Source organism: Sulfurimonas xiamenensis, assembly GCF_009258045.1.
Lineage (GTDB): Bacteria > Campylobacterota > Campylobacteria > Campylobacterales > Sulfurimonadaceae > Sulfurimonas > Sulfurimonas xiamenensis.
The window spans coordinates 1,785,750-1,843,420 of record NZ_CP041166.1 but is presented as its reverse complement, the minus strand read 5'-3'; the positions used below and the strand labels follow the sequence as shown (position 1 = coordinate 1,843,420).

Below are 57,671 nucleotides of genomic sequence, written 5' to 3'. Positions count from 1 at the left end.
TACCACTAAAGCAGATGTTGACTGCTCGGGGTGGATTTGAAATGTTTCACTCAGCTCGATTCCGAACTCTTCAGGTTTTAAAAGATTGAAAAGAGGGCGGTTTAGTTCAAGGTCAGGACATGCAGCATATCCAAATGAGTATCTAGAACCCTGGTATCTGTTCATCTGCACATCGCTTAGTTTGTTTCCCTCACCTTTAGATATATTTAAATCTAGCCGTATTTGTTTATGAGCTATCTCTGCCAATGCTTCTGCAAGCTCAACTCCAAGTCCATGAAACTGATAATATTCTGTATAGCTTCCTTTATCATAAATTTCTCGTTCGATTTCGCTTAGTTTTGATCCCGCGCTTACACATGTAAATGCTACAACATCATGTCTGTCTCTGTGAAAAAAATCACTTAGCGCACGATGAGGTTCTTTGGATTGTCTAGGAAAAGTGAACTCCTCTATCGCTCTGCCTATTACTTTATCTAACGGTTCATGATTTATCTCATCTTCTGAGTTATATCCTTCGCTTGAGTCAAAAATTAAAAGGGTGTTGTCATCGCTTCTGCATGGCCAGTATCCGTAAAGAATGGTTGGTTCAAAAAGCTTCTCTTCAATAAATCTTTTTTTAAGTTTCTCATATGCTGGCCAAACAATCTCATTAAGCTGTTTTTGGTATGCCTCTTTTGTCATTCCTTTTGAGCTGTAACCCCAGCGAGATTTAAAAAGAAGCTTATGGTTGATCCACTCAAATGCCATTTCAATTTGATGAGGAGCAAGTTTTAGCTCTCTTCTGCCCCAAAACGGCGGAGTAGGCACTTCAACATCTCGAGAAGGCATCTTCAGCTTCTCAAACGGGGGAATAACTATCTCCTCTTTGACCTTTACGACCTTCTCTTCGCTCTCTTTGCCGTGCAGGTCGGTATCAAAATTTCCAGCCTCGATGCGGCTCATGGAGGTTACGCCGTCAAACGCATCTTTGCAGTAAAAGATTGGACCGTCATAGAAAGGGCGGCAAAAATCATCTATGAAAGAGCGGGTAAGTGCGGCACCGCCAAGCAGGACAGGGATCTTTATCCCTTCTCTCTGGAGCGCTTCAAGATTCTCTTTCATCACCTGTGTCGATTTGACCAAAAGACCGCTCATCCCGATAGCATCGGCATTTGACTCTTTAAGGGTTTTAACAAAATCGTCAAGTTCTACTTTTATCCCTAAGTTTATGACTTTATAACCGTTGTTTGAGAGGATGATATCGACAAGATTTTTACCTACATCGTGAACATCGCCTTTAACCGTTCCTAGGATTAGCGTCGTGTCTACTTTTTTGTCAATTTTTGGCAGGTATGGATTGAGATAATCGACCGTTTTCTTCATAGTCTCGGCACTCTGAAGAACAAACGGCAGCTGCATTTGCCCCGAGCCAAAGAGCTCTCCTACCACTTTCATAGCGTTAATGAGTATCTCGTTTACGATTTTTTCGGGTGCGATCTTATGGCGTACCTCTTCAACAAGCGGAATCATCCTCTCTTTATCGCCGTCCATAAGAAGCTTAGCGATCTTCTCCTCATCGCTCATAGCAAGATATGTCTCATCAACTGCCTGATTGTCAACCGCCTCTTTTGTGCTGAAGTGTTCTATAAATTCAAAAAGAGCCGCAGAGTTGGGCTTGCGGTTAAAGATAAGGTTGTCACAAATCTCCTGATCCTCTTTTGAGATCTTGTTAATCGGAATAATGTGTTGTACATTTATAATAACGCTTGTAAGCCCTGCCTCGATGCAGTGGTGCAAAAACATAGAGTTGAGGTATGGACGCGCATCTTTGTCAAGTCCGAAGGAGATGTTTGAGAGTCCTAAAATTGCTCCGACTTCAGGGTGCCTTTTACGCAGCTCGCGTATCGCTTCGATTGTGTTTATCCCGGCATTCACATACTCTTCGTCACCGCTTCCAAGTGTAAATGTTAGGAGGTCAAATACCAGATTTTCGGCTCTTATGCCGTGCTTTTTGGTGGCAAGCTCATAGATGCGCTCTGCGACTTCAAGCTTACGCTCAACCGTTTTTGCCATTCCCTGCTCATCAATGGTAAGACAAACAAGCGCGGCACCAAATTTTTTAGCCAAAGAACAGACCGCATCAAACTTCTCTATGCCGTCTTCAAGATTTACGGAGTTAATGATAGGTTTTCCTCCTATAAGCTTTAGAGCTTCTTCAAGTGCTGCCGTCTGCGTGGAGTCCGGCATAAGAGGAAGTGCTATCTTTTGAGCATAAAGGCTCATTACGCGGTTCATATCTTTTGTTTCATCACGCCCAGCAAACCCTACACTTACATCTAAAACATGCGCGCCGACTCTTACTTGCTGCTGCGCAACACTAAGTGTGCCTTCATAATCCTCTGCCAAAAGAAGTTCTCTAAATGCTTTGGAACCCGTTGCATTGCTTCTCTCGCCGACAAGCAGCACAGATGACTCTTGTGTAAGCGAAACAGTGTTAAAGAGTGAAGCAAGAGCATTCTCTTGAGCCCCAGAGGGCTCTTTTGGTGTTATGCTTGAGACTCTGTTCACAAGGGCGCGGATGTGTTGAGGTGTCGTTCCGCAGCAGCCGCCTAAAAAACTGACACCGTCGTAGCTTAAGAACTTCTCCTGCTTGTCTGCAAACTCATCGGGACCCATCGGGTAGTATGTGTACCCTCCACGGTTTTGAGGAAGTCCTGCATTTGCGTGAACGCTTATGGGTTTATGCCACAGTTCGCTTAGCGTCTTAATATGTTTTTCTACCTGTTCAGGCCCTGTACCACAGTTAAATCCAAGCGAGATAATGTCAAAAGGCTCTAGTATGGTTGCAATTGTAGCGGCGTCAGTTCCTATCAGCATCGTCCCGCTTAACTCAATGGTAACCGAGACCATGATCGGGATCTCCACCTCTCTTTGTCTGCATGCCTCTTGGCACGCATGAAGAGCGGCTTTTATCTGAAGCGGGTCTTGGCAGGTCTCAAGCAAGAAAACATCTACTCCGCCGTCAATCAAAGCCAGACAAAACTCTGTATACCCCTCGTACATCTCATCATAAGTAATATGTCCTAGTGATGGGAGTTTTGTGCCCGGTCCGATAGAGCCCAGAACAAATCTCGGGTGCTTGGGAGTACTGAACTTTGCACACTCTTTTTTGACAAGCTCCGCACCGGCACGGGTGAGCTCATAGGCTCGATTTCCGATACCGTACTCATCCAAAACCCATGAAAATGAACCGAAGGTGTTTGTCGTGATAAGGTCTGCGCCCGCTGTTAGATAGGCGTGAAAAATTTCGCTCAAAACTTCAGGGCATGTGACATTTAGAAGTTCGTTGCACCCTTCGTTGCCCTCCCAAGACTCTTTTGGGATCTTTTCATCACGCTGTTGAAGCTGTGTACCCATCGCCCCGTCAATGATAAGAGGCCTATTTTTTATAGTTTTTAAGATATACTCTTTTGTTGTCATGTTATCGCCATAATATATAAATTGGCTAAATTTTATCAAAATTGAGCATAAACGACACTTTTAAAAATTGTTCAATTAGTTATAATTATTATTATTACATATAATTTTAAAAATAATTTGCTATAATGTTGGCAGAAAAATGTCAAGGAGTGGATATGAGTGAAAAGAAAACCAATATAAAGCTGCCAACCCCATGGAGAATAAAGCGATACTATTTTTTTATTTTTTTAACAGTGGTTTCTTTAATATTACCATGGATAAAGATAGATGAGAGTCACTTTTTTTTACTAAGTTTTGATAAATTACAACTGCATCTTGCGTTTGTTCAGTTTGATATGCAAGAGTTATATCTTATGCCATTTTTACTTATGATCCTTTTTTTAGGTATTTTTGGCATGACTGTTCTGGGCGGGCGTGTTTTTTGCGGATGGATCTGTCCTCAAACGATATTTCGCGTAATTTATCGTGATTTGATAGAAACAAAACTTTTAAAACTTAGAAAACGAATAAAAAACAAACAGCAAGAACCTGATATGAGTCTTACTGAAAATAAAATAAAAAAAGTTATAGCAATTTTAATTTGGACTGCTCTTTCATTGCTTGCGAGTGCTAATTTACTCTGGTATTTTGTTCCTCCTGAAGATTTTTTTAGTTATTTGGCAAATCCTTCTGATCATATGATTTTGGTCGGAACACTTCTGATATCAGCACTTTTTCTTATTTATGATATAGTTTTTTTACAAGAAGATTACTGTATTTATGTCTGTCCATATTCAAGGATTCAATCTGTTTTATATGATGAACATACTGTTATGGCTCTTTATAATACAAATAGAGGCGGACATATTTATAATGAAGCCAAAGAGAAAATATTTACAAAACAAAAAGATCTTCAAGCATTTGAACCTCATGCAGAGTGCACCGCATGTGAGAGTTGTGTAACCGTATGCCCCACCCATATTGATATAAGAAAAGGATTGCAGTTAGAGTGTATCAACTGTTTGGAGTGTGTGGATGCTTGTACTGTTGTTATGGGAAAACTCGGCAAGCCATCACTTGTTACATGGTCGAGTAATTATGAGACAATAGAGAAAAAAGGAAAAACACAATACTTCCGCCCCAAAGTTCTTGCTTATGTCGCTTTGCTTGTTGGTCTAGCTGTAGGCATGGTTATAATGGGGAGCAAAAAAGAGAATATGCTTTTAAATATAAATAAAGAGAATCGACTCTACTCTATCAGTACATCTTCTGATGGAAGAGTAATTGTTGATAACGCTTATGAGTTCTTACTTCAAAATACACAAAATGAGAAGATGAAATACTACTTTGAGGTTATTCTGCCAAAGGATATAAAAGGAGGGCTAGAGATACTTAAACCAAAAGAGCCTTTTTATGTTGTTCCCGGAGTTAAAAAGAAAAAAATTGTAGTTTTAAGAACATATGACAAACTTGCTGATGATGCAAGACATGATACTATCGTTCCTATTACGATTCGAGCATATGCTCTTGGTCATGAAGATGAGATAGTAGTTTTTAGAGACTCTACTTTTACCTACCCAAGAGCCGATGTTATAGAGGATAAAAAATAATTTACATTTAAAAGATAATTCGGTAGACTTTAAAAGTTGCGTTTTAAAGGTCTATCGATGTTTAAAAAAATTTTACTCTCCATTTTTGTGCTATATAGTTTTTTAGGTTTTATAGTTCTGCCATATGTTGTAAAGCCTCAAATTGAAAATATTGTAGCATCAGAGACAAAATCCAAGCTCTCTATAGAGGATATATACTTTAATCCATTTAATTTTATAATCGAGATTAGCGGTATTTCTCTTAAAACTTTTGATGGCGAGAAGATAGCATCGCTAGATATGCTGGCAGTAGATTTAGAACCGCATTCTCTTTTTAAAGCAGCTTTGCATGTAAAAAGTATCATACTTTACAAACCTCAAATTTTTGCTGTTTATAACAGCGATAAAACATTTAACTTTAGCAAAATAATAAAAGAGAATAGTAATAAAGATGCAGAAGTAAAAGAGCCTGTAAAACTTCCTAGAGTTATTGTTGGAAGTATACGAGTTGAGGATGGAAATTTAGAGTATGAGGATTTTACAAATAGTTCAAAATTTGAATTGGCGTTAAATCCTATAAATATAAAATTGGTTAATATAGATACAAAAGATTTTAGTTCCAGTGATGCGACACTTAGATTTTATACTGTTTTAAGTGACGGAGGAGAGATAGATTTTAGAAGTAATATAGTAAGTTTAAAGCCTTTAAAACTTGAGGGAAATTTTAAGTTTGATATGATTAAACTTTATACAAATTGGAAATATATACAGGATAAAATCGGTATTGAAGTGGCTGATGGAACTATGTTTTTAAGTGCAAAATATTCCTTAAATATAGATGATTTAAATGCTACAAAGATAGATGAGGTCTATTTTAGTTTAAATAATTTAAGGGTAAAACCAAAAGATGAATATAAGGATATCTTAAATCTTGAGTTACTTCATATAGATAATGCTGTAATAAAACCAATGATACAGTATGTGTATATACCAAATATTGATTTGTACTCATTAACAGCAACAGTAAAAAGAGATAAAAATGGCGATGTTGACTGGGTAGGATATTTAAAAAATCAGCAAGAAATACCGGAAAAAAAGCAAGACAAAAAGCAAGAGGGCAACCCTGTTTTATGGAATGTTTTTGCAAAAAATATTACTCTTAAAAAAATAGGAGTTGATTTAGAAGATAGCAGCGTTATACCTTCTGTTCATACAAAATTAAATGAATTGAATATTGCTCTAAATAATGTTACTTTATCTGGCGAAAAGCCATTTTTATATGATATAAATTTTCTTATAAATGATAAATTTGCATGTGATTTAAGAGGAGATGTCAAACATAAAGAGCTAGAAATAAATACATACATTCAATGTAAAGATTTTGATTTTGTTCACTACAATCCATACATAGACCAAATTGCTTCAAAAGAGTTAAAGACTTATAATATTGTTTTAAAAGACGCTGTGACCTATTTTGATGTTAATGCCACTTTAAAAGATGAAAATTCAGAGTTGTATGTTTTTGTAAATGATTCTAATTTTTCTCTTAATAATTTTGTTTTAAATAAAAAAGATAAAAATGAAAAATTGGTAAATTTTAGCAGTCTTGATATAAAAGGTGTCAATTTAGATACAAAAACAAAAAATGTAGCGATAGAAAATATTGCGCTTAATGCCCTTGGCATATATGCTAAAAGAGATAAAAACGGAGTTATGAATTTTGAAAAACTTATAGAGCCAAAACAGAGTCCTTCAAGCAGTACTGAAAAAGAGAGTAATAAAAATGAAGAGGGATACAGAGTAAAGGTAGAATCTTTTGATATTAATGCTGCAAAAGTTAGTTTTGATGATATTGCTATCCAAAAGAGTGCAAAAACAACGCTTGATAAAATCAATCTGCATGCAAAAAATATAGACTCTAAAGAAAACAGCTGGCTGAAATATGATTTGGCACTGAAAGTAAATAATCAGGGAGTTGTAAAATCTAGCGGGGATATAATGCATACTCCACTGGAGCAAAAGGGTATGTTTGAAGTAAGTAAAATATCGCTTAAAGAGTTTAATCCCTATCTTCAAGAGAATACATTTTTAAAAATCAATGATGGTTATTTAAGCTTAAACGGCAAAACAGTTTTTAAGCAGGAGAGTGCAAAAAAAGATGCAAAAGTTGACGCAGATGTAAAAGTGGAGAAGTTTTTTTTACATGACAGCAGGGACAATAGTAAAATAGCATCTTTTTTAAAAGCTGATTTAAAGTCGTTTCATTTTAAAACTGCTCCAAACTCTTTATTTATTGATGAGGCACTTCTTGACTCTTTTTATCTTGATGCAGTTATAGATAAAAACAAAAGCATGAATCTTGCGAAACTTGTAAAACAAAAAGAGTCAAAAAACCAAGAAACACAGAAGCAAACAACTAAAACAAAAAGCGAAGATAATGAAAAATTTATATTTAAATTATCAAAGTTCAGGGTTACAAATGGAAGGGCTGATTTTGCAGATTATTCACTTCCTGTTGATTTTAAAACATCTATACATGATTTAAACGGGGATATTTATGCTATTTCAAACAATAAAGGCGAAGAAACAAAAATAGAGATAGATGGGGCAGTGGATACATATGCTTCAACAGAGTTAAAAGGAAGTTTTGATAGTTCAAATATAAAGTCGTTTTTAGATATAGCTTTTAATTTTAAAAATTTAAATCTTAACTCCATAAGCGGTTATAGTGCACAATTTGCAGGATATAAAATAGATAAAGGTAAACTTTTTCTTGATTTAAAATATCAAATAAATAACTCTGAGCTTAGCAGTAGAAACAATATTGTGATAAAAAGCATTGAACTCGGAGACACTATAAAGGATAAGAACATTAAAAAACTGCCGCTTGGTTTTGCTATTGCACTTCTTGAAGATAAAAACGGCGTTATTGATATAAAGTTGCCGATTGAGGGAAATATAGATAAGCCAGATTTTAAGTATGGGTCTTTGGTAGTTAAAACCTTAGCAAATCTTATAGTAAAAGCTGTTACATCGCCTTTTAAATTTTTGGGTGAAGTTATGGGCATTAATGGAGAAGAATTAAAAAATATAGATTTTGAAGCTGGTGAAATTATTGTTATAAATTCTCAAATAAACAAACTTGATAATATTGCAAATATATTGTTGAAAAAACCAAAACTTAATATTTTGATTGCAGGCAGTTATGATAAAGCAAAAGATTTTAAAGCAATTAAGTCTAAAAAACTCAAACAAGAAATAGCAAAGACAAACAAACAGAATCAACCGACAATTAAAGTTCTAGAAAAAATATACACACAATCAGGCAGGGATATAAAAGCTTTAAAAGATGAGCTTAAAAAGAGAACTAAAAGCGAGATGTCGGCTGATGAATATCAAAAAGAGCTATATGCCAAATGTTTAGAAATTCAAAATGTTACTATGGATGAGTTGAAAAACTTAGCAAGTTTAAGGGCAAAATATATTCAAAACTATTTAGTAATTAAAAAAAATATTGAAGCAAAAAAAATATTTTTAAGAGAAGTTAAAGAGGTCAGTAATTCACAAAGTAGTGTTGTGAGCATAGAGCTTGAACTTGGAGTAAAATAGAATTTAAAGTAATTTTGATATAATTTTCTTTTATATTAGTTAAGATAAAGGGGATTGTATGCCATTTTCGGAAGAAAATAGAAAAGGTACTTTTAGTGGCATTATTTTTGTAGCAATTTTTGCTGCAGCGGCTACTATGATTTCAGATATTGGTTTTGTAAAAGCTCTTGGAATTTCTCCTCTTGTTATAGGTATAGTTATAGGTATATTTTATGCAAACACGCTTCATAATAAAACTCCAAAAGAGTGGAGCCCGGGAATAACTTTCTCCGCAAAAAAAATTTTACGCTTTGCTATAGTATTTTATGGTTTTCGCATTACATTTCAGCAGATTGCAGAAGTCGGATTAGAAGGCTTTATGGTCTCTCTTATTATGCTCTCAACAACTTTTTTACTTGGAACCTGGACAGGACAAAAACTTTTTAAAATGGATAGAGATACCTCTATGCTAAATGCTTCGGGAGCTTCCGTTTGCGGCGCAGCGGCAGTTTTAGCAACAGAGCCTGTTTTAAAAGCAGAGGAGCACAAAGCTGCAATTGCTGTTTCAATGGTTGTTTTGTTTGGAACAATAGCAATGTTTGTATATCCTGTACTTTACAATATGGGCGTGTTTGATATGACTGCAAAAGAGTTTGGAATCTATGTCGGAGGAACCATTCATGAGGTTGCACAGGTTGTTGCAGTTCCGGCTTCGATACCTGGTGCCCCTGAAGAGATGGCAAATTCTGCAGTCATTGTAAAAATGACAAGAGTTATTATGATCGCACCGATGTTAATTATATTGGGAATTTATCTCTCATATAGCTCGAAAAAAAGCGGCAGCGAAGCTGGCGGTGTTAAACTTGTGATTCCTTGGTTTGCAGTTTATTTTATTGGCATGGCGGGATTTAATTCACTTGGATTTGTCCCTCAGAATATTGTTGATATTATAAATGAAATAGATACTTTTTTATTGACTATGGCGATGACAGCACTTGGAATAGGAACTGTATTTTCAAAATTTAAAGGTTTAGGTTTAGCCCCTGTTTATACATCAGGATTAATGTTTGTCTGGCTGATGGTAGGTGGTTACTTTATAACAAAATGGGTTGTAGGGGTATTTTAAGTGTTTGTAATTTTTAACTAAAAAAGTATATAATAAGATTAAATCTAAACATATACAGAGTCGGTAAGATTGCTATATCTATCAAGTGCATTTAATTATTTTTACTGGTTCTTTAAAAATTTTTTGTGTAAAAAGAGTGTGTGTTTTACTGAAAGCACAGAGATATTTTTTAGAGATTTTAGAAAAAAATAAAAAATAATAGTGGTATAAAATATGGTATATAAATAATGGATACATTTTTTTTAGAGTTTCATGACCCGTTGTTTGGGGTAATAATCTTTTTCGTTCTTATTTTTGTAATAACATTTTTTTCATATTGGTTTGCTAAGTTTAAGAAAAAAGAGGATTATAAACACCTTGATAAATTTTTAAAACAGTTTCATTCTCTTCCTTCTCAAAATGAGTTAAAAGTATTAATTACAAAAGGGGAACTTTCTGAAAAATCATGGCTTCTACTTGCAAACTCTTATGTAAAAAGCGGTAATTATGAAAAAGGCATTGAGATTTATAGTGAACTTTTAAAAGTTGGCGATAAATCAAATTACAGAGATACTATGTTTTTGCTTGGAAAAACCTATTTTAAAGCCGGTTTTTTAGAGAGAGCAAAGCAGGTTTTTTTAGAGATACTTAAAAACAACCCTCGTACTCCTCAGGCACTTAACTATCTTCTTTTAGTTTATGAGCAGATGCAAAATTATAATTTAGCTCTTGAAGTACTGGAACCTTTGAGCGAATTGAAAAAAGATATAACAACACAAAGCGCTTATTTGAAAGCGCTGCTTATTCTTAATAATACAAAGATGTCAACAGATGAAAAGGTTTATTCATTATTGGAGATATATAAAAATACTCACTGTTTAACATATCTTATTTTTGAGTATATTTTTAGAGTAAATCCTAAAGTTGCATGGGAAAATTTTGACCCATCAAAGGCAGAGCTGCTGGCGGATGTATTGTGGAATTGTGATAAAAAAGATTTAAATTTTGATATAATAATGCAAAATGGCTATTTAAGGGAACTTTATACCGCTAAAGGATATATCAAAGAGGCTAATAGAAGTTCTGTTTTTGAGTTTGATGTGCTTATAAATCTTAATTCAAATGTTAATGCAACTCTTGGTTTTGAGTATATTTGTGATAACTGTAAAGTGATTTATCCCTTTGCCTTTAACCGTTGCAGCAGTTGCCACGCAATAAATACTTCAAGAGTAGAGATATCTCTTGTTAAAGATTATCATAAGGATTTTAGTGAAGAAAATAACTCTTTTCAGTGATGGCAGCTCTTTGGGAAACCCAGGACCTGGAGGGTATGGAACAATTTTAAGATTTGGAAATAAAGAGAAAGAGATTTCAGGCGGAGAGTTAAATACTACAAATAACAGAATGGAGCTTTTAGCAGTTATTGAAGGCTTAAGAGCACTAAAAGAGCCTTGCGATGTTACTATAGTTTCAGATTCATCTTATGTTGTAAAAGGGATAATTGAGTGGCTGGAGGGTTGGAAAAAAAGAGATTTTAAAAAAGTGAAAAATCCTGATTTATGGAAAGAGTATATAGAAGTTTCGAAAAATCATAAAATACATGCTTTATGGGTAAGAGGCCATAATGGGCATATAGAGAATGAGAGATGTGATATATTGGCAAAACAAGAGGCCCAAAAAATGAAAAAGGCTATACAATGAACAAAAATATAGAAGTTTTAGAAAAAACACTAGGTTATAAGTTTAAAGATGAGAAGCTCATTATCGAAGCGCTGACACACAAGAGTTATAAACAGCCCTACGATAATGAGCGACTTGAATTTTTAGGTGATGCTGTTTTGGATTTGATTGTGGGAGAGTACCTGTTTTTTAAATTTCCCACTTCTGATGAGGGAAAGCTTTCAAAAATTAGGGCTTCGTTGGTAAATGAAAATGGATTTGACAAATTAGCCCGTTCCATAAATCTGGGTAACTTTATTTATTTATCAAATGCTGAAGAAAATAACGGCGGAAGAGAAAAAGCTTCCCTGCTCTCTAATGCTTTTGAAGCAATAATGGGAGCTATCTATCTAGAGTCAGGCTTGGATGTCGTAAAGAAGATAGCGATTGAATTGATAGAGAAAAATCATAAAGAGATATCATTAGACTCTCTATTTAGAGACTTTAAAACAACACTTCAAGAGCTTACACAAGCTAGATTTGGTGAGACTCCGGAGTATAAAGTTGTTGCAAGCCGTGGACCAGACCATAAAAAAGAGTTTGAAGTAGCGGTTATTATAGAGAATAAAGAGTATGCAAGAGCCATAGGAAAGAGTAAAAAAATTGCGCAGCAAGAAGCTGCGGAGATGGCTGTAAAGCTTTTAAATAAGGAAACAGAGTGAATAGTTTTGGTCAAAAGTTAAAATTTAGTACTTTTGGAGAGTCTCATGGAGTTGCAATCGGATGTTTGCTTGATGGAGTTCCCGCAGGTTTGTGTATAGATGAGACCTATATTCAAAATGAACTTGACCGCAGAAAACCTGGAAAAACAGAGTTTGAGACGGCCAGAAAAGAGGAAGATAAAGTAGAAATATTAAGCGGTGTTTTTGAGGGCAAAAGCACCGGTACTCCGATTGCAATGGTAATATATAATACAAATCAAAAGTCAAAAGATTACTCAAATATAAAAGATGTTTTTCGTCCAGGTCATGCAGATTTTACCTATTTTTATAAATACGGCATAAGAGATTATCGCGGCGGCGGACGAAGTTCTGCAAGAGAAACTGCAGCAAGAGTAGCAGCGGGTGCAATCGCAAAGCTGATGCTAAAAGAGCTAAACATCGAAGTTTTAAGCGGTATTTGTGAAGTAGATGGAATTAAATCAGAACAGCTTGATTATGAAGCTGCTAAAAAAAGCGTTATATATGCGCTTGATGCAGGCAAAGAGCAAGAGCAAAAAGATGCAATAATAAGAGCCAAAAATGACCATGATTCAGTTGGTGGTGTCTCCAGGGTTCTTGTAAAGGGTGCACCAAAAGGTTTGGGGCAGCCGCTATATTATAAACTTGATGCAATTTTAGCAGATGCTATGATGGGTATTAATGCAGTGAAAGCTGTTGAAATAGGTGATGGAGTTTTAAGTGCATCGGTCAAGGGATCACAAAATAATGATGCTATAAGAACGAATGGATTTGTAACAAATCACTCCGGCGGAATTTTAGGAGGCATAAGCAACGGTGAAGATATTGTAATGAATGTCTATTTTAAACCGACACCTTCTATCTTTAAGGAGCAAAAAACAGTTACAACCAAAAATGAAGAAGTTGATTTTTCATTAAAAGGACGACATGACCCTTGTGTTGCCATTAGAGGAACAATTGTTTGCGAAGCAATGGCAGCACTAGTAATAGCTGATATGCTGCTTTTAAATATGGGTTCTTATATGGAAGGTGTATTAAAATATTATAAATAGTAGTATAAAAACTACTATTTATCTTTTGGTTCTATAGCATTTTTAGCAGATTTTATCGCACTTCCAATTGCTGTTTTTGCAACTCCCCATGCTTGAATACCCATTCTTTTTGCTTCTTTGGCAGCATCTGAGTGAAGAGCAGTATCTGCTTTTTTTACTGCTGTTTTTGCAAAAGAGGAAAATCTGTTTTTCATTACTTGCGCAGTCTCTTTTGAGATATAAATAAGCTCTTCTAAATCATAACGCATTTTTTGGCTCAATTCTAGTAATATTTTTCTTGTAGTTGGACTGCTTTCATCTGCCTGCGTTTGAATAACTTGCAAAAATAAAATATCTGTTTGATTTAAATCTTCCATAATAGTGTCATAATCTTCTATAAGTATATGCTTTGCTTCAAGAGGCATATATGCCAATCTCTTTTTAAACCTATCTATAGAGTGAAGAAGACCAGCTCTCATGCCTTTTAAGGTTGCTTCTAAAATCTCTTCAGAAATATTTGGTGTAGCTTCCGAAATATCAATACTTGAGTGCAAAATTGTAGATAAAATTTTTCTAACTCTTATAGTATTTAATGTTCCCTCTTTTATGGTTTCGTATGTTAGCTCTTTTATCACCTCTTCTATGATTTCTTTAGCTTCGGAATCTTTTGATTTTTCTAAAGCTGTAATAATGGCAGATTCTACAGTCTCGCCAAGAAGGTCAAAAAGATCAATTGATTGCAGTTTTGCTTGATGTAGCTTTGAAATAGTTTGAGTATCTTTTTTATCTATAATAGACTCAATTTCGTTAAAAATTCTATATTTTGTCTCTTGAAGTTCGTTTAATTTTTTTTCTAAATCTCTCTCTAAAATCTCTTTTTGTTGTATCAACTTTTCTAGTTCATTCCGCAAATCTTTAGTATACTCATTTATAATAGCAGATGTTGTCTCTTTTATCTTATGTAAAGACATATTTTCAAATTCAATATTTTGCAACTCTTTTAAACTCACTGTAAACTCCTTTTTAAAGTACCATTTTTATATGTTGATGAGCTTTAAGTGCTTCATAGATGAAATTCCTGTCATCTTCATTATGTACAAGTATATCTAAATTCATGCTTATATACTTCCCTCCCTTGCTGCTTTTTGAGTGAGTTAGTTTGTGCTCTCTCTTATCAATAACATCACTTACGGCTTCTTCAAGTGCCTCTTTTTCATTCGCAATAAGTTTATAACACCAACTGCATGGATATGTAAGTTCTAATTTTTCTTCTCTATCGTTGATAATCTCCACTCTTGCCTCCTGATTTTTTTTCTAACTGTATATTTCTTATAATCATGCCTTTGTCAATTGCCTTAACCATATCATAAATTGTTAAAAGACCTACGCTTGTTCCCGTTAAAGCTTCCATCTCAACACCGGTTTGACCTGTTAATTTTGCTGTTACGATAAGTTTGAAACCTGGAAGTTCAGGCAACTCTTCTATATCACAATTGATCCCGCTCAGATTTAAAGGATGACACATAGGGATAAGTTCACTTGTTTTTTTTGTTCCCATAATTGCTGCAATAACTGCCGTTTGGATTACAGGACCTTTTTTTGTTTTTTCACCTACTATAGTATTATATGCCTCTTGACTCATCTCTATCAAACCACTTGCAACAGCTACTCTTGTTGTCTGACTTTTGTCTGATACATCAACCATTTTTGGTCTGTCTTTTTCATCTAAATGTGTTAATTTCATATTTTCTCTTTTTATTTAATTTTATTACCATGACAAATTTATATTTTTATTCTAAAAAAAATTATTTATGTAACTCAGTATTATATCAAAAGTAAGGTAACTTTAAATAAGCTGCAATGCCTCTTGATACTCATGAGGATGATTTAAATTTAAAAATGATTTTTTATTCTCAAAATCAACGAATATAGTATTTGAAGAGTAAAGCAGAAAACTTAGTTTATGATTGTTTTCTTTTAGCATCTTTTTGAATTTATTTTGAAGGGAAATGTGATATATTCCGCACATCGGCTGTATTGCATCATTTATTTTGGCAATCGTAGCATCATGATTCGGCTTATCAGCTTTTATTAATTTTTGTATTTCGTTTTCACCTACAAATGGAGAATCTACACTTAATGCAAAAAAATTTTCACATTTTAAATTTTCAAAAACAGAGATAAAACCAGCTGTAGGCGCATATGTGGAATCTGTTTTAATATCTTCTATAAAAGAAGCTTCAAAATTAAATTTATTTTTATCTTTGCATGAAATGTAGACATTTTTAAAAATTTTATTAAGACGAGAGAGTTGGAATTGTGCTAAAGTATCAAAATTGCCAAATGGGAGAAGAGATTTATCTTCCCCCATTCGTGAGCTTTTTCCCCCTGCAAATATAATGCATGGTATATCAAACATCTATTTTACAAGCAATTCTGCTTCTATTCTTCTGTTTTGGGCTCTTCCTTCATCAGTATCATTTAAAGCAGCAGGAGCTGATTCACCCATACCTACTGTTTTGATTCTGTTCGCTTCTATACCATGTTGAACAATAAGTTCTTTTACGGCATTTGCTCTGTTCTCAGAAAGCGTTTGATTGCTCGCTTCACTACCTACATTATCAGTATGTCCAATTATTTTTGCATTAAAATTAGTTCTGGCTTTTAAGAAATCAGCGAATTTTTTAACATTTTGCTTTGAAGCTTCATCAACAGTATACGATGCAGTTTCAAAATTTATATGTAAATTTACTTTCTGTGTGCAGCCATCACTATCTACAACATTGCCTGCAGGAGTATTTGGACATTTGTCTTTAGAGTTTAAAACTCCATCTTTGTCGTCATCACCGTCTATTTCGCATCCTGCACTATCAACCTTAGCACCTGCAATAGTATTTGGGCATCTGTCTCTAGAATTTAAAACGCCGTCATTGTCGTCATCACCGTCAATCTCACACCCATATGCATCTACTTTTACACCTGCTGGAGTGCTAGGGCATTTATCAGCAGAGTTTAAAACACCGTCATTGTCATCATCCCCATCAACAGTTTCTGCTGCAACTTCTTGAGCTTTAGGTCCAAATGCAAAATTAAGACCAGCTAAAAGTGCTAAATTGCTATCCATACGCGAATGGTTGTTTTTTAACATATAAACAGCTTCAAGTTTTAAAGCAATAGCGTCTGTAAAAGGAACTTTTGCTCCAACACCCATATCTAAAAAAATACTGTCTGTATTATCTGCTAAATGATTATCTATGGTTTCATAACCAAAACCTATTTTTGCAAGCGGCTTAATAAAGCTTATCGCATCATACTCATAAACTCCGTTGAGAGCAATACGATAAATATCTGTACTTATCGTTGAATTTTCATAATCAGCATCTGAATAAAGCACACTTAACTCAGGTTTTAAAAGTGAGTCAAAACCATTATACTGAACTTCAGCTCCGTAAAGAGTCTGATTTTCTAGTTCAAGATTCCCTTCTGCTATGTTATAACCAACAACTGGAGTTATTTCATAATTATACTCCTGTGCTATTGCAACACTGCTCAATAGAAGAGCCGGTACTAATAATAATTTTCTCATATAAATCCTTTATTTTGTATATACTTTAATTGTATCACTTGGTGTCTTAAAAAATTATTTGCTATTAAAAACTAATTTAATTATTTAATTTATCTAGGATCTGTTATATAACCATTAATCGCAGAAATTGCCGCAACTGCAGAGTTCGCCAAATAGACTTTAGAGCTTCGAGAACCCATTCGTCCTACAAAATTTCGATTTGTTGTAGCGACTGCCACTTCATTGTCTCCTAAAATTCCCATGTATCCGCCAAGGCAAGCACCGCATGTGGGATTGCTTACAACTCCGCCGGCATCGATAATGATGTCTATATATCCTAATCTTGAAGCCTCTTGAAAGATATGCTGTGTTCCCGGGGTGACAATAAGGCGAACATCGGGATGTACTCTTTTGCCTTTTAAAATCTCTGCAGCAGTTTTTAAATCACCAAGTCTGCCATTTGTACAGCTTCCTATAAAAGCTTGATCTATTTTGATTCGATCTTTTACGGCTTGCGTTATTGAGTGTCCGTTTGACGGCAGGAAAGGATAAGCAATCACAGGTTCAAGGTTTGCAACATCTATCTCCAAGATTTGCGTATAAGAGGCATCTTCATCCGAGTAGTGTATACGAGGTTCGCGTGCCAAATTTTTATCAGCTAGGAAATCTTTTGTAACTGCATCAAATGCAACAATACCGCTTTTTGCTCCCGCTTCAATTGCCATATTGCACATAGAAAATCTGTCATCCATATTTAGATACTCAATTGTGCTTCCTGTAAACTCTAAAGTTTTGTAAAGCGCACCATCAACGCCAATCATGCGGATAATCTCCAAGATAATATCTTTTCCGGTTGTATATTTTCCCGGTTTTCCGCTGAGGATGACTTTTATAGACTCTGGAACTTTAAACCAGTTTCCACCCGTAATCATGGCAAACGCCAAATCCGTTGAACCCATTCCGGTAGAGAATGCTCCAAGCGCTCCGTGCGTACATGTGTGTGAATCTGCTCCGATAATTACATCCCCCGGGACTACAAGACCTTTTTCAGGAAGAAGAGCGTGTTCAATTCCCATATCTTTTTCATCAAAAAAGTTTTTTAAGTTATGTTTTTTTGCAAAGTCACGACTGATTCTAGCTTGATTTGCACTTGCTATATCTTTAGCGGGAATAAAGTGGTCAAGAACTATAGAAAATCCGTCCGGATTAGCTAGTTTTGTAGCACCGCTATCCTCAAAAGCTTTGATAGATATAGGCGTTGTAATGTCATTTCCGATAACCATGTCAATATTACAACGGATAATCTCTCCCGCATAAACAGCGTGACCTACATGCTCAGAAAATATTTTTTCGGTTATAGTTTGTCCCATAATAAACCTTTATAAAAGAGTAATAATTTTGAGATTATACCATTTAAGATTTAAAGTTGCTATATCTGATGTTTTAGAGCCTTTTTCATATATTCGGTTGAACAAAAGAAGATTGCGATAAAAATAGGATTTATTTTTATAGAATCATTTTCAATAGTTTCAAAAATTTTAAATGTAAATCCTATTCCATATTGAGGGTCTTTAGGTGTTACTATAAATTCAATAGGTGCTAAAGTTTTTACCATATTTAAAATTTTCTTCTTCTTCTTTTCACTGTCATTTTCAAGAATATTAAAATTTTGATTTTCTGAGCTTTTATGAGAATGGATGATCTCTTCTAGAACATCAAATTTATCTTTAAAAATTATTTTGTTCCATGTTATTTTAAGTTCTTTAGACTCTATTTTGCATGCGTTATATATAAGAGCATTTGGTTTTTTTTCTTTGATTGCTTCTAAAAGTCCTAAAAGAAAATTTGTACCGCCAACCGATTCTGCACAATTTTTTAATAAAATATGTATTAATGCTTTTGTATCTTCATTTTGTTTGTTAAAATTACACATTGATTTTTCCTAGTTTGTTGTTTATAAGATATTTCTAAAAATTATTAATAAATTTTTGAAGTGCTCACTGCTATAATTATAGCTTAAATATTTTATAAGTACAGTTTTATTTAAGCTTAATCAAATAACAAACTTATTATTATATCAAAACGAAAAAAGACAAAAATTGTCTTAATTAAAATAAGTCAATTTAATGAGGTAGAATATGCAAGTTTATTTAGATAACAATGCTACGACAATGGTTGACCCTTTGGTTGTGGAAGCTATGCAGCCATTTTTTAGCGAAATTTATGGCAATCCCAACTCTCTTCATAAGTTTGGTACGGCTTCACACCCTGCTCTTAGAAAAGCGATGGATCAAGTTTACAAAGCGTTAAATGCAAGTGACAATGATGATATAGTTTTTACATCATGTGCAACAGAATCAAATAACTGGGTTTTAAAATCAGTTTTTACAGATCATATAGTAAATGGTGAAAAAAATCATATCATAACAACAGAGGTTGAACATCCATCTGTGCTTGCCGCATGCAGAGCACTTGAAAATGAAGGTGTTAAAGTAACTTATCTGCCTGTAAATAATCAAGGCGTAGTAGAACCTCAAGTTGTGAAAAGTTTTATAACAGACAAGACAGCTTTAGTATCTGTGATGTGGGCATCAAATGAAACTGGAATGATTAACCCAATCAAAGAGATCGGAGAAATTTGTAAAGAAAAGGGTGTTTTATTTCATTCAGACGGCGTTCAGGCAGTTGGTAAAATTCCTGTTGATTTGCAAGAGGTGCATGTAGATTTTGTATCCATGAGTGCTCATAAATTTCATGGTCCAAAAGGAGTAGGCGCACTCTATATTAAAAATTCACAGCCGCTCTCTCCTCTTCTTCACGGGGGAGAACATATGGGCGGACGCCGTTCTGGAACACTTAATGTTCCATATATTGTTGCAATGGGCAAAGCAATAGAACTTGCTACAACAAATATAGAAGAAAAAATGGCTTCTATCAGAGCAAAAAGAGACCGTTTGGAAGATGCATTACTAGAGCTTAGCGATACATTTGTTGTCGGTGACCGAGACAATAGAACTCCAAATACAATACTAATTTCCATAAAAGGAGTTGAGGGTGAAGGAATGCTTTGGGATTTAAATAACTCTCTAATCGGAGCTTCTACGGGTTCGGCATGTGCAAGTGAAGATCTTGAAGCAAATACGGTAATGCTTGCTATCGGAGCTGACAATGAATTGGCGCATACGGGTATCCGCTTAAGTCTCAGCAGATTTACAACTGATGAAGAGATTGATTATACGATAGATCAATTTAAGAAGGCTGTGTTTAGACTTAGATCAATTTCAAGTTCGTTCGCAAAAGTAGGTCCGACACCGGGCGGCGAATCAAAAGCTTGTGAGTTACATCATTAGACTAACAAATATAATAAAAGGAAAGCGTGATGGCAAAAAATGATTTACTGGGTACTTCCTTATGGGAAGCTTACTCAAATAAAGTAACAACCTTAATGAACAATCCAAATCATCAAGGCGAAATTACAGAAGAAGAAGCAGCTGCACATGGCAATAAACTTATTGTTGCAGATTTTGGTGCTGAGAGTTGCGGTGATGCTGTTCGTTTATATTGGGAAGTTGATCCAAAAACAGATAAGATTGTAGATGCAAAATTTAAAAGTTTTGGGTGCGGAACTGCTATTGCAAGTTCAGATATTATGACTGAGCTTTGTATCGGCAAAACGGTTGATCAGGCAGTAAAAATAACAAATATTGATGTTGAGTTTGCTCTAAGAGACAATCCTGAAACTCCGGCTGTTCCACCTCAAAAAATGCACTGTTCTGTTATGGCATATGATGTAATTAAAAAAGCGGCAGGATTGTATAAAGGTGTTGATGCTGAGAGTTTTGAAGATGAGATAATAGTTTGTGAATGTGCTCGTGTTAGTTTAAAAACTCTTCAAGAGGTTATTAGGCTAAATGATTTAACTACAATTGAGCAGATTACAGACTATACAAAAGCAGGCGGGTTTTGCAAAAGCTGTATTAAACCTGGCGGACATGAAGAAAGGGAGTACTATTTAGTGGATATTTTAAGAGACACGCGTCGTGAAATGGATGAGGAAAAGATGAAAGCAGCAGCTGATGCCGGTGCAAAAGGTGATTTTGAGTCGATGACTCTTGTTCAACAAATTAAAGCTATTGATGCAGTGATTGATGAGAATGTTCGTCAATTTTTAATTATGGATGGCGGAAATATGGAAGTAATTGATGTAAAACCAAGTGATGAGTATGTGGATGTTTATATAAGATATTTAGGCGCATGCAGCGGCTGTGCTTCATCTGCAACAGGAACTCTTTATGCAATAGAATCAACTTTAAAAGAGAAGCTTTCTAAAAAAATAAGAGTATTGCCGATATAATTTTTATACGGTGCCGGAATGATTTCCGCCATCGTATCTGTTAAACTCTAGTTTTTAAGTATTTTTTTGCAGGGATTAAGAAGTGGTGAATTTTCGCCCATATATCTCTTGTCTAAAACCGCAATTTCACACTCAAGCCAAATTCCAAACTCTTTATAAACTCGTTTTTGCGCCTCTTGAATTAAAAAAACAGCTTCATCAAAAGTGCCGTTTTGTACATTTACTAAAAAATTTGCATGCTTTTTGCTAAACTCCATTCCGCCTACTCTAAAACCTTTTAAACCAACTGCTTCTATTAATCTGCCGGCATAATCACCTTTAGGGTTTTTAAAACAGCTTCCGGCGCTTGGATTGGATGGTTGATTTGAGCGCATAACTTTAAACATTGTGACTTTTTCTTTGTCAAATCCATACACTAGATTAAAAGAAGCTTCTAAAATCGGAGTTTTTATATTTGTAAATCTATATCCGTAATTAATCTCTCTTTTTTGTAAACTTCCTTCGCATGTGAGTATAGAGATAAGATGATTAAATATTTCATACTCTTTTAGTCCTGCATTCATAAATACAAGACCGCCCAATGTTCCAGGCAGATGCGAGAGAAATTCAAAATTTGCAATATTGTGTTTTTTGCAAAATGAAACAATCTTTCCCGATGGTGTCGCCGCACCTATAATTAAAGTGTTGTCTTTTATTTTGATGTAATCATATTTTTTGTCAAGTTTTAAAAGCGGCGGAGGTTGTGTACCTATCAAAATATTATTGCAGGCACCCAAGAGGTAATAATTTTCATATTTAGTATTGCAATTCTGCAGCAGTGAAACCTCTAAAGTATCCCCGATTTTTATAGAAGAAAATTTAGAGAAATTTATATTTTGTTTTTTCATCGTTTTATAAAAACTAATAGTGAAATATATATTTTTTTGCAAAATATATCAAATGTTTAGCACTCATTACGAGTATCTAAGCTCTTTATATTCAGTTGGTATCATAAAATCTTCAACTTTTATAAGTGAATCATAAAAGCCGTGTTTGTAGCCTATCTCAAAGAGTTTATTTATTGCTTTGAATTGTGTCTCATTTAGTGTTATTGAGTCATCATTTGCATAAAGTTCAAGATATTTATCCAGTGTAGATGCATCTATACGAACCAGATCTCTTTCTAAAAGCATTTGTGATAATTTATGTTTATGATCTCTTGCAACTTTTACAGCTTTTGTGAGTGTTTGTTCATATTCTATAGATTTGTTAAGCGGAACTGAGCGGCTAATTGCCATGCCGCCAAGAGGAAGAGGAAGATCTTTTCCCGCCAGCTCTTGCCATATATCCCACATTTCACATTCAACTTCCAGTTTGCTGTCATAGGTTAAAATACTCTCATGGATTAAAACGCCGGCATCAACTTTGCCATCTAAAACAGCTTGTTCTATCTCTAAAAAATTCATGTAGGTTATTTTGGCATCAGGATAAGCGATGCGAAAGAGCAAGGCATTTGTAGTATGTTTGCCGCTAAGAGCAACTTTAAAATTAGATTTTAGAGTCGCTCCTCTTTTTTTAATAATTTTTGGTCCGTATCCATCACCGAAACTTACTGCAGTTCGCAGCAGTGCATAATCTTTTCTAATATGAGGATAAAGTGCAAAGCTAATAGCAACTATTTCATATTCACCATTTAAGGCTTTTTCATTCAGGGTTTGTATATCTTCGGCGATATTGTCAAACTTTGTGTTATTCATATCTACCCAGCCAAATTTTATAGCATAGTACATAAATATGTCATCAGCGTCAGGAGAGTGTGCAATTAATGTTTTTTTCAAATTAGGTGCCTATTATAGATAGAGATTAAAAATATAAACTAAATTTTAACCAAATAAGGATAAAATCTCACTAATTTATATAGAAATTTCTATATAAAAATATGACAATTTGCAATATTTTTATATAAAAAAATAAAGTTGTCATATAATAAGTCTAAATTTAATATAAGAGAGCCAACAATGGACGCAAATAAACAAAAATCATTAGACTTAGCTATGAAACAGATTGATAAAGCATTCGGTAAGGGTGCGCTTATGAGACTTGGTGATAAAGAGATAATACCTATAGAGTCGATTAGCACAGGCTCTCTTGGACTTGATCTGGCACTTGGTATAGGCGGAATTCCACAAGGAAGAGTTGTTGAAATATATGGACCTGAGAGCTCAGGAAAAACAACTTTAGCACTCCAGATAACAGCAGAGTGTCAAAAAAAGGGCGGAGTTTGTGCCTTTGTTGATGCAGAGCATGCACTTGATGTCGCTTATGCTAAAAATTTAGGTGTTGATGTTGACAATCTTCTTGTATCTCAGCCGGATTATGGTGAACAAGCTTTAGATATAGTTGAAACTATTGCTCGCAGCGGCGCAATTGATTTAATAGTTATCGATTCGGTTGCAGCGCTTACTCCTAAGTCTGAGATCGAGGGTGAGATGTCAGATCAAAATGTCGGTGTTCAAGCGCGTCTTATGTCAAAAGCACTTCGCAAACTAACGGGTATTTTGCATAAGATGAACTGTACAGTTATCTTTATCAATCAAATCCGCATGAAAATCGGCATGATGGGGTATGGTTCTCCAGAGACGACAACAGGCGGAAATGCGCTTAAGTTTTACGCTTCTGTTCGTATAGATGTGAGGCGTATAGCATCTTTAAAGCAGGGTGAGAGCCAAATAGGCAACCGTGTTAAAGCAAAAGTTATAAAAAATAAAGTTGCACCTCCATTTCGTCAGGCTGAGTTTGATATAATGTTTGGAGAAGGTATTTCAAAAGAGGGTGAGCTTGTTGATTATGGTGTTAAACTGGACATAATTGATAAAAGCGGTGCTTGGTTCTCTTATGGAGAAACAAAGCTTGGTCAAGGGCGTGAAAATGTTAAAGCTAAGTTTATAGAAGAGCCTGAGCTGGCTCGTGAAATAGAAGAAAAAATAAAATCAGCCATGGGCATAAGCAGTCTTATGACAATGGATACACTTGAGATAGAAGAAACTGATGTATAAGTAAAATAAAATCAGTATAAAAGTATAAAATTTCATAGAAAGAAGGGGTAGATAAATAATGTTTATAGATAATATCAGCGCAATAGAAGTAATGGATTCTCGCGGAAATCCAACAGTAAAAGCAACGGTAGAGTTGAGCGATGGAACAAAGGAGAGTGCTGTTGTGCCATCGGGTGCTAGTACAGGAAAGCGCGAGGCATTAGAACTTCGTGACGGCGGCGATAGATATATGGGAAAGGGTGTTCTTAAAGCGGTTGAAAATGTAAACAGTCAAATTGCCGATGTGCTTATTGGCCTTTCCCCTTTTAATCAAGCTGTAATCGATGCTACTATGAAAGAGCTTGACGGAACTGAAAATTATGGAAACTTAGGTGCAAATGCGGTTCTTGGAGTCTCTATGGCTGTGGCACGAGCTGCTGCAAAAAGCTTGGGTGTTCCTCTTTACCGATATCTTGGCGGAGCAAACGCTATGGTTATGCCTACTCCAATGCTCAATATTATTAATGGCGGCTCACACGCAGATAATTCTGTGGATTTTCAAGAGTATATGATTATGCCTATTGGATTTGAAGATTTTGCAACTTCACTTCAAGCTAGTGCAGAGGTTTATCACAATCTAAAAGCTATTTTAAAAGCTAAAAAACACAATACGGCTTTAGGAGATGAGGGCGGTTTTGCACCTGATCTAAGCTCAAATGAAGAGCCTATCCAGATCATTATGGAAGCGATAGAAAAGGCAGGATATAAAGCTGGAGAGCAGATGGCAATCGCTCTTGATGTTGCAGCAAGCGAACTTGTAGCAGATGGCGGATACAGACTTGATAGTGAAAACAGAACAGTTACTTCTGCGCAGCTTGTTGACTATTATGTTGACCTATGCTCAAAATATCCGATCGTATCTATTGAAGACGGTTTAAGCGAAGATGATTGGGACGGTTGGAAAATATTGACTGAAAAACTTGGCGATAAAGTACAGCTTGTCGGCGATGATCTTTTTGTTACGAACGCTAACATTCTCAATGAGGGAATCCAAAAAGAGATTGCGAATGCAATTTTAATTAAACCAAATCAAATTGGTTCGGTAAGTGAGACTATGCTTACGGTGCGTCTTGCTCAAAGAAACGGTTATAAGTGTGTTATGAGTCATCGTTCAGGAGAGAGTGAAGATGCTTTTATTGCTGATTTTGCTGTTGCACTAAACTGTGGTGAAATAAAAACAGGTTCTACTGCAAGAGGCGAGAGAACTGCTAAATATAATCGTCTCTTAGAAATTGAGAATGAAATAGTTTATGGTGAATATTTAGGTTTAACGCTTTTTAACTAGGCATATCTATGAACAATGAGGAACTTTTTGAAGGGATAGACGATACTCAGAGTATTACTCAAAAATATTTCGGTTTATCTTTGACAAAGTTCTTAATGCTCGTTTTCTTAGTTTTTGCTACAGGAATCTATATTGGTATACTTTTGTATGGAACAAATTCTTTAGAGGTTTTTTTAGGACTTCAGGATTATGAAGAGTATTTGCAAAGTGAGATACAGAGACTAAGAACAGAGAACGCAGAGCTGCAAAAAGAGTATTTTGAATTAAAAGAGATCTCTGCAAAGTAGTTTTATAGTTCTCTTTTGTATAATAGATGCAGATAAATGAAAGGGGTGAGTTTGATTAAAATTTTGTTTATATCTTCTTTATTGTTTGTATTGTTAAATGCTAGAGAAAATCCTTTTTTCCCTTTTGAAGGGGAAGAAGACAATTTTTTAATAACAAATGAAAACAGAACAAATTTACCGCTACAAAGGGCGACAATCACTCTTCCTGAACAAGCCAGAATACTACAAAAAGTAACATTAGAGTTTAAAAATGATGACGGAACAGTAACAAGTAAAAGTATAGAGCTTAATAATTCTGTTGATTGGCATCTTCCGATTTTTATATCACAAAGCTATATTGAGCCTCAAAAAAATATTCTGCTAAAAGCCACATCTTCTAAAAAGAGAGCAAATGAAAAAAAAGAAGCATATAAAAATATTTTATCTATAAAATACCTATCTCTCTTTTCACTAGATACAAATTTAAAATTAGTAACATCAGATAAAATAATAAAAGATTTTTTACTTGAAAATCCATACAAAATAGTTATTGATTTTAAAAGAGATACAGATTTAAAAAGTTATGTGAAAAAAAATCCAAAAAATGTTTTTAAGGAAATTAGGGTAGGAAGTCATAAAGGTTACTATAGAGTTGTTATAGAAATTGAAAAATATAAAAGCTATAAACTTGAAAAAACCTCTGAAGGGTATCTTATAAAATTAAAATAAGCATATTTAAAAATAGTAGTTTACATTAATCTTAAAAGTATTTTCTGAATCTTGTTGGTTAAAATAATTTCTCTCTTTATAATCATATTTGAATTTTAATTGAATATTTTGTGATACTTTAAAATTTTGTGAGATTCCCAAAAGATATTGTGTGTCACCGCTGTCATACCATCTTCTAGTAGCTTCTATATTTGTGTTCATATAACTATACATATCAAAAACAGCACCGATACTGCCACCTATTGCAGATTTTACCTCTCCATCAAGATAGAAAAGTGGGTCTGCCATAATGTAGATATAGCCCATTTTATTTCCCCAGCTTAAACCTATGCCTACAGTGCCTATAAAACTAGTTGTAGAATCAAGTGAATTTCTATCCCATCCAAATTTTGTTCTCCAAGAGAAATTTTCAAAAAATTCAGATCTTTGAGCTAATGAAACAATAGAGAGTATTGTCGCATTTTCAACTTCTAAATCATCATCTGAATAAGAAAGTTCGAGATTCATAAACTCTATTTGAGTTCCTCTTAAAAATCCATAGCTACTATCTTCAAGATCATGATATGCAGGGCGAATACCTAAAAACCCAATAACATCGCCGTCTCTTAAACCAGCACCGATGGTTGTTTTTATAGCACGATGACTCTCAATGGGATTTGGAGGAGTTTTAATATCTAGCTTTTCACCTTGTCCAAGTGTAGCTCTTGCTTTTGAGAGTTCATGGAAAAGTTTTAAATATCTCTTTTTTTCTATTTCGCTTTTGCTGAATTTATACTCAAGCAGTTCTATTGATGCTTCCATAATATATCTTTTTTGCTGTGTGTTTATATCTGAGTTATTCATGATTTTATCTATCTTCATCTTTGAATCACTAAGCAAAATAGGCATTTTTATATATTTTTTATCTATTAGCTCTTCATATTTTAAAAGAGTAGTTCTTTTAGAAGGTCTAAAAAAATTCTTTATTATTATATTTTCTAAGTTAGTTGCATGAGCAGTTTCAAGGGGAATTACCTGATAGTTAAAGTACTCTCTTAAATGTAGTGACGGCCTTGCTGTCTCTAGAAGCCAAAGCATATTGTAAGAGCAGTTTTCGGTAAAAAAATAGTAGTAAGAGCGTGTCTCATTAAGTTCCCAAATATGCTTTATCATCCTAAGAACCTCCTCTTCACTAAGGTCTAGGTCATACTCCCAAATATCTCTTTGTTCGCTGTCTCTATACTCTTTAAGTTTATCATAGTAGGGAAGCAGTGAGTATCTTCCATAGTAGCCTCCAAAAAGTCCTTTTACTGCAAAGAGTACACCATTTTCTTCGTCTGGATTTGCATCGGCAGCATAATTTACGGCATAAGAGAGAAGTTTGGAGTTGTATGCAGAGTTAATGCGTAAGAAAGTGTGTCCAAACATAGAAGCGGGTGAGTTGATATGCGCGGATGGGAAAACCAATGTAACAGACTTGGGATTTAATCTATTTACTATAGTGTTGTACTTTTGGCATGCTACTTCTGGAAGTTGCGTTATATTTAACTCTTTTTTAAGCCAGTCTTTTCTTGCCGGAAATCTGCATGCAGTTGCATTGTCATCAAAGTTACTTTCATTGAAAAGAGCATCAATTGTTGCATTTAATTCGCTGTTTGCATTGGTTTTTCCATCTTTTGCAATAAAAAACCTATCATCGTCTATTTCACTGATTCCTTTTTCCATGTGCAGCAGCAGATGCCAATATCGCGATTGTGATAAGTTTAATTCTTGTGCTTTTTGTTTGTAGATATCCGCGGAAGCATTTAAGAAAGTTAAGCAAAAAAGAATAAACAAAAAAAATTTAAGTAAAATGAAAAAATCCTAAAATTAATATCCGAAAATAGGGTATAACCAAACAAAAAATATGTTTGGTTATCTGTTTTTATAGAGTTGTAGCAGAGATGTTATCAAGTACATCAGCCATTTCTACATTTTGGCTTGTGTAAATTTTATTGTAATTTTCTTGAAGTGATGCACAAAAAGTAGCTTTGTCAGATATTTCTAAAAGTTCTGCTAAAGTATCAATACTTTCACCGTGTCCAATAGCAATCTCTTTTGCAAGTTGATCCATATTTGAAGCTACAAACTCTTGAGCTCTCTCATTCATAACGAATTTAGTTTTTTCACAGCCTAAAGTTCCTGATGTGATACCAAATGTTTGATTTCCGAAAATCCCGTTTGTGGTCGCCTGAAGTGCCAGCATAATCGCAGTTGAATCATCTTTGATAATCATTGAACCAAGACCACACCCTGTTTGATTGTTTACATTAGCCATCATTGAAGAGCTTAATGCCACAACTGCCGCTAAGCTTACTAAAATTTTTTTCATCTAATATCCTTTTAAATTTAAGATAAAACTATTGTAGGATTTATTAGCTTAATCAAAAATTAGTTTTTATTTAGCTCTTCATCTCTCCAATACTTTGTTCCTTGAATTGTAGCTTGCAGAGCCAAACCGTTTTGTGTCAGCTTGTAGAGTCTTACACCCGGAGCAACAGTAATTGCCGCATTGATTGAACCGCCTTTGTCTTCGTATTTTGCAGCAGCATCAGCCTGTGCATTTGCCTCCCAGCCGGAGTTTACAAAAGTGTCATAAGCTTTTTTGTTCTCAAAAAGAAAAACGGCTCTAAAATCTTTCACGCCCAATCCTAAACCAACACCTCCAGAAGCCATATTCATATAGGTATTTACTCCTGTTTTGTTGTTATGTGCAAGACCTTTTCCTCCCTCTGCAGAGAGGAGGATAAGATTTACTCCGACATTGCTAAATGTAGCATATCCGTAAGAGCGAAACACCATTCTTTTTGCTTCTGGGGCATATTTATATAATAACTGCAGGGTTTGGTTGCTCTGCTCAATGCGATTTGCCCTCTCAAGCCTGTTCTCTTCGCGTACTTCATTTTTGCTCTTACCCGACCAAAAACCGTTGAATAGTATAACAATAAGAAGTAAGCTAAAAATAAGTTTTAAATGTTTCATCAATCGCCACCTTTGATATTTGTCAAAATAATAATATCATAATTTATTTAAATAGATAAATTAGTTATAATAAAAAATATTAAGTAAGAAGGTTGTTCTTTGTGTAAATTATGGAATTAAAGTATGAATAAATTTTTATTGTTTATAACTATTATTGTTTCAATAGTAAATGCTGAAGTTATTGAAATACAATCTTGTGTTGATAAATTTTATGAATTTAACTATGAAACGCCTGATGGAAATAAGATTGAAATACCAAAACAGACTACATTGATTATAGCAACTTTTGAAAAAGATATGGGTGTTTTGGTAAATGAATATCTACAATCTCAAAATCAAGCCTATTTGTTAAAGCACAACCTTGTATTTATAGCAGATTTAAGCACTATACCTGCATTTTTTAGAAAAATGTTTATTTTGCCTAAGTTTAAAAAGTATAGACATCATATTTATATGACTTTTAATAGTAAATTTAAAAAAACAGTTCCGAATGAAGAAGGTAAAGTTACTTTTTTTAGAATAGAAAATGCAAAAATAGCAGATATATCTTATGCATCAACACAAGAAGAACTTAAAGCAGCGATTGAAAAATAAATTTTATGCCTAATCGCTTTGGTATAATTGTAAAAATAATTCTATATATTAAGATAAAGCAAAAATGAATAAACTAGAAGAGTACTTAAATGCCCATGAGCGAAGTGAAATCCATCCTTCAGATATAGCAAAAATATTAAAACAGCTTGATGATGCTGAATTTAGTGCAGCAATAAAACTTGTACCAAAAGATTTAATAGGCGATGTGGCACTTGCTCTCCCAGATAGATATTTTGATGATATTGTAGAAAATCTCAGTGTTGATGAGTTAAAACATGCAGTATCTGAACTTGAATCAGATGATCAAGTTGATTTTATGCATGAACTTGAAGAGCTTGATGAAAATATTGCTTCTGAAGTTTTTGATACTCTTGATGAAGAGGACAGAAAAGAGATAATCAAACTTCAAACATATGAAGAAGAGGAAGCCGGTGCATATATGCAGCTTGAAATATTCACGGCTTATAAGAATGAGATTGTGCATGATGTTATTAGAAGATTTGCAGAACTTAGAAAATCCAAAGTAATAGAAAATATCCAAAATCTTTTTATTGTAAGCAGTGATAATAGACTTCTTTATACGGTTGGCTTGGATGATTTGCTGGTTTTTGATTTTAAAAAAACACTATTGGAAAATATAGAACAGAGTGAAGATAGTTTTGAGCCTAAAAAAGCAGAAGATAGAGAAAATATTAAAGATGTAGTACACTATTTTGAGGAGTATGATCTCTCTGTTATGCCGATTGTCAATGCGTATGGAATCTTGCTGGGGCGCATAACTTCGGATGATATCTATGATATTATCAATGAACATGCAACTGAGCAGATGTATCATTTGGCTGGAGTTGATGATGATGCTGAAGAGTATGATGAGATATTTAGAGCAGGTAAAAAAAGAGCATCATGGCTTGGAATAAATCTTTTTACAGCTATATTTGCCTCAATGGTTATTGGTCTTTTTGCTGATACGCTAGAGAGCATGGTTGCGCTTGCCGTTTTAATGCCTATTGTTGCTTCAATGGGCGGAAATGCGGGAACACAAAGCTTAACAGTTGTTGTAAGACAGCTGGCTCTTGGAGGGATCTCTAAAGGCGACGCTATGCGGATAATTAAAAAAGAGATTCTTATATCGCTTATGAATGGATTGATTTTTGCGGTTGTTATGGGTATAGTAGCTGCAATATGGTTTAATATAAATATGCTGGGAGTTGTTATTGCTTTAAGCATGGTGATAAATTTGTTAATGGCAGGTTTTTTCGGAGCCGCTATTCCTCTTTTTCTTAAAAAAATAGATATTGATCCTGCAATCGGCAGTACAGTAATTTTAACTACGGTAACTGATGTTGTAGGCTTTTTTAGCTTTTTGGCTTTAGCAACATATATATTATTATAGAGTTGATGATTTTATGATACAAAAAATTAAAAAGTATTCCACAACTAACAGACTGGTTTTTTTAGGGATTGTTTTAGGGGTGCTTTTTGGAATTTTTTTACCGGAAATGGCACTAAAACAGCAAGTTATAGGGCAGATTTTTATCAGTTTTTTAAAAATGTTGGTAGTGCCGCTGGTTTTTTCAAGCATATATGTCTCTATAATGGGACTTGGAAACTTACAGAGTCTAAAAAATATCGGGCTTAATACAATTGGCTTATATCTTTTGACAACCGCATTGGCAGTTCTTACTGCTATAACAGTTATGAATATTGTACCTATAGGAAATGAGATATCAGTGCAAGGTTTGGAATACTTAAAAGCTTCTGAAGTAGCGCCGTTTTCTTTTGATGCAATGATACTTAGTTTTATTCCAACAAATATATTTCATGCTTTGGCAGAGGGATCTATGATGCAGATTATCGTTTTTTCGGCTCTTTTTGCCATAGCCTCTTTGCACCTGAAAAAAGAGAGACAGCTTCTAATGCTTGATTTTTTTAGTGCTGTAACAAATGCGATACTTATAATGGCAGAGTGGGTTATTAAGATGACACCTATAGGTGTATTTAGTCTTATCTCTTATGTGATCGCTGAGCAAGGTGTTGATGTTATTGTTGGGTTGTGGAAATATGTAGTGATGGTTATATCTGTTTTGCTTGTTCATGCTCTAGTAACTTTACCTGCGATATTGGGCTTTTTTGGCCGTGTCAACCCCTTTAAATATTTGAGTGATGTTCGCGAAGCTTCGATAATGGCTTTTTCTACTGCATCAAGTACAGCAACACTTCCTGTATCTATGCGTGTTGTAGAGGAGGTTGGCGGAGTTGATAAAAAAAATGCATCTTTTGTTCTTCCTCTTGGAGCAACGGTTTCTATGGATGGAACAGCGGCATATTTAACAATAGCCGTTCTTTATATTTCTCATTTGGCAGGTGTTGATTTAAGTTTTGCGGATCAATTTCTTTTAGGAGTAACTGTTGTTGCTCTAAGTGTCGGCGTTGCAGCTTTGCCCAGCGCTTCTTTGGTTATGATGGTTGTTATTTTGAATCAGCTTGGCTTGGCAGTTGAATATATAGCTTTAATTATTGCAGTTGATAGAATTTTAGATATGGCTAGAACATCTTTAAATGTTACATCTGATTTGGTTGTTGTAAAAATTGTTGATCAATTACAAAAAATTAAAAAGCAAAATGTATAATTGTAAAAAAAGAAAAGAGTTTGCATGTTAAAACTTATATTGGTTGGAATTATATTGTTGCTTACTTTGGAAGCAGATAACAAAGAAGCCCTAGAAGCTTTTAAAAAAAGTGATTATGTCAGAGCCTTTGAGTTATATGAAAAGAGTGCAAAAGAGGGTGATACAACGGCACAGAGCGCTCTTAGTTATCTCTACGCAAATGGCTTGGGAGTAGAAAAAAATATTGATAAATCTATATATTGGCTGCAAAAGGCAGCATATGGCAACAATTCTGCAGCTCAATATGATCTTGGTATGATCTATTTGGGAGGTAACAATGTTAAAAAAGATACAAAAAAAGCGTTTGAGTATTTAAGTAAATCATCTGAACAAAACAATTCTAATGCCCAATACAATCTTGCGCTTATGTATTATAACGGTGATGGAGTTGATGCAAATGTAACAAAATGTGTAGAGTTACTGGAGCGTGCCGCAAGTGCAGGACATCAAAAAGCCGAACAAAATGTTGGGCGAATCTATATGCAGCTTCTTAAGTTTGAAGAGGCTTCTAAGTGGCTTGAAAAAAATGCGAAAGACGGAGATGAGAGTGCCTATTATCTTCTTGCAGAACTATATTGTCAATTAGAAGAGTTTGATAAAGCAAAAAAGTGGGCGCAAAAAGCTATTGATATTGGAGATAAAGAGGCAGAAATACTTTATAAAGAGTATAAATTAGAAAAATATTAGTAGTAAAGATTTTTTAAAATCTCTACATAGGAGTTATTTTATACCCAGACCCATATATATTGTGAATAGTATTATCTGGAAGTTTTGTACGAATTCTTTTCATAAGTGATGTTATGGCATGCATTGAAAACTCTTTTTTCTCTTTTCCTTCGTGAAGAAATTTAAAAATTTCTTCGGCAGAAAAGCAGTGGTTGGGCTGAGAAAAAAGTAGTTTTAAGAGTAAATTTTCCATTTTTCTAAGTTTAATCTCTTTAGAGCCAGTCCAAAGTGTATTTGTGTCATTATCCCAGTAAGTAGTATCATTAATATAAGTTCGATTTGTAGTTTTTCGGATTAATTCTACTGTGTCAAAGAGTACCTGCTTTAATACATCCGTTTTTATTGGTTTGATAAGGTATGTTTCAAGATGAAGTTTTATTGCTTTAAGAAGTTTCTCCTGCTCAGAGTGAGCACTTATTACAATAATTTTGGTCTCTTGATCATCCTTTCTTATTTTGGCAATCATATCAAGCCCATCAAGATTGGGCATATAGATATCTGTTAAAATAATATTTGGTCTCTTTTGTTTATAAATATCATACGCTTCATTTCCACATGCTGCCGTATAAACTCTGCTAAAAAATATCTGCAAATATTCAGATAGAGTTTCACGCAATTCTGTTTCATCTTCAGCCAGTAGAATAGATATATCTTTAATTTTATTGATTTTCATTTCTCATCTTTATGGTAAATTTTGCTCCAATTTTTTCATTGTTAATATTATATATGTTTTTTGCATTTAAAGAGCCATTCATATTCTCTTCTATAATCATTTTTGCTATATGCAGACCAAGACCGGTTCCCATTGATTTATGTTTTGTAGTAAAATAGGGATCAAATATTTTATTTAAATTTTTTTCATTAATCCCTCCACAATTATCCTCTATTGTAAGAGTTGCATAGTCAGAATCTCTATAAAGTGAGATTTTTACATCTGTATTTTTTAAATTTTTTATTGTTATTAAATCATTTATATTGGATAAAATTGAGACTATTACTTGAATAAACTCATTTATTAGTCCATAAATTTTATATTCATTATTAATGAAAAGATTTAATTTAACGCCTCTTTCATTAGATTTTATATTTACAATGTCAAGCGCTTTTTCTACAGCTTCGCATACGCTAAACCAAGATTTCTCTTTGTTTGGGGTATAGTAAGTCATAAAATCTTCTATCGTTTCAGACATATATATAACGCGTTTTTCCATTTTTTCTAATTTATCAGCTATCTCATCTTCGTTAAGCAATCCTGCTCTGTTTTTTTCTTTTAAGATTGCTAATGAAGTGTTGATAATTGCTAAAGGCTGCCGCCATTGATGTGCTATATTTCCAATCATTTCACCGATTTCTGCTCTTTTTGACTGTTCAAAAAGAAGTAAGTTACGCTCTTTTAAAGCGCGCTCTTTCTTTTGCAGCTCTTTTATAATGTCTATTAATTCTTGATTATACTTCTCTTCTATATATAACCCACAATCAAGATTTTTCATATCTTCAATCAATTTTGGGATATATTTTTTCTCTATCATAGAACCATGTTGAGGTGCTATTAAATTGATATCAAGTTTTTCTATTTTAGAAAGAGCATAATTAAAAATATCTTTACTCGGCATATACTCCTTATGAAAAAGTTTTGCTTTTTCAAAATATGTCTCATCTGCATAAAAATCCCAAGACTCTTCAAGACCTCCAAAAATATCACCTGAAAACAGAACCTTTGAATCTGGTTCGTATGTTACAAATGCACCGGGAGAGTGACAGTATGGTGTTGTCAAAAAATCTAGTTTTAAACCGTTTGAAGTTAGCAGAGTATAGTTGTTTTTGTCTATATTATAGTAGCTTGATGTTATTAGATAGTGTTTAATTAAAAGAGATATTCTAGAGTGGGTTACTATCTGCAGATCTGCTCTGTTGATAAGCTTTTCAATCTCCGGAACTGCAGCTGCTAAGTCTGGATCTTGATGATGCAGTATAATATATTTGACGGCATTAATATCAATAATGCTTTTTACTTTTCTTATTGTCTCTTCAAACTCAAGCATGGAACCTGGATCAATAAGAATCGATTCGTTTGCATTTTTTATAAGGTAGGGATGGCACTGAAAAGGATCATCTTTTAAGTGCATACCAACCCAGTAGATATTTGGTGCAATTAGCACTGCTTCTGAAGTATTAAGGTGTTTAGACATTTTCTCCAAACCATTTTAACTGTTCTCTTAATTGTACTACTTTGCCGACAACTATAAGTGCAGGAGTAGGAATATCATTTGTTTTTTCAACTATATTTTCAAGTGTTCCTACAACTACAATTTGCTCTTTTGTTGTTCCTTTTGATATAACAGCACATGGATAATCATTTGGTTTGCCAACCTCTATAAGCTTTTTAGATATTTCCGGAAGGTTGTGCAGACCCATTAAAAAAACAATAGTATCATCAGTTTTGAAATTTTTCCAAGGAATTTGGGACTCTTTTTTATTTGGAGATTCATGTCCTGTTACAACTCTAAAACTAACTGCAACACCCCTATGTGTCACAGGTATTCCGGCATATGCAGGAGCGCTTATGGCAGATGTTATTCCGGGGATTATGTCATATTTAATTCCGCGCTCTTGAAGATAAAGCGCCTCTTCTCCGCCGCGTCCAAATACAAAAGGATCCCCTCCTTTTAAGCGAACTACATTTTCATGTTTTAATGAATTTTGATAAATTATTTCATTAATATCATCTTGAGGAACAATATGTTTGCCATCTTCTTTTCCTACATAAACAAAATGGCAGCCATTTTTTGCCTCTTTTAGGATATCCGGATTGGCCAAGCGGTCATATATTATAACATCAGCCTCTTTTATAACTCTAAATGCTTTTAAGGTTAAAAGTTCTATATCACCCGGACCGGCGCCTGTTAAATAAACTTTGCCCATTATTTTGCCTCTTCGTAAATAAATATACCTGATGGTTTTTTAACATTAAATATTTCGCGGGAAAGATACCAATCTTTTGTATTTATAACCGCTATTTTATTTGTATCGTTTACGGATACATAAAGATTTGGTCTGTTACCCGACCATCTAATATGTAAAACTTTTCCATCAAATTCAAATCTTTTAATAATTTCAAGAGTTTTTGTATCAATAATTTGAATTACAGGAAATTTTTCACCACTAAATGTAACAGCCATATATTTTTTGTCGGGGCTAAGTGCAGTAAAGACCGGAAGACCTTCTGTCTCGATATTTTTTACAAATTTAAAATCAGAAGTGTAAACTAAAACTTTGTTATCTCCAACTGCAGGAATAAAGACATTCTCATCACTTATGCTCCAAAATCCAAAATGAGGAACTTTTAAAACTGGTTTTCTGTCTCCAAGTAAAATTTTGATTTTTGAGTACTTCATAGTATCCAAATCTACAACACCAAAAAAATCACTTTTGAAAAATCCTGTGATAAAGTTGTTGTTTTTTATCATTGCATCAAAAGGCATAACTCCAACATTTTCAAACTCTTTGTATATTTCAAAATGCGGTAGATCTTTGCCCTCATTTTTATCTTTTAGTACAGTAATTTTGTCATTATTCATTTGGGAGAAAACAAGATAATTTTTATATTTTTTTATACCTACATTTTTTGAACCTGTTTCAAAAGACTGAATAGGATTCAAATCTCTATCTAAAATATCAACACTTTTTTTAGCATAGTTTGCAACAGCTATGTAATTTTTCGCTACCGTAAAGCCAATAGCGCTGTCACTTGTTTTGCGCTCTTTGAGTATTTTTTCTGCTTCAGGGTCAAATTTTACTATATACCCGTCGCGTGAAATAACATAGCCGTCTTTGTCATAAAATTTCACAACACCGTGGTTCATATTATGAACTCCAGTTAAATAGCCTTTTGTCATGCCTTGCTCTATTATTGCTAAGGATTCGTCTTCTCTCTCAACGACAAAAAATTTCTCTTGCGTATTTAACATTGCAAGTACAGGATTTACTCCTTTTGCACTTAAAGTGGTGAAAATGGCCGCAATTAATGAGGCTCCCAGTAAAATTTTTTTTGTTCTCATTAATGCTTCCTTCTCTCTTGTTCAGTTAAATAACATGATGGATCTTCACTCCATAAATCACCTGTAATAGCATAAGCTCTTGCTCTTGAGCCGCCGTTGCATATATCTATCTGTTGGCAGTTTGAACATATACCGCTGATTTGTGTTCTTGGATGAATGCGCAGTTGGTCTAGAAGCTCACCGCCTTTCCAAATATCACCGAAGTTTTGTTCTATTATATTTCCAATGGTTAATGGGAAGAATGGATCCGGTCTTACATCACCTTCGCTGTTTATATTTAAAAGTTTTCGTCCGGCACTGTTTCCGCCCCACTTAACCAAACGCTCTCTCATTGTATCTTTTAGTTCAGGATATTCAAGAGCAAATCTATCTAAAAACAGAACTGCATCTTGTTCCATATTTCCGGTTACTATCTCAATGTCTCTGCCTGTTTTATGATATTCAAACGCTTTGTCAAGGATAAACTCTACAGATTTTCTTCTCTGCTCTTTTGAGAGGTCCATTTTTAAGTTGTCTAAACCACGACCGGAGTAGACAAGATGAGAAATATAGATTTTTGGAATATTCTCTTTTTCAGCTAAGTCAAAAATGTACTCTAAGGAATTTACCGTATCTTTTGTAAGAGTAAAACGGATCCCGATTTTAGCTCCGGTTTCTATAGCAAGACGAACAGCTTTAAGCGTTTGGGTAAATGCACCTTTTAGTCCGCGGAAATAGTCATGAGTAGGTTCATCTCCATCTATGCTTACACCGACATATGTAAATGTGTCCACTATGCGCTGTATATTTCCTGTTGTAAAATAGAGGCCGTTGCTGGAGAGATAGGTGATGATTCCATTCTCTTTGCAAAAATCGGCAATTTCAAAAAGATCTTTTCTTGTAAGAGGCTCGCCGCCAGAGAAGATGATAAATTTTACGCCGTTTTCTTTCATCTCTAGTATTGTTTTTTTAATCTGCTCAGTTGTTAAAGTATCAACTTCATCTAATGTTGATTTAGAGTAGCAGTGAAGACATGAGAGGTTGCATCTATTTGTAAAATTCCATATTGCTATTGAACCCCCAAGAACTCTTTCTGGCTTGTCTTCAACAACTGAAGATATTAAATTGGATAATCTAAACATTATTTGCCTTTATATAAGAGTACATATTTTGCAATAGCCTCTCTCTCTTTGTCGGTTAGTTTAATTTTTGTCATAACTGTTCGTTTGTACCCAAAAGCCTTATACATTGATTCAGGGTCTAAAATATAAGCTTGTATCTCTTCATATGTTCGCTTGGAAGCAATTTCACTAAAAGATGGACCGAAAGCTTCAGCACTCTGGTGATGACAACCCCAGCAATAAGTTTCAAAAACTTTCTTTCCGTCCAACTCATTTGCAGATAAAAATGAAATTAAACTCAATATTACTGCTATAATTTTTTTCATAATTTTTCTTTTGCTTTGATATATTATTTTAACTAAAATAAGCTTGAATTATGGCTTATAAATGTCATAAATTACAAATTTTACATAATGATTTATAGTTATGTATGCATTAATTTTAGTTAAATAATTTAGATTTTGTGATAAAAAAAGACTTTCCCCAGCAAGGGGGAAAGAATAAGTTACACCTTTATTGAAAAGAGAGCAGATGCAACAATTTGGAAATTATGCTCCAGGAATAGTTTGTCTATGCTCGATAGAGTATGTAAAAGTAGGAGTTGTTAAGCCATTGATATATTTAACAAATTTACCTGTTTTTGCTTCATAGATACCGATACGACCTGCATTCCACTCAGAAATCATAGTCCAGTGACCGTGATTAGCCGGTTCAGCATGTAAAATTCTTGGAACTATTACTTTACCATTTTCATCTTTAACAGTTGGAACTTTCCATTTGTATAAAATTTTGTGAGTTACAGGATCCATAACAGTACCTTCAGTTGTACCAACTGTAAGTATTCTGTCTAATTCAAGAGTTTGTTTGTTGATCAAATGAACTTGATTCCAAACATCATCACCACCTAAAACATTATCTGCCCATAAAAATGGTGTATGCTCTGATGTACCTATAAATAATCCACCGCCGCCAGTTGGAATTTGACGAATTACATCAAAATGATCATCCCAGATAGTTACTTGACCAAGATTCATATTAACAGTTGCACCGAGCTGCTGTCCTAGAGTTTCATTATACCAAGAAGAACCTTGACCTGGGTGTGGCTTAGATGCAGGACCTGTATAGATTTTTGTTACTAATGATTTAGTTTTAAAATCAACTACACCGACAACATCACTTCCTTGAGAAGCGATAAATAAGTAACGACCAATCTCTTTACCTTCATTTAAGAAACCATCATGAAGAATATCACCGATATTTGGAATATCTCCAACGATTGGGAAATCAGGCTTAGAGTAGTCTACGATATAAACATGTCCACCATCTTTAAGTGCAAATGCAAAATAAGGACCGTATGGAGTATCGAAAATACCAGCTACACGAGATGAATCAATATTTCCATTTGGTTGAATAACACTTGAAGTAGGATAAACTTTTAACGGCTCAAGCGTCATAGCATCCATAAGCACAGCACCGCCCGGAGTGTAGTTACCAGCCATTAAGTATTTACCATCCGGAGAAACTGCAAGACCACGAGATTCAGAACCAACCTGACACTCAGCAATTTTTTGTTGGCCCGGAGTGTTAAGGTCGTACATTGTTACTAAACCTGAGCGAGAGATTGAGTAAGCATAACGAGGCTGACGCTTGTTTGTAACTGTTACATGGACAGCAAAACCTGCTGGATGTCTAGATAAAATTTTACCGCTTGTTCCATCAACAAACACTACGCGTTCAGCATCACGCTCTGTTACGAAACAGATATCCGTATTTTTCTTAACATCTACTGCTTTTGGATATTTTTTGAAAAATTCCATTCTGTCATTTAGAGGCTTCCAGCCATCTTTTACAGCATCAAGTGTAAGTTGTTTGATTACTCTGCCTTTAAAGTGTTGTAGATAATCAACCATTTTATCAGCATCAGCCTTGCTAAATTTATCTTTAAACTGAGGCATAGCTGTACCTGCTTTACCATTTAATATAGTTTCTGCAAGTTCATAAGCATTTTTTTTGCCAATCACACTTGGACGAAGATCTGAACCAACACCGCCTTCGTGATTAGGACCATGACATCCCTGGCACTCTTTTTCAAAAACAGCTTCTACATCCATACTTGATGTATCAGCAACTAATCCTGAACCAACGATTGCCATTGCAGCAACCGACATAACTAACTTGTTTAATCTCATTTTATTTCTCCTTTTTCAGAATTAGGAGTAGTTTAATCTTTTTTTACCAAATGTTTCTTGATACAAATCAATTTTTTTATTAGATTACAAAATTAAGATTTGTTTTATTATTTATGTAACTAAATGAGTCATATAAGCATATTGAAACTTTTGAAAGTATTTTTACATAAAAAATGCCTTATGTATAATTATAGAATATAGCGCACTGATAAAGAAAAAAGAGCAGTAGATAATAGAATTGTAATAATGTTAAAAACAAATTTTTGTTTTATATTGTTTCTATTATAAAGATGATAGACAAGACTTTACTTATATAATATTTAAGATATAAGATAAGAAAACAGACAATTAGAATAAAAATGCTAAAAAATATTATGTAACTCTTTTTAAATTTTATTTTAAGTTTGGTGTTATATTATTCACTAATTAATTTTTATAAATAAAATTAATTTTTGTGAAATTTACTTAAAAAGCATAAAGGAAAAATATGAATAAAGCTTTATTAATAGTTGTTACATCTGTTGCAACTTTATTATTAACAACTGGTTGCAGTACATCTACAGGAGTTTCGAGTAGTCCTGATTTACAAAGCGGCGATAGAACAATTTGTAAAACAGCAATTCATACACAAGAGCACAGCAGTGACAAAGTTATGCAAATCATAAAATCTGCCGGCGAAAAAGAGGGATGGAGAATGACCCCGTTTAAATCAAATGCTATAATCGCTGAGAAGTTTGTTGATGGAGAGATGATTTCAACAACAATTACATTTGCAAAAGAGCATATATCTTGCACAAAATGCAAAGAGTCTGAAGATGAGTTGAAAATCTTGAGAGCAGCGATAGTTGATGAATTAAAAAAAGAAGATGCTCACCATTGAGTTAATCATTTACTTTCATTCACCTAGATGATTTTAATTATCTAGGGGTATTATAAATATAATAAAAATTTTGTACTAAATAAAACTCTCTTTCATAATTTAATATCTCTTTTATTATTTCATATTAAGCAAATAGTTATATCATACGAAAAAATAAAAAATTTAAAAGTAGAGAAAAATGGATTTTTTTAAGTATATTCATGCAGTAGGAACCGGAGCAAAAGCTAATAGAGATTTAACTTTTGAAGAATCAAAAGATATGATGAGTCAGATTTTAAATCAATCAGTTTATAGTGAGCAGATAGCTGCTTTTTTACTTGGATGGAGACTCAAGCCTGAAACAACACAAGAATTTAGAGGTGTTGTTGAAGCATGTGATATGTTTATTGAAAAAACACCGGTGGCAAATTCTATAGAACTGGGATACCCCTTTGACGGTAAGGTAAATAACCCTTTTATGTTTCCTCTTATTGCAAAAGTTTTAGAAAACTCAGCTTTGAATCTTGTAGTCGTCGGAGATGATTTAGCACCTGCAAAAAAAGGGATTACACTAAAAGAAGTCGCAACAAATATAAAACTGAATAAAAATATATACTATTTTGACAGAGCAGATTTTTTTAAAGAGATGCATAATTTAACAGACCTTCGCATGAGACTCGGTCTTCGTACGGGATTAAATACAATTGAGAAATTGACACATGTAGGAGAGAGCGAATACGCAATCACGGGAGTATTCCATAAACCGTTTGTAAAAAAATATGTTGAAATTTTTGCTCATAAATATAAAAGACTTGCCTTAATTCAAGGGAATGAGGGAACTCCTGAACTCTTTAGCAAAGGGCGTTTATGGATTGTAAATGGATCTGATGTTGAAGAGTTTATAGTAGATCCGCAATATTATGGTATAAATTATTCAAAATCTTGGGAAAAAATAACTTTGCAAGAGTCCTTGGAGCAGACAAACAATCCCTCTGATGGTTTATTAAAGCTGGCACGATTAAATGCGGCTGTTTTTCTTTTTGTGGCACAAAAAGCCAGTAGTATAGATGAAGCTTATGAAAAACTAAATGGATAAGTTCTCTAATCATATAAAAAATATTTTACATGGATTTTTTTTGGCAATTGGGACAACGATTGCTGAACCGTCAACTATTTTACCTCTTATTGTAAATTATTTTGGCGGAAGTTCTATGCTTGTCGGATTTTTTGCATCTTTGCTTCGAGGCGGAGCTGTCGTAGTGCAGCTTTTTGCCGCATTTCATGCACAGAGCTATACCCGTATGCTGCCATATCTGCGTAAAATCTTTTTTATTAGATTTATATCATGGTTTTTTATCGGCGTTGCCATTATTCTTTTTGGTGAAAATTATCCAAATATAACACTGGCTTCTATCGGATTTGGACTTTTTATGTTCTCCTTTAGTGCAGGTTTTGCAGCAATCTATTTTAGAGAGATAATGGCGAAGATTTTTTCTCATAAATTTCGTGGAAAAACTATGGCATATCGTCAGTTTTTCAGCGGAGCAGGAGGACTTTTAAGCGGTGCTTTTGCAGCATGGATACTTGAATCGTTTGATGCACCGCAAAGCTACGGCTATCTTTTTATAATAAGTTCTTTTATTATGGGTTTTGGTTTTTTTGCTTTTTCTTTAGTTGATGAACCGATAAAAAAAGAAGTTTCTAAAAAAGAGAGAACATTTAAAGAGTTTTTACAAAATTCCTATCTGCTTTTAAAAGCGGATAAGAATTTGCAAATACAGGTTGTTACCTTTCTTTTAGCATACGGATATCTTATCGCTTTGCCATTTATCATACTTGATGCCAAGCAAAAGATAGACCTTGGAGGTGTGGCAATTGGTTCTTTGATAACAACACAAATGGTAGGCGCAATGATTAGCAACTTTTTATGGGGTAATCTGAGCGGAAAAGGGCGAAACACATTAACGGCAAAATTTTCAATAATAATGCATGTTTTTGCTGTTATTTTAGCAGTTTATGCGACTTCTTTATATGAGTATATGATTATCTTTTTTTTAATCGGTGCTTCAATTGATGGTAATCGTATAGCATCTAGCAATCTTATATTAAAGATTGCACCTGCTGAAAAAAGACCTGTTTACATTGCTCTTCAGATGAACATCGTCTCTTTGGGTCTATTTTTTTCAATTATCGGCGGGGTAATTTTGCACTATTTAAACTATACAGTGCTTTATGGCAGTTCAATAATGGTGCTTCTTGCAGCATTATATTTGTCTTTTAAATTAAAAGATTAGATGTTGTAGAGATCTTTTTTTAAAATAAGATGATTTTTGGTCTGTTTTTTTTCAGCTTAATCCATAATATCACAGCTTTTCTATAATTTATTTATCACTCCAGCTGTTGATATAATTTTGTGCTTTTTTATCAAGTATTTTCATTCTCTCTTTGCCTTTTGGCAAAGTTTTTCTTAACTCTTTCATCTCTTGCAAAAATTCGCATATATTAGAAGGTATTAGTTTTTGAAGATATCTTTTTAAATGTTTTGCAACCGCCGGTGATGATCCTGATGTAGATATGGCAATAGTTAAATCATCTTTTTTTATATATGAGGGAAAAATAAAATCACAATATTCTGTTGAATCAACAGAGTTGCAAAGGCATTTATACTGTTTTGATTCTTCAAATATTTCAGCCTGTAGCGGGATGTTGTCAATGGCAATAATGACTATATCAAACTCTTTGATATCACCCTTTTGATAACTTCTTTTTTCAAAATGAAGTTTTTTTTCTTTAATTACAGTACTCATTTCATTTGAGAATTCAAGTGCAATAAGCGAAATGTTTGAGGTGAAATCTAAGAGATGTTCTAATTTTTTAAAAGCTATACAACCGCCGCCGATAATAAGAACTTTTTTATTATCAAGTTTTAAAAAAGCTGGAAAGTAATTCATTTTTTTCTTTCTTATATTCTTTTGTGTGACATAATATCATACTTTTAAAAAAAAGTTTTATTGATAAAAATCAATTAGCATTTACTCAAATTAGACTACAATCGATAAAATAAAACAATGAATGGAACAATATATGAAAGATGAAATCTTATCACGAATTCAGAAAAATTTTCCTTTAGTCGCAAGACCGTTTAAAGTAATTGCTGATGAGTTAAACAGTAGTGAAGATGAGGTTATTGCTATTTTACAAGAAGAGAAAAATAACAACATTATTCGACAAACATCGGCGATATTTGATACAAAAAGATTGGGGTATGAATCTTCTTTGGTTGCATTTAAGGTTTCTGAAGAGAAGATAAATGATGCGGTGAAAATAATAAACTCTCATCCAGGCATTTCCCACAACTATGAGAGAAATCATGATTTTAATATTTGGTTTACACTTGCAGTAGCTCCAAATTCAAAACTCGGGCTTGAAAAAACTGTACAAATTTTAGCAAACGCTGTGCAAGCAGATGACTATATCACTCTTCCGACACTAAAACTATTTAAAATCAATGTAAAATTAAATACTACCGGTAAAGATGATAAAAAAGAGAAAGTAAAAAAAGCTAAATACAAAGATATAGAGCTGACTCCGCTTCATCATGAAATAATAAGAAGCACTCAGTATGATATAGAGATAGTAAGAGAGCCTTTTAAAAAGATAGTTGAAGAGTTAGATATAGATTATGATACATTTTTTTCGATTTTAAACGAATTGCAAGAGGCTGGCGTTATGAGAAGATTTGCCTCTATTCTTAACCATAGAAAAGCAGGTTTTAGTGCAAATGCAATGGTTGTATGGGATATAGATGAAGCAAAAGGAGAGGAGATTGGTAAAAAAGCTGCTGAATTTAGCGCAGTTTCACACTGTTATCTTCGTCCAAAGTATCCAAATTGGCCATATAACCTTTTTACTATGGTTCATGGAAAAAGTACGGATGAGACAAATGCGATTATTGCTGAGATGGCAGAAGAGATTGAATCAAAAGAGCATATGCCGCTTTATAGTTCACGAGAATTTAAAAAAGTAAGAGTAGAGTATTTTACCCCAGAATTTGAAGATTGGGAAGAGAAGTATAATAAATAAAAAATTATAAAGAAGTTTTAAAAAAAAATGAAAAAAAGCATAGGAATAATTGGATGCGGATGGCTTGGAAAACCTCTTTTTAAGAAACTCTCAGATGATTTTGAAGTAGAGTGTTTTTCAAGAGAGCATACTGGTGATACCTCTTCTTTTTGGAAAAGAGACACCATAATAATTGCCATACATACTAAAGATGAGTATCTCAAAACGCTTCAAAAAATAGTTGCATTAACTAAACCTGATTGCAATCTTATTTTAATGAGTTCTACATCGATATACAGAGAGTTTGATTGTGATGTAGATGAGAGTTTTGAGATAACAGAACCATCACTTATAAAAGAGGCTGAAGAGTTGGTATCTAACTCAAAAGAGAATGCTCTTATCTTAAGGCTTGGCGGTTTAATGGGAGATGATAGAATTGCCGGAAAGTGGAAAAATGCAAATGTATTTAGCGATGGTTTTGTAAACTATATTTATAAAGATGATGTTATTAATATTGTAAAAATGATGATAAAAAAAGATATAACGAAAGGTATTTATAATTTAGTTGCTCCAAAACACCCTCTTCGTTCTGAGATACATAAAAAAAATAGTAAAAATTTTGGATTTGAACTTGGAGTATTTGAAGGTATGACAAAACGCAGGGTTTTGTCTCATAAGCTGATTAAAGATTTAAATTATACTTTTTTATATCCAAATCCGCTTAATTTTTGGGATTAGTTGCTTCTGGCTAAAGCGGCAAAATCAATCTCTTCACTGCTCTTTTTTTCAGCCGCTTTTTTATCTTCTTCAAAACTTCCTGTGCTAAATATATACTCACTGCGTTTTAGGATGCACCCTTTTGTTCCTGGCACACACTCTTTTTGAAGTAATTTACAATATCCTTTGTGATCATGTTGACATGTCCATCCCATACCAAACCTCGTTTTTGATAATTATGCTATAAATTTTTAAATAAATAATAAAAATAAAGAGCTAAAAAAGCCCTTTATTTTACAGAGAGTATATTGATATTAAAGTTTAACTCTTTGCCCGCTAAGGGGTGATTGAAGTCAATAACTACTTCATTGTCTAAAATCTCTTTTACAACAACTTGAATAGGGTTGCCATCTGGTCCTTGACCTTGAAGCTGAAGACCTGCTGATAGTTCGATTCCATCAAACTGCTCTTTTGGAAGCTTTTGTATTGCTTCTTCGTTATACTCACCGTATGCTTCATTTGCTGGAACTACGATAGAAGCTTCTTCACCTTCACTCATATCTGCCATTCTGGACTCTAATCCAGGGATGATTTGACCCGTACCAAAAGTAAACTCTAACGGCTCTTTATTAACATTGCTATCAACAACATTTCCTTCAACTTTTACTTCATACTCCATAGAAACTACTTGATTGTTACTAATAGCCATGCTTTTCCTTTTATTTTAGTTAAGCGGCACTATAACAAAATAGGTTTATATGAAAGTTAAAGTTTGATATTAAGGTGATTTTTGATTTAGTTTTATTTGATGATAAACAAGAAAATAAAGAGATATTTAAAAAATTTGTTTATAAAAGTTTATAAAAAAGATTAGGTATGGAAGATCCATACCTAAATGTTATGACAATATCTCTTCGATAGTAATATAATCACCTACTTTGCCGGTCATCTGTTCTACATCAGTGTTTACCGGAAGTGTTTTTTTACCAGGTCTCCATCCCGCCGGACAAACTTCACCTGTAGCAGTTGCATGTTGCCAAGCTCTTACTTGTCTTAGAAACTCGTTTACATTTCTTCCAACAGAGTCAGCCTGTACTTCTTGAGCTACACAAACACCATCTGGATTAAATAAAAATCTTCCTCTTAAAGCAACACCTTCCTCTTCGATAAGCACGCCGAAAGATTCAGCTACAGATTTTGTAGTATCTGCACCTATTGTAAGTTTCAAGTCTTTTAAGATTGGTTCAGTCTCTACAAATCTTTTGTGTGAGAATTTTGTGTCTGTTGATATAGGAAGAATTTCTACTCCTAACTCTTGAAACTCGTCATATTTTGCATTCATAGCAGCTATCTCAGTAGGACAGACAAATGTAAAATCTGCAGGATAGAAACAGACCACCGTCCACTTACCTTTATAATCTTCACTTGATACCGTTGTATAGTGACCTGTTTTTGAATCGTATGCACTCATTTTAAATTCCGGCATTTGTCTTAAAACCATTGTTGAACTCATTTTTTTCTCCTTTTTTGTTTCTATTTGGTTATTTTCTGCTACTTCTTTTTTATCTTCTCTAGCTTTTACGCCTGTATCACAAGCCATATTTTTCTCCTTTTAAAAACTCTTTTATGAATTTTTAATAACATTACTAAATTTTAAAACTTTAATCAATATTAATTTTGATTAACTTTATTATAATATGAAAAAATAAACACTAGACTTAAACTAAAGTGTATATATTAAAATTAACTTTATTTTAAAAAAAGGAGAAAAAATGAGAATAGCTATAGTTGGGCTTGGCGGTGTTGGCGGATATTTGGCAGCATCTTTGGTAAAAACTTCTCATAAAGTGGCTGGATTTGCAAGAGGTGAACATCTTGCAAAGATACAAACTAGCGGACTTAAAATAGTTGAAGATGAAAAAGAGTGGCAGGTAAATCTTTGTGCGAAGAGCCTTCAGGAAGCTGATGGGTATTTTGACATAGTGATTTTTTGTGTCAAAAGCTATGATCTTGAAGAGTCTTGTAAAGCAATTGCATCTCATATTGATTCAAACTCGATTTTGATCAGTTTTTCAAACGGAGTCTCAAATGCCGATCTCTTAAGAGAGCTCTCAGATGCAAAAGTTTTAGAAGGATGCATTTATATACTTTCACATATTCAACAAGCAGGAGTTATATGTAAAAAAGGGGATGTTTTTGCAGCTGTTTTTGGAGGAGACAAAGATGCTGTTCAAAAACTCTCATCTGTGTTTGATGAAGCAAATTTAAGATATAAAATTCCATCAGATATTAAAGCGGCAGTATGGAAAAAATATATATTTATTTCAGCTTTTGCAACTTTGACAACCTATTATGATGCGAATATACGAGATGTTTATGAAAATCACTACAATGAAGCAAAAGCGCTCTTGAGAGAGATAGCAGAAGTAGCACAAACAAAAGGGGTAGATATTTATGATGAGATAGAAAACTCACTTCAAACTGCAGGCAAAGTTCCGTATGATTCAAGCACATCAATGCACTTGGATTTTAAAAATAGAAAAAGAGATGAACTTGAGACTCTAAGCGGCTATATAGTCAAAGAGGCAAAAAGGAACAATATAGAAGTTCCTTTTATGGAGAAGATGTATTTAGAGTTGCAAAAACGACGAATTAGCTAAGTTTGGCAATCTGTTTTATAGCACTTAATTGTTTTTTATCTAGATTTGGATGGATACTTTGAACAAAACCGACTAAAGAGTCATAAGAGTTTAAATCACAATATTTGTCAAACAGAGCCTGTTTTGCAAATGTATCAATTACTATGTTTTTTGATAATGCAAGATCTGGATGTTTGTAAAGATATGCCAATTTTAGTGATGTATCTTCTTTGAAGAGTTTTTTTACTTTTGCCTCGGCAATCTCCTTTTGCAGCCCTTTAGAAGTTAAAGAGTTTTGTATATCTAAGTATGAAATCGCTCTTTCTTGATAGCTTTGCGAAACTGAATCTGTATAAAGAGGCGAAGCCAATAGTGGGTTGATTGTATTTGAAACTAAAACTATTAAAAAAATAGAACGCTTTGTTAAGATGAAAATCTTTACCATTGCCTGTTTCCTTTAATTTATATAACCCATTTGAGTTGAGTATATTGTAAAGAAGATTTGTAAATTTTTGGACAATATTTTGTAGAACTACACTGTGTTTAAAATAGTTTGATTAAAGTGTTTCAATATCAACCAGTTCTACGCGGGAACACTCTTTTTTTAAGAGCTTTTTGCTGTTTGCATCATCTTCTGCTAAACTTAAAAGATCTGCAAAGTCATTTTTAGATACTTCGACAGTATGAAGCTGTTTAAGTGTTTCAATGCTGAGCGTTGCCTCTTCTGTTGAATTAAGCGTAATATTGCGATGCCCTTTGGCAAACTCTGATTTTATGGCTTTTGCCACTTTTTCATTGCTAAGCAATTCTTTAAGTGAAATCTTTTGGTTGAGGTCATTATCGCAGAGTACTTTATAAGTAATCATTATCTTTCCATCCATTTTGCTAATTTCCTTTACAAGTTTTAGAAAAAAACATTATAGTTAAATCTACAAAATTAGCAAAATAGTTATGAGATTTTAAAATTAAAGCTTTTACTGTTCTTGAATCGTCCAGATAATTTTTGTTTTATCATATCCTAAAAATGGAAGTTTGGCTAAAATCATATTTGTGGTCTCTTTATCTAGTGTAGGTGTGCGAGAGAGAATCCAGAAATACTCTCTTGAAGGCTCGCCGATTACTGCATAAGTGTAGTCGTTATCTAGCATCAAAATCTGATAGTCTCCATAAAAAGGGCCAAAAAAACTGACTTTTAGTTTTGCGTTTGTATTGTCTACAGCGTAAGCTTTTCCTACGGCTTTGCTTAGCGCATTGTTTTTAAAACACTGGTTTAAAACCTTTATCTTTGAATCTTCTTTAAAAGTGTATGTTGCATTTACATTGCTGCAACCTTTTTCAAATGAGTGATCATATCTCGCTATCTCATACCATTTTCCGAAATATTTTTGCAGATCTACCGAATCTACAGTGGGGAGAGGTTCATACTGTTTTGTGCAGCCAACAAGTGATAAGAGAAAACTCAATGCCAATACAATACGCTTCATTTAAAATCCTTTTTATTTCCGTTGTTAAAGTTTATGGAGGATATCATAAAAAAGAGCTTATAAGGTTTTATTTTTATGCCAATTTTAACAATTTTTTTGACATCAAAAAGGAGCTGATAAATTTATTATCGGCCTTTTATGGATTCATTTGGAGGATTTTCGTAATATTGATATAATGTTTCAAACCCACAATAAGGAAATACATAATATAAGGAAAGACATAAAATATGGAAACACCGGTAATTATTTCATTTATAGCTTATATGCTAATAATGGTAGGGATAGGATTTTATTTTTATTTTAAAACAGATGATTTGAGTGACTTTGTTTTAGGAGGACGAAATTTAGGTCCAGGAGTTACAGCGCTGAGTGCTGGAGCATCGGACATGAGCGGATGGCTGCTTTTAGGGCTTCCTGGTATGATGTACTCTCAGGGTCTTGTCGGAAGTTGGATAGCTGTGGGTCTTATAGTCGGGGCATATCTTAACTGGCATTATGTGGCAAAACCGCTTCGTGTTTACACCCATTATCTTCAAGATGCGATTACTATTCCTGACTATTTCTCAAACCGCTTTAATGAAAAAGGTGATTCTCTTCGGGTTGTAACGGCTGTAGTTATTCTTATCTTTTACACTCTTTATACCTCTTCAGGACTTGTCGGTGGTGCAAAACTCTTTGAGGCAACTTTTCATCTTGACTATGATACAGCACTTATTGTTGGAAGTTTTATTATAGTCTCTTACACTTTTTTAGGCGGCTACAATGCAGTAAGTTGGACAGATTTTATTCAGGGCATACTTATGATGCTTGCATTAGTCGTTGTGCCTTTTGTTGTTCTTTCAGATATTGGCGGCTTAAGTGAGGGACTCAAAATTATAGAATCTATTGATCCCTCAAATCTGGATATTTTTAGCGGAGCATCTATAATTGGGGTTATCTCTTTAATGGCCTGGGGTCTGGGTTACTTTGGTCAGCCGCACATTTTGGTTCGTTTTATGTCTATTCGCCATGAAGATGAGATGGAGCGTGCAAAAACCATAGGCATGACATGGATGGTTGTCTCGGTTATCGGTTCATTGGCAGTAGGATTTTTTGGATTAGCATATGTAGTATCACACGGAGTGGAGCTTCAAGACAGCGAAAAAATTTTTATAACACTCTCTCAACTTCTTTTCAACCCATGGATAGCAGGCTTTTTACTCGCAGCAATCTTGGCGGCAATTATGAGCACTGTTGACTCTCAATTGCTCGTCTCCTCTTCTGTTCTTACAAGAGATCTTTATCATGCCATATTTAGAAAAGATGCAAGTGATAAAGAACTTGTATGGGTGGGAAGAGTTACAGTAATAGCTATTGCTCTCATTGCATGGTACATCTCCACAGATGAGAACTCCAGTGTATTAAAACTTGTGTCCTATGCATGGGCAGGATTTGGTGCTGCATTTGGTCCGCTTATTATTCTTTCTCTTTACAATAAGTCCATAACTAAAAATGGAGCTATCGCGGGAATGATAGTTGGTTCTCTAACAGTTATAATATACAAACAACTAGTTGGAGGTATTTTTGATTTGTATGAACTCCTTCCAGGCTTTATAGCTGCTTGGATTGCTATATTAGTGTTTAGTAAAATAGGTTCTAAAAATTCTGAAAATGTTGAAGAGGTATTTAATGAAGTTCAAGAGAAATTGAAAGAGTCTAAAAGCTAATTAAGTGTGTTTTTTGAAGTAATAGGTGGTGGACCCTCAGAGATTCGAACTCTCCCGTGAATTTTATCAAACCCCTATAAACAGGGATATTATAACAAAATTACTATCAAAAAGCAACCAAATCTTAAAGAAAAGTAGTATATAATGTAGTATATCAAATAAAGGTTTGTAATATGGGAATGGAGATAGAAGAGGGGAAATATGTATCAGTAGGACATTCAATTTTAGTAAGAAAATCAAAGAATGGAGATTATACTTATTATCATAATTACAGAGATAAAGAGACTAAAAAACCAAAGAGAAGAAAACTATTTACAAAGTCTTTACATAGTAATAAAAATATAAAAGATTGTATTAGAATGATAGAAGTTAAAGAAGAAGTTGAAGAAAACTCTTTCAATACTCCTAACTCTACATATACATTAAATATTTTAGCTGAAAATTATTTCAATAGTAGAAAAATTCAAATGATTTCAAAGTTAAAACAAGAATATAACTATCTTAGTAATGACGAATTTTTTGAAAATGAAATTATCAAAAGGAAATTAACTAATTTAAAGAGTGAAAGTCAAAAATATAATAAAAATGTTAGTAATAGTAAAATAGCCAAAATGAACTTTGATTCAATTACAAAAGTTGATATTAATAGATTTGTAGATTTAGAATTAACAAATAATAATTTATCTCAAAAAAGTGTTTCTGTTATTGTTTCTTTGATAAAAACGATAGTAAATAAAGGAATGGAACAAGAATATATAAGTATCAACCCATTTCAATATATTAAAGTAAAAAATCCTAAAAGAACAAGAGTAAGATATCTAAATACAGAAGAATTAAAATTATTATTGAATAAATGTAAAGAATATGAAAGTAATTTTAATGTTTATTTATCTGTTTATTTAGCTGTATTGACAGCAGGAAGAGCAAGAACAATTTTAAATATTCAAAAAAAAGATATAGATATTAAGAATAAACAAATTAGATTAAATAATTTTAAATCTAGTAAATATTATGTTATTCAATTGAATAAAGAGAGTATAGAGTGGTTAGATAAAAAAATATTAAAAAATATAAATGGGAATGATTATTTAATTCAACCTACTAATGAAAACGATAGAAAAATTCCTCAACAACCATTATGTGAAATACCTGAGAAAGTATATGAAATTATGGACGAATTATTTAATCAAAATTTAGATAAATCTAATAATAATGATAGAGATTTTGTAGTTAATTTTCATACTTTAAGAAGAAGTGTAGCAACAAATCTTGCGTTACAGGGTTCTAATATATACGATATTATGACTTTGTTAAATCATAGTAGTATTAAACAAACAGAAGATTATTTAAGTTTAAATAATAATAGTTTATCAACTGAAACAAATAAATTATTATCTTCTATATTTGATTAATATTAATAATTTTAAGATTTTGTATAAAAATAAACCTATAATAATTATAAAGATAATAGGTTTAAATATCAACTTACAGAATGAACGGACTAGTTCATTCATACCCTTAAAAAGGGTTAAGTGTAGAGATACAGAACCTAAGTCCTGAATTGGAAACCCCTATAAGTGTTCCTATGATTATCTTTTAGCAGTCAATAATCAATAATTTATTATATAGTAAGGTATATAAAATTATCTCTGTTTATGAGAAGATTTTTTATTATTTTCTAAATCTGTTTCATTAGATAATTTTGTATCTTCTATTTTAACTCCGAAACCATAACCACTAAATATTTTTGAATAAATTTTATCTCTAATTCCAGGTTCTATATTTTCAGATATTTCCTTATATTCTTCAAAATTTTCTTTCTCTTTCTCTAAATCTCTTTTAGTTTTCTTATGTGATTTATTTTTTATTGTAAAAATATTCTTAACTTTATCTTTGAATGTATTATATTTATTAGATAATGTTTTAATAGTGTCTTTTAACCCCCTTATTTCCTCTTCCATTCTTCCGATAGTTTTAAGGTGTTTAGTGTTTTCTTTGTTTAATTCTAATTGTGAAGTTTCTAACTTATCAATTTTAGTATCTTTGTTTATTAATTGATTTTCAATATCTTTAACTTTTCCATTAAGTTCGGTTTCTTTTTTAAGATAATCTAATTCAATTCTATTAACTTTATTATTTACTGCTTCCTTTATTTTATTAGGTAAATCTTCATTCTCTTCTTTTAACCCCCTTATTTCCTCTTTTAACCCCCTTATTTCCTCTTTTAACCCCCTTATTTCTTCAAACTTCTCTTTATTAACCTTTTCTTTCTCTTTATTGATTTCTTCTTCAAATATGTCATATTTAATAAGATTCTTTCCCATTTTTAATAATAAAGGTTTTAATTTCTCTTTGTCTAACATTTTATAAGTAGTCAAATTAGAATTAAGAACATTATTAACTTCTTCTTTAACTTCTTTGACAGCGTTTGATTTAGTTGTTTGAATTACTGATTTATCGTTTTTAAGTTTGTCAATATCTTCATTCATTGAAATTATTAAATCATTTTTATATAATAAATCTTCTTTAACTTTTGATAATTCAGTTTCTATCCCTACTTTTTCAATACTTACTTTTATAGTTTGAGTTTCAATATCTTCAAAAGTTTCTATTAACTCCTTATTTTTCTCTTTAATAACTTGTTCAATATTATTCTCAATATTTTCAATGATATCCTCTCTCTGTTGTAGTTGTTCCTTTTCTAAATTTAGTCCGTTATAAGTTCTTTTATTTATAGATAAAGTTTTATCTTTTTCCATACTTCTTTTTTGTGAGGGTGTTAAATCATTAAACCCTATAATTGCGTCATAACCATATTTATTAAATAAATCTTTGTTTATATCTTCATATATAAAATCTTGTAAATTTTCTCCCTGATTTTTAATCTGTTTTAATGTTTGAACTCTTACCCCTTTATTATTAATAAACCCTATATCTTTATTGATTTGTTCTTCACTAATACCTTTGTTTAATAGGTATTCTCTTACTAATAAATGTTGTTGTTTATAATAATCAAATTCCCCAGTTGTTTTATTTTTAGTATTTATAAAAGTGTGGGAGTGATAACCCGATAATTTAGGGGAGTATTCAATACCTTTATCTTTTAATTTCTGTATATTTTTTTCACTTTTTAATTGGTGTAGTTCGTCATTATGTCCTACTGATACAACTATTTCATAATTAGGAAAATATTTATTAAAAAATCTTTGATTGTAAAGAATCATTTCTTCACTACTTATAGAAGTTTGATTATTTTCATAAGGTATCTTTACCACCATTTCAACAAATTCAACTCTTTCAACATTTGATAACTTTGCTTCTCTTCTGTTCTTTGCTCCCCCTATCTTCTCAACTACTTCAATATATTTATATAAGTTTTTTTCAATAGTTCTTTTAAGTCCTAAACTATTAAAATATTTTATTAAATCTTCTTTATTTCCCTTTGTCTGTTTTTCTGTAAAAGTATTCAATAATTCTTTAAAATTATTATCTTTGATATTGGTATTCAAATATTTTAATGATTTACTTCTCATTTGTTGGTCTTTTTTATCAACTTTGACAACTTCTTCTTTTTCAATATTTGATTTAATAGTTTTATCTATAAAATCTAAATAATATTCAGGTTCCATATTTTTTAAATGTTGTATCTCATTATTATTCATATTTGGAAATAATACAGAATTTAATATTTTCATATCTCTTTGATAACTGATTGAACTTTCACCGTCTATCTCAACTCTCAAACTGTGTCTCAAACTTTTTGCTAATTTTGCTAATTTTCTATTGGTATAAATTATAGTTGATAAATAAGCGCTTCCTTGGTGTAATTTTGACATTTAATAATCCTTATATTTTTAAAAAAGATTTTGATTACTTTGTAAAAAGTGATTTCCCCCTTAATTTCAATTTTTTCACGAAGTAGAAAAAATGGAAAATAAGGAATAGGGAATAACATATATAAATATTTCTAAAATCTTTTTATAAATTATATAGAAGTGTTTTTACTTTCTCTTAATAGGTTTTGACGCGGTGGTTGTTGAATTTTAGTTATAATAATAAAATTAATTTAAAGGAATAAAATGGAAGTATTAAATTTATATGTATCTGAGGAATTTGAAGAAAAATGGGAAAATATTAAAAATGATATTTGGGATCTAAAATTTGAATTACAAAAGGAATTGACTAATAATGATTTGGATTGGGATAGTTCTCAATTTGAAGAAATAATGGAAGTGATTACATTATTAAATGAACAATCCGAAAAATATCCCAGATAAGAAGAATAATAAACAATTCTCTTTCTTTCTTTTCATCCTCAATTTTGAAAAAATTGAAAATACTTAAATAACCAAAAAATATACAAACTTAGCAAATATGAGTTTTGGTTTGATAAACTATCAAGGGAGTTGTTAAGATTGTTCTATTTTATTTAATATGTATCTTTCTATTTCGTGTCCGTGTTTAGTCATTAAATCACTTCTACAATACCTTAAAACTGATAAGATATTTTCAAAATCTTCCTCCAGTTCATTTTTCCACCTTTTAATAAATGTAAAATCAACTTTCGATAAATCTTTATTATATTTTTTGAAGTAGTTATAAGATTTCAAATACTTCGTATAATCAATATAATCGTATAAAACATTATCTTCATATACTTTATTAACTTTATTAGAATTATTCGTTTTTGATACCTTATTTGGTGTTTTAGTAGGTAATACAATATTATTATCTTCAATATACTTTTTGAAGTGTTTAATATCATATTTAATATTATTATTTTTATATTTTATTTCAAAATTATTCTTATTATTTATTAGATTTGGAATTCTTCCTACTCTTGCTAAATCAAAGGTATTATCTGTTTTAAAGTGATATGTTAATTTTTTCAAAACTTCTTTATGTTCTTTAAGTTCTTCAAAACTTCCTTTAAATGATTTATCTAACTGATAAATTAATTGATACTTATCTTCACTTGTTCTAATTGTGTAAGTTGATTGTCCTAATACAGATATTATTTTTTTAGATATTTCTTCTCCGTCTAAATCAATATCAAAAAATAAAGATTTATAACTATTAACATTAATTTCATATCTGTTATTGGTATCTTCTTTAAATGGGTTGATACTGAAATAAATGTCCCAGTTATGGTTTTTATTCATTTTTAGAAACTTTGAATACCATTTATTAAAAGATTGTAAATTATGTTTATATTCCCTTGTTTTCTTAACTTCAACACCTTTATAATTAATTTCTGTTTCAACTCTATTCAAAAGGAATATATAAAAATATTCATTTGGAATAAAGTAATCATTTATAAAATTATTCATTTAAGAAACCTTTTGAAAGTTCAATATATTTTTCATTATTCTCCCCTAATAAATTATTTATAATGTCGTTCTCTTCTTCTGTATTTTTAAATTTATATACACCATTTCCCTTACT

Annotated in this window: 56 protein-coding genes (2 of these 56 cut by a window edge); 26 read left to right on the top strand and 30 right to left on the bottom strand. The window is 33.0% G+C overall.

All coding sequences use genetic code 11. The features are described from left to right. A protein-coding gene (metH, locus tag FJR47_RS09325; RefSeq protein WP_152300170.1) for a methionine synthase crosses the window boundary here: on the bottom strand, positions 1-3,459 show its 5' portion. It extends 33 nt beyond the left edge of the window; 3,459 of the gene's 3,492 nt are visible here — the first part of the coding sequence; its start codon is at positions 3,457-3,459; its stop codon lies beyond the left edge, outside the window. A gap of 155 nt (positions 3,460-3,614) precedes the next feature. On the opposite strand from metH, the gene ccoG reads away from it, so the two are divergent. From ccoG to aroC, 7 genes are all read left to right on the top strand, one after another. Continuing rightward, positions 3,615-5,048 carry a cytochrome c oxidase accessory protein CcoG gene (gene ccoG / locus FJR47_RS09320; RefSeq protein ID WP_152300169.1) on the top strand — a complete coding sequence of 478 codons (1,434 nt, stop codon included), beginning with the start codon at positions 3,615-3,617 and terminating at the stop codon, positions 5,046-5,048. A gap of 57 nt (positions 5,049-5,105) precedes the next feature. After that, positions 5,106-8,636 (top strand): DUF748 domain-containing protein, encoded by a 3,531-nt coding sequence (locus FJR47_RS09315; protein ID WP_152300168.1) that lies wholly within the window; start codon positions 5,106-5,108, stop codon positions 8,634-8,636. A 58-nt stretch (positions 8,637-8,694) separates the two neighbouring features. Then, positions 8,695-9,741, top strand: coding sequence for a YeiH family protein (locus FJR47_RS09310; protein ID WP_152300167.1), 1,047 nt, complete (start codon positions 8,695-8,697; stop codon positions 9,739-9,741). Positions 9,742-9,968: 227 nt separating this feature from the next. Continuing rightward, positions 9,969-11,015 (top strand): tetratricopeptide repeat protein, encoded by a 1,047-nt coding sequence (locus FJR47_RS09305; protein ID WP_152300166.1) that lies wholly within the window; start codon positions 9,969-9,971, stop codon positions 11,013-11,015. Beyond that, positions 10,990-11,421 carry a ribonuclease HI gene (gene rnhA, locus FJR47_RS09300; RefSeq protein ID WP_152300165.1) on the top strand — a complete coding sequence of 144 codons (432 nt, stop codon included), beginning with the start codon at positions 10,990-10,992 and terminating at the stop codon, positions 11,419-11,421. The genes FJR47_RS09305 and rnhA overlap by 26 nt, the downstream gene beginning before the upstream one ends. Continuing rightward, the gene (gene rnc, locus FJR47_RS09295) at positions 11,418-12,101 is read left to right on the top strand and encodes a ribonuclease III (protein ID WP_152300164.1); all 684 of its coding nucleotides are present in this window, start codon (positions 11,418-11,420) and stop codon (positions 12,099-12,101) included. Before rnhA ends, rnc begins: the two co-directional genes overlap by 4 nt. Next, the gene (aroC, locus tag FJR47_RS09290; RefSeq protein ID WP_152300163.1) at positions 12,098-13,171 is read left to right on the top strand and encodes a chorismate synthase; all 1,074 of its coding nucleotides are present in this window, start codon (positions 12,098-12,100) and stop codon (positions 13,169-13,171) included. Before rnc ends, aroC begins: the two co-directional genes overlap by 4 nt. A 14-nt stretch (positions 13,172-13,185) precedes the next feature. Here the strand turns inward: aroC and FJR47_RS09285 are convergent, their stop codons facing one another. The 7 genes from FJR47_RS09285 to FJR47_RS09255 all read right to left on the bottom strand — a co-directional run bounded on the left by FJR47_RS09285 (position 13,186) and on the right by FJR47_RS09255 (position 18,648). After that, entirely contained in the window at positions 13,186-14,160 is a 975-nt protein-coding gene (locus tag FJR47_RS09285) for a DUF6781 family protein (protein ID WP_152300162.1), read from the bottom strand. Positions 14,161-14,173: 13 nt separating this feature from the next. Continuing rightward, entirely contained in the window at positions 14,174-14,443 is a 270-nt protein-coding gene (locus FJR47_RS09280; RefSeq protein WP_152300161.1) for an HP0495 family protein, read from the bottom strand. Next, the gene (moaC, locus tag FJR47_RS09275) at positions 14,424-14,894 is read right to left on the bottom strand and encodes a cyclic pyranopterin monophosphate synthase MoaC (protein ID WP_152300160.1); all 471 of its coding nucleotides are present in this window, start codon (positions 14,892-14,894) and stop codon (positions 14,424-14,426) included. Before moaC ends, FJR47_RS09280 begins: the two co-directional genes overlap by 20 nt. A 102-nt stretch (positions 14,895-14,996) precedes the next feature. Further along, positions 14,997-15,569: a molybdenum cofactor guanylyltransferase MobA gene (gene mobA / locus FJR47_RS09270; protein ID WP_152300159.1), complete on the bottom strand. Its 573-nt coding sequence runs from the start codon at positions 15,567-15,569 to the stop codon at positions 14,997-14,999. Next, a complete protein-coding gene (locus FJR47_RS09265) occupies positions 15,570-16,736 on the bottom strand; it encodes an OmpA family protein (RefSeq protein WP_152300158.1) in 1,167 nt (388 codons plus the stop codon). Positions 16,737-16,825: 89 nt separating this feature from the next. Continuing rightward, positions 16,826-18,085: a 3-isopropylmalate dehydratase large subunit gene (locus tag FJR47_RS09260; protein ID WP_152300157.1), complete on the bottom strand. Its 1,260-nt coding sequence runs from the start codon at positions 18,083-18,085 to the stop codon at positions 16,826-16,828. Positions 18,086-18,144: 59 nt separating this feature from the next. Then, the gene (locus FJR47_RS09255; RefSeq protein WP_152300156.1) at positions 18,145-18,648 is read right to left on the bottom strand and encodes a hypothetical protein; all 504 of its coding nucleotides are present in this window, start codon (positions 18,646-18,648) and stop codon (positions 18,145-18,147) included. Between the two features lie 205 nt (positions 18,649-18,853). Here FJR47_RS09255 and FJR47_RS09250 point away from each other — a divergent pair, with 205 nt between their 5' ends. Together FJR47_RS09250 and FJR47_RS09245 are read left to right on the top strand one after the other, a co-directional pair. Continuing rightward, the gene (locus FJR47_RS09250; protein ID WP_152300155.1) at positions 18,854-20,065 is read left to right on the top strand and encodes a NifS family cysteine desulfurase; all 1,212 of its coding nucleotides are present in this window, start codon (positions 18,854-18,856) and stop codon (positions 20,063-20,065) included. A 29-nt stretch (positions 20,066-20,094) separates the two neighbouring features. Next, entirely contained in the window at positions 20,095-21,069 is a 975-nt protein-coding gene (locus FJR47_RS09245; RefSeq protein WP_152300154.1) for an iron-sulfur cluster assembly scaffold protein, read from the top strand. Between the two features lie 47 nt (positions 21,070-21,116). Here the strand turns inward: FJR47_RS09245 and FJR47_RS09240 are convergent, their stop codons facing one another. Beyond that, positions 21,117-21,956, bottom strand: a complete 840-nt coding sequence (locus tag FJR47_RS09240) for a UDP-N-acetylmuramate dehydrogenase (RefSeq protein ID WP_152300153.1) — start codon at positions 21,954-21,956, stop codon at positions 21,117-21,119. A gap of 66 nt (positions 21,957-22,022) precedes the next feature. Next, positions 22,023-22,838 carry a menaquinone biosynthesis family protein gene (locus FJR47_RS09235; protein ID WP_430738916.1) on the bottom strand — a complete coding sequence of 272 codons (816 nt, stop codon included), beginning with the start codon at positions 22,836-22,838 and terminating at the stop codon, positions 22,023-22,025. A 228-nt stretch (positions 22,839-23,066) separates the two neighbouring features. Between FJR47_RS09235 and recA the strand changes: the two genes are divergently transcribed. Genes recA through FJR47_RS09215 form a run of 4 tightly spaced genes read left to right on the top strand, consistent with a single transcriptional unit; the run spans position 23,067 to position 26,423 of the window. After that, entirely contained in the window at positions 23,067-24,104 is a 1,038-nt protein-coding gene (gene recA, locus FJR47_RS09230) for a recombinase RecA (RefSeq protein ID WP_152300151.1), read from the top strand. 58 nt (positions 24,105-24,162) lie between these two features. Beyond that, the gene (eno, locus tag FJR47_RS09225) at positions 24,163-25,428 is read left to right on the top strand and encodes a phosphopyruvate hydratase (RefSeq protein WP_152300150.1); all 1,266 of its coding nucleotides are present in this window, start codon (positions 24,163-24,165) and stop codon (positions 25,426-25,428) included. 8 nt (positions 25,429-25,436) lie between these two features. Beyond that, positions 25,437-25,715: a bZIP transcription factor gene (locus FJR47_RS09220; RefSeq protein ID WP_152300149.1), complete on the top strand. Its 279-nt coding sequence runs from the start codon at positions 25,437-25,439 to the stop codon at positions 25,713-25,715. Between the two features lie 51 nt (positions 25,716-25,766). Continuing rightward, positions 25,767-26,423, top strand: coding sequence for an AMIN domain-containing protein (locus FJR47_RS09215; RefSeq protein ID WP_152300148.1), 657 nt, complete (start codon positions 25,767-25,769; stop codon positions 26,421-26,423). A 6-nt stretch (positions 26,424-26,429) separates the two neighbouring features. Here the strand turns inward: FJR47_RS09215 and FJR47_RS09210 are convergent, their stop codons facing one another. From FJR47_RS09210 to FJR47_RS09200, 3 genes are all read right to left on the bottom strand, one after another. Next, positions 26,430-28,127 (bottom strand): Lnb N-terminal periplasmic domain-containing protein, encoded by a 1,698-nt coding sequence (locus FJR47_RS09210; RefSeq protein ID WP_152300147.1) that lies wholly within the window; start codon positions 28,125-28,127, stop codon positions 26,430-26,432. Positions 28,128-28,326: 199 nt separating this feature from the next. After that, positions 28,327-28,773, bottom strand: coding sequence for a DUF3015 family protein (locus tag FJR47_RS09205; protein WP_152300146.1), 447 nt, complete (start codon positions 28,771-28,773; stop codon positions 28,327-28,329). A 59-nt stretch (positions 28,774-28,832) separates the two neighbouring features. Further along, complete coding sequence (locus FJR47_RS09200) at positions 28,833-29,423, bottom strand: lipid-binding SYLF domain-containing protein (RefSeq protein ID WP_152300145.1); 591 nt, start codon at positions 29,421-29,423, stop codon at positions 28,833-28,835. A gap of 123 nt (positions 29,424-29,546) precedes the next feature. Here FJR47_RS09200 and FJR47_RS09195 point away from each other — a divergent pair, with 123 nt between their 5' ends. The 4 genes from FJR47_RS09195 to FJR47_RS09180 all read left to right on the top strand — a co-directional run bounded on the left by FJR47_RS09195 (position 29,547) and on the right by FJR47_RS09180 (position 33,373). Next, positions 29,547-30,017 carry a hypothetical protein gene (locus FJR47_RS09195; RefSeq protein ID WP_152300144.1) on the top strand — a complete coding sequence of 157 codons (471 nt, stop codon included), beginning with the start codon at positions 29,547-29,549 and terminating at the stop codon, positions 30,015-30,017. A 64-nt stretch (positions 30,018-30,081) separates the two neighbouring features. Further along, positions 30,082-31,410: a magnesium transporter gene (gene mgtE / locus FJR47_RS09190; protein WP_152300143.1), complete on the top strand. Its 1,329-nt coding sequence runs from the start codon at positions 30,082-30,084 to the stop codon at positions 31,408-31,410. 13 nt (positions 31,411-31,423) lie between these two features. Further along, the gene (locus tag FJR47_RS09185; protein WP_152300142.1) at positions 31,424-32,647 is read left to right on the top strand and encodes a dicarboxylate/amino acid:cation symporter; all 1,224 of its coding nucleotides are present in this window, start codon (positions 31,424-31,426) and stop codon (positions 32,645-32,647) included. 24 nt (positions 32,648-32,671) lie between these two features. After that, entirely contained in the window at positions 32,672-33,373 is a 702-nt protein-coding gene (locus tag FJR47_RS09180) for a tetratricopeptide repeat protein (RefSeq protein WP_152300141.1), read from the top strand. Between the two features lie 22 nt (positions 33,374-33,395). Here FJR47_RS09180 and FJR47_RS09175 read toward each other — a convergent pair whose 3' ends face one another. The 7 genes from FJR47_RS09175 to FJR47_RS09145 form a co-directional block, all read right to left on the bottom strand. Next, the gene (locus tag FJR47_RS09175; RefSeq protein ID WP_152300140.1) at positions 33,396-34,085 is read right to left on the bottom strand and encodes a response regulator transcription factor; all 690 of its coding nucleotides are present in this window, start codon (positions 34,083-34,085) and stop codon (positions 33,396-33,398) included. Then, positions 34,072-35,601 (bottom strand): oxygen-binding di-iron domain-containing protein, encoded by a 1,530-nt coding sequence (locus FJR47_RS09170; protein WP_152300139.1) that lies wholly within the window; start codon positions 35,599-35,601, stop codon positions 34,072-34,074. Before FJR47_RS09170 ends, FJR47_RS09175 begins: the two co-directional genes overlap by 14 nt. Further along, a complete protein-coding gene (cobA, locus tag FJR47_RS09165; protein WP_152300138.1) occupies positions 35,594-36,334 on the bottom strand; it encodes a uroporphyrinogen-III C-methyltransferase in 741 nt (246 codons plus the stop codon). The genes FJR47_RS09170 and cobA overlap by 8 nt, the downstream gene beginning before the upstream one ends. Then, on the bottom strand, positions 36,334-37,470 hold the full coding sequence (locus FJR47_RS09160) for a cytochrome D1 domain-containing protein (protein WP_152300137.1): 1,137 nt from the start codon (positions 37,468-37,470) through the stop codon (positions 36,334-36,336). The genes cobA and FJR47_RS09160 overlap by 1 nt, the downstream gene beginning before the upstream one ends. After that, positions 37,470-38,591 (bottom strand): radical SAM/SPASM domain-containing protein, encoded by a 1,122-nt coding sequence (locus FJR47_RS09155; protein WP_152300136.1) that lies wholly within the window; start codon positions 38,589-38,591, stop codon positions 37,470-37,472. The genes FJR47_RS09160 and FJR47_RS09155 overlap by 1 nt, the downstream gene beginning before the upstream one ends. Next, positions 38,591-38,896, bottom strand: coding sequence for a c-type cytochrome (locus FJR47_RS09150; protein WP_152300135.1), 306 nt, complete (start codon positions 38,894-38,896; stop codon positions 38,591-38,593). The genes FJR47_RS09155 and FJR47_RS09150 overlap by 1 nt, the downstream gene beginning before the upstream one ends. 222 nt (positions 38,897-39,118) lie before the next feature. Continuing rightward, positions 39,119-40,759: a nitrite reductase gene (locus FJR47_RS09145; protein ID WP_152300134.1), complete on the bottom strand. Its 1,641-nt coding sequence runs from the start codon at positions 40,757-40,759 to the stop codon at positions 39,119-39,121. A gap of 487 nt (positions 40,760-41,246) precedes the next feature. On the opposite strand from FJR47_RS09145, the gene FJR47_RS09140 reads away from it, so the two are divergent. The 3 genes from FJR47_RS09140 to FJR47_RS09130 all read left to right on the top strand — a co-directional run bounded on the left by FJR47_RS09140 (position 41,247) and on the right by FJR47_RS09130 (position 43,912). Continuing rightward, positions 41,247-41,639, top strand: a complete 393-nt coding sequence (locus FJR47_RS09140; protein ID WP_152300133.1) for a hypothetical protein — start codon at positions 41,247-41,249, stop codon at positions 41,637-41,639. Positions 41,640-41,817: 178 nt separating this feature from the next. Next, the gene (locus FJR47_RS09135; protein ID WP_152300132.1) at positions 41,818-42,714 is read left to right on the top strand and encodes a glycosyl transferase; all 897 of its coding nucleotides are present in this window, start codon (positions 41,818-41,820) and stop codon (positions 42,712-42,714) included. Next, on the top strand, positions 42,707-43,912 hold the full coding sequence (locus FJR47_RS09130; protein ID WP_152300131.1) for an MFS transporter: 1,206 nt from the start codon (positions 42,707-42,709) through the stop codon (positions 43,910-43,912). The genes FJR47_RS09135 and FJR47_RS09130 overlap by 8 nt, the downstream gene beginning before the upstream one ends. 87 nt (positions 43,913-43,999) lie before the next feature. Here the strand turns inward: FJR47_RS09130 and FJR47_RS09125 are convergent, their stop codons facing one another. After that, a complete protein-coding gene (locus FJR47_RS09125; protein WP_152300130.1) occupies positions 44,000-44,569 on the bottom strand; it encodes a precorrin-2 dehydrogenase/sirohydrochlorin ferrochelatase family protein in 570 nt (189 codons plus the stop codon). Positions 44,570-44,702: 133 nt separating this feature from the next. On the opposite strand from FJR47_RS09125, the gene ahbA reads away from it, so the two are divergent. Together ahbA and FJR47_RS09115 are read left to right on the top strand one after the other, a co-directional pair. Next, the gene (gene ahbA / locus FJR47_RS09120) at positions 44,703-45,701 is read left to right on the top strand and encodes a siroheme decarboxylase subunit alpha (RefSeq protein ID WP_152300129.1); all 999 of its coding nucleotides are present in this window, start codon (positions 44,703-44,705) and stop codon (positions 45,699-45,701) included. 27 nt (positions 45,702-45,728) lie between these two features. After that, positions 45,729-46,418, top strand: a complete 690-nt coding sequence (locus tag FJR47_RS09115; RefSeq protein WP_152300128.1) for a Rossmann-fold NAD(P)-binding domain-containing protein — start codon at positions 45,729-45,731, stop codon at positions 46,416-46,418. On the opposite strand, the gene FJR47_RS09110 is transcribed toward FJR47_RS09115, so the two are convergent. The 3 genes from FJR47_RS09110 to FJR47_RS09100 all read right to left on the bottom strand — a co-directional run bounded on the left by FJR47_RS09110 (position 46,415) and on the right by FJR47_RS09100 (position 47,997). Continuing rightward, positions 46,415-46,612 carry a hypothetical protein gene (locus FJR47_RS09110; protein WP_152300127.1) on the bottom strand — a complete coding sequence of 66 codons (198 nt, stop codon included), beginning with the start codon at positions 46,610-46,612 and terminating at the stop codon, positions 46,415-46,417. The two genes, FJR47_RS09115 and FJR47_RS09110, sit on opposite strands and share 4 nt — an antisense overlap. Positions 46,613-46,686: 74 nt before the next feature. Then, entirely contained in the window at positions 46,687-47,106 is a 420-nt protein-coding gene (locus tag FJR47_RS09105) for an FKBP-type peptidyl-prolyl cis-trans isomerase (RefSeq protein WP_152300126.1), read from the bottom strand. Positions 47,107-47,295: 189 nt separating this feature from the next. Further along, the gene (locus FJR47_RS09100; RefSeq protein ID WP_152300125.1) at positions 47,296-47,997 is read right to left on the bottom strand and encodes a peroxiredoxin; all 702 of its coding nucleotides are present in this window, start codon (positions 47,995-47,997) and stop codon (positions 47,296-47,298) included. Between the two features lie 172 nt (positions 47,998-48,169). Between FJR47_RS09100 and FJR47_RS09095 the strand changes: the two genes are divergently transcribed. Further along, the gene (locus tag FJR47_RS09095; protein WP_152300124.1) at positions 48,170-49,057 is read left to right on the top strand and encodes a ketopantoate reductase family protein; all 888 of its coding nucleotides are present in this window, start codon (positions 48,170-48,172) and stop codon (positions 49,055-49,057) included. On the opposite strand, the gene FJR47_RS09090 is transcribed toward FJR47_RS09095, so the two are convergent. From FJR47_RS09090 to FJR47_RS09080, 3 genes are all read right to left on the bottom strand, one after another. Next, positions 49,050-49,481, bottom strand: a complete 432-nt coding sequence (locus FJR47_RS09090) for a hypothetical protein (protein ID WP_152300123.1) — start codon at positions 49,479-49,481, stop codon at positions 49,050-49,052. The genes FJR47_RS09095 and FJR47_RS09090 overlap by 8 nt on opposite strands. Before the next feature lie 112 nt (positions 49,482-49,593). After that, a complete protein-coding gene (locus tag FJR47_RS09085; RefSeq protein ID WP_152300122.1) occupies positions 49,594-49,917 on the bottom strand; it encodes a hypothetical protein in 324 nt (107 codons plus the stop codon). Positions 49,918-50,010: 93 nt separating this feature from the next. Further along, positions 50,011-50,520 (bottom strand): lipocalin family protein, encoded by a 510-nt coding sequence (locus FJR47_RS09080; RefSeq protein ID WP_152300121.1) that lies wholly within the window; start codon positions 50,518-50,520, stop codon positions 50,011-50,013. Positions 50,521-50,747: 227 nt separating this feature from the next. Here FJR47_RS09080 and putP point away from each other — a divergent pair, with 227 nt between their 5' ends. Then, a complete protein-coding gene (gene putP, locus FJR47_RS09075; RefSeq protein WP_152300120.1) occupies positions 50,748-52,226 on the top strand; it encodes a sodium/proline symporter PutP in 1,479 nt (492 codons plus the stop codon). A gap of 173 nt (positions 52,227-52,399) precedes the next feature. After that, entirely contained in the window at positions 52,400-53,638 is a 1,239-nt protein-coding gene (locus FJR47_RS09070; RefSeq protein WP_152300119.1) for a tyrosine-type recombinase/integrase, read from the top strand. A gap of 231 nt (positions 53,639-53,869) precedes the next feature. Here FJR47_RS09070 and FJR47_RS09065 read toward each other — a convergent pair whose 3' ends face one another. Further along, positions 53,870-56,062, bottom strand: a complete 2,193-nt coding sequence (locus FJR47_RS09065) for a hypothetical protein (RefSeq protein ID WP_152300118.1) — start codon at positions 56,060-56,062, stop codon at positions 53,870-53,872. Positions 56,063-56,305: 243 nt separating this feature from the next. On the opposite strand from FJR47_RS09065, the gene FJR47_RS09060 reads away from it, so the two are divergent. Further along, positions 56,306-56,503 carry a hypothetical protein gene (locus tag FJR47_RS09060; RefSeq protein ID WP_152300117.1) on the top strand — a complete coding sequence of 66 codons (198 nt, stop codon included), beginning with the start codon at positions 56,306-56,308 and terminating at the stop codon, positions 56,501-56,503. Between the two features lie 132 nt (positions 56,504-56,635). On the opposite strand, the gene FJR47_RS09055 is transcribed toward FJR47_RS09060, so the two are convergent. Beyond that, positions 56,636-57,556 carry a DNA-primase RepB domain-containing protein gene (locus FJR47_RS09055; RefSeq protein ID WP_152300116.1) on the bottom strand — a complete coding sequence of 307 codons (921 nt, stop codon included), beginning with the start codon at positions 57,554-57,556 and terminating at the stop codon, positions 56,636-56,638. Continuing rightward, positions 57,549-57,671, bottom strand: the 3' end of a protein-coding gene (locus FJR47_RS09050) for a replication initiation protein (RefSeq protein ID WP_152300115.1). It continues 879 nt past the right edge of the window; 123 of the gene's 1,002 nt are visible here — the last part of the coding sequence; its start codon lies beyond the right edge, outside the window — the gene reads right to left on this strand; its stop codon occupies positions 57,549-57,551. The genes FJR47_RS09055 and FJR47_RS09050 overlap by 8 nt, the downstream gene beginning before the upstream one ends.

What these genes read in the sequence shown, in the direction of transcription:
- ccoG (WP_152300169.1), top strand. Translation starts at nt 3,615, where the DNA reads ATGAGTGAAAAGAAAACCAATATAAAGCTGCCAACCCCATGGAGAATA.
- FJR47_RS09315 (WP_152300168.1), top strand. Translation starts at nt 5,106, where the DNA reads ATGTTTAAAAAAATTTTACTCTCCATTTTTGTGCTATATAGTTTTTTA.
- FJR47_RS09310 (WP_152300167.1), top strand. Translation starts at nt 8,695, where the DNA reads ATGCCATTTTCGGAAGAAAATAGAAAAGGTACTTTTAGTGGCATTATT.
- FJR47_RS09305 (WP_152300166.1), top strand. Translation starts at nt 9,969, where the DNA reads ATGGATACATTTTTTTTAGAGTTTCATGACCCGTTGTTTGGGGTAATA.
- rnc (WP_152300164.1), top strand. Translation starts at nt 11,418, where the DNA reads ATGAACAAAAATATAGAAGTTTTAGAAAAAACACTAGGTTATAAGTTT.
- moaC (WP_152300160.1), bottom strand. Translation starts at nt 14,894, where the DNA reads ATGAAATTAACACATTTAGATGAAAAAGACAGACCAAAAATGGTTGAT.
- mobA (WP_152300159.1), bottom strand. Translation starts at nt 15,569, where the DNA reads ATGTTTGATATACCATGCATTATATTTGCAGGGGGAAAAAGCTCACGA.
- FJR47_RS09265 (WP_152300158.1), bottom strand. Translation starts at nt 16,736, where the DNA reads ATGAGAAAATTATTATTAGTACCGGCTCTTCTATTGAGCAGTGTTGCA.
- FJR47_RS09260 (WP_152300157.1), bottom strand. Translation starts at nt 18,085, where the DNA reads ATGGGACAAACTATAACCGAAAAAATATTTTCTGAGCATGTAGGTCAC.
- FJR47_RS09255 (WP_152300156.1), bottom strand. Translation starts at nt 18,648, where the DNA reads ATGTGTAATTTTAACAAACAAAATGAAGATACAAAAGCATTAATACAT.
- FJR47_RS09250 (WP_152300155.1), top strand. Translation starts at nt 18,854, where the DNA reads ATGCAAGTTTATTTAGATAACAATGCTACGACAATGGTTGACCCTTTG.
- FJR47_RS09245 (WP_152300154.1), top strand. Translation starts at nt 20,095, where the DNA reads ATGGCAAAAAATGATTTACTGGGTACTTCCTTATGGGAAGCTTACTCA.
- FJR47_RS09240 (WP_152300153.1), bottom strand. Translation starts at nt 21,956, where the DNA reads ATGAAAAAACAAAATATAAATTTCTCTAAATTTTCTTCTATAAAAATC.
- FJR47_RS09235 (WP_430738916.1), bottom strand. Translation starts at nt 22,838, where the DNA reads ATGTACTATGCTATAAAATTTGGCTGGGTAGATATGAATAACACAAAG.
- recA (WP_152300151.1), top strand. Translation starts at nt 23,067, where the DNA reads ATGGACGCAAATAAACAAAAATCATTAGACTTAGCTATGAAACAGATT.
- eno (WP_152300150.1), top strand. Translation starts at nt 24,163, where the DNA reads ATGTTTATAGATAATATCAGCGCAATAGAAGTAATGGATTCTCGCGGA.
- FJR47_RS09220 (WP_152300149.1), top strand. Translation starts at nt 25,437, where the DNA reads ATGAACAATGAGGAACTTTTTGAAGGGATAGACGATACTCAGAGTATT.
- FJR47_RS09210 (WP_152300147.1), bottom strand. Translation starts at nt 28,127, where the DNA reads ATGGAAAAAGGAATCAGTGAAATAGACGATGATAGGTTTTTTATTGCA.
- FJR47_RS09205 (WP_152300146.1), bottom strand. Translation starts at nt 28,773, where the DNA reads ATGAAAAAAATTTTAGTAAGCTTAGCGGCAGTTGTGGCATTAAGCTCT.
- FJR47_RS09200 (WP_152300145.1), bottom strand. Translation starts at nt 29,423, where the DNA reads ATGAAACATTTAAAACTTATTTTTAGCTTACTTCTTATTGTTATACTA.
- FJR47_RS09195 (WP_152300144.1), top strand. Translation starts at nt 29,547, where the DNA reads ATGAATAAATTTTTATTGTTTATAACTATTATTGTTTCAATAGTAAAT.
- mgtE (WP_152300143.1), top strand. Translation starts at nt 30,082, where the DNA reads ATGAATAAACTAGAAGAGTACTTAAATGCCCATGAGCGAAGTGAAATC.
- FJR47_RS09185 (WP_152300142.1), top strand. Translation starts at nt 31,424, where the DNA reads ATGATACAAAAAATTAAAAAGTATTCCACAACTAACAGACTGGTTTTT.
- FJR47_RS09180 (WP_152300141.1), top strand. Translation starts at nt 32,672, where the DNA reads ATGTTAAAACTTATATTGGTTGGAATTATATTGTTGCTTACTTTGGAA.
- FJR47_RS09175 (WP_152300140.1), bottom strand. Translation starts at nt 34,085, where the DNA reads ATGAAAATCAATAAAATTAAAGATATATCTATTCTACTGGCTGAAGAT.
- FJR47_RS09170 (WP_152300139.1), bottom strand. Translation starts at nt 35,601, where the DNA reads ATGTCTAAACACCTTAATACTTCAGAAGCAGTGCTAATTGCACCAAAT.
- cobA (WP_152300138.1), bottom strand. Translation starts at nt 36,334, where the DNA reads ATGGGCAAAGTTTATTTAACAGGCGCCGGTCCGGGTGATATAGAACTT.
- FJR47_RS09160 (WP_152300137.1), bottom strand. Translation starts at nt 37,470, where the DNA reads ATGAGAACAAAAAAAATTTTACTGGGAGCCTCATTAATTGCGGCCATT.
- FJR47_RS09155 (WP_152300136.1), bottom strand. Translation starts at nt 38,591, where the DNA reads ATGTTTAGATTATCCAATTTAATATCTTCAGTTGTTGAAGACAAGCCA.
- FJR47_RS09150 (WP_152300135.1), bottom strand. Translation starts at nt 38,896, where the DNA reads ATGAAAAAAATTATAGCAGTAATATTGAGTTTAATTTCATTTTTATCT.
- FJR47_RS09145 (WP_152300134.1), bottom strand. Translation starts at nt 40,759, where the DNA reads ATGAGATTAAACAAGTTAGTTATGTCGGTTGCTGCAATGGCAATCGTT.
- FJR47_RS09140 (WP_152300133.1), top strand. Translation starts at nt 41,247, where the DNA reads ATGAATAAAGCTTTATTAATAGTTGTTACATCTGTTGCAACTTTATTA.
- FJR47_RS09135 (WP_152300132.1), top strand. Translation starts at nt 41,818, where the DNA reads ATGGATTTTTTTAAGTATATTCATGCAGTAGGAACCGGAGCAAAAGCT.
- FJR47_RS09130 (WP_152300131.1), top strand. Translation starts at nt 42,707, where the DNA reads ATGGATAAGTTCTCTAATCATATAAAAAATATTTTACATGGATTTTTT.
- FJR47_RS09125 (WP_152300130.1), bottom strand. Translation starts at nt 44,569, where the DNA reads ATGAATTACTTTCCAGCTTTTTTAAAACTTGATAATAAAAAAGTTCTT.
- ahbA (WP_152300129.1), top strand. Translation starts at nt 44,703, where the DNA reads ATGAAAGATGAAATCTTATCACGAATTCAGAAAAATTTTCCTTTAGTC.
- FJR47_RS09115 (WP_152300128.1), top strand. Translation starts at nt 45,729, where the DNA reads ATGAAAAAAAGCATAGGAATAATTGGATGCGGATGGCTTGGAAAACCT.
- FJR47_RS09110 (WP_152300127.1), bottom strand. Translation starts at nt 46,612, where the DNA reads ATGGGATGGACATGTCAACATGATCACAAAGGATATTGTAAATTACTT.
- FJR47_RS09105 (WP_152300126.1), bottom strand. Translation starts at nt 47,106, where the DNA reads ATGGCTATTAGTAACAATCAAGTAGTTTCTATGGAGTATGAAGTAAAA.
- FJR47_RS09100 (WP_152300125.1), bottom strand. Translation starts at nt 47,997, where the DNA reads ATGGCTTGTGATACAGGCGTAAAAGCTAGAGAAGATAAAAAAGAAGTA.
- FJR47_RS09095 (WP_152300124.1), top strand. Translation starts at nt 48,170, where the DNA reads ATGAGAATAGCTATAGTTGGGCTTGGCGGTGTTGGCGGATATTTGGCA.
- FJR47_RS09090 (WP_152300123.1), bottom strand. Translation starts at nt 49,481, where the DNA reads ATGGTAAAGATTTTCATCTTAACAAAGCGTTCTATTTTTTTAATAGTT.
- FJR47_RS09085 (WP_152300122.1), bottom strand. Translation starts at nt 49,917, where the DNA reads ATGGATGGAAAGATAATGATTACTTATAAAGTACTCTGCGATAATGAC.
- FJR47_RS09080 (WP_152300121.1), bottom strand. Translation starts at nt 50,520, where the DNA reads ATGAAGCGTATTGTATTGGCATTGAGTTTTCTCTTATCACTTGTTGGC.
- putP (WP_152300120.1), top strand. Translation starts at nt 50,748, where the DNA reads ATGGAAACACCGGTAATTATTTCATTTATAGCTTATATGCTAATAATG.
- FJR47_RS09070 (WP_152300119.1), top strand. Translation starts at nt 52,400, where the DNA reads ATGGGAATGGAGATAGAAGAGGGGAAATATGTATCAGTAGGACATTCA.
- FJR47_RS09065 (WP_152300118.1), bottom strand. Translation starts at nt 56,062, where the DNA reads ATGTCAAAATTACACCAAGGAAGCGCTTATTTATCAACTATAATTTAT.
- FJR47_RS09060 (WP_152300117.1), top strand. Translation starts at nt 56,306, where the DNA reads ATGGAAGTATTAAATTTATATGTATCTGAGGAATTTGAAGAAAAATGG.
- FJR47_RS09055 (WP_152300116.1), bottom strand. Translation starts at nt 57,556, where the DNA reads ATGAATAATTTTATAAATGATTACTTTATTCCAAATGAATATTTTTAT.